General features: G+C 70.6%; 58 protein-coding genes and 4 tRNA genes (2 of these 62 cut by a window edge). 31 read left to right on the top strand and 31 right to left on the bottom strand.

Translation table 11 applies throughout. From position 1 onward, the window contains the following. The 3 genes from mscL to IE180_RS15815 form a co-directional block, all read left to right on the top strand. On the top strand, positions 1 to 238 hold the 3' portion of the coding sequence (gene mscL, locus IE180_RS15825; protein ID WP_190157496.1) for a large conductance mechanosensitive channel protein MscL. It extends 218 nt beyond the left edge of the window; the window shows 238 of its 456 coding nt (coding positions 219-456); its start codon lies off the left edge, out of view; the stop codon is at positions 236 to 238. Between the two features lie 186 nt (positions 239 to 424). Then, complete coding sequence (gene htpX, locus IE180_RS15820; RefSeq protein ID WP_190157495.1) at positions 425 to 1288, top strand: zinc metalloprotease HtpX; 864 nt, start codon at positions 425 to 427, stop codon at positions 1286 to 1288. Next, positions 1285 to 1683 carry a YccF domain-containing protein gene (locus tag IE180_RS15815; protein ID WP_190157494.1) on the top strand — a complete coding sequence of 133 codons (399 nt, stop codon included), beginning with the start codon at positions 1285 to 1287 and terminating at the stop codon, positions 1681 to 1683. Before htpX ends, IE180_RS15815 begins: the two co-directional genes overlap by 4 nt. Positions 1684 to 1732: 49 nt before the next feature. On the opposite strand, the gene IE180_RS15810 is transcribed toward IE180_RS15815, so the two are convergent. From IE180_RS15810 to IE180_RS15795, 4 genes are all read right to left on the bottom strand, one after another. Further along, positions 1733 to 2968 carry an APC family permease gene (locus IE180_RS15810; RefSeq protein ID WP_190157493.1) on the bottom strand — a complete coding sequence of 412 codons (1236 nt, stop codon included), beginning with the start codon at positions 2966 to 2968 and terminating at the stop codon, positions 1733 to 1735. An 18-nt stretch (positions 2969 to 2986) separates the two neighbouring features. After that, the gene (locus IE180_RS15805) at positions 2987 to 3619 is read right to left on the bottom strand and encodes an alpha-ketoglutarate-dependent dioxygenase AlkB family protein (protein WP_190157492.1); all 633 of its coding nucleotides are present in this window, start codon (positions 3617 to 3619) and stop codon (positions 2987 to 2989) included. Beyond that, the gene (locus IE180_RS15800) at positions 3616 to 4125 is read right to left on the bottom strand and encodes a methylated-DNA--[protein]-cysteine S-methyltransferase (protein ID WP_190157491.1); all 510 of its coding nucleotides are present in this window, start codon (positions 4123 to 4125) and stop codon (positions 3616 to 3618) included. Before IE180_RS15800 ends, IE180_RS15805 begins: the two co-directional genes overlap by 4 nt. 117 nt (positions 4126 to 4242) lie before the next feature. Continuing rightward, positions 4243 to 4734: a YajQ family cyclic di-GMP-binding protein gene (locus IE180_RS15795; protein ID WP_190157490.1), complete on the bottom strand. Its 492-nt coding sequence runs from the start codon at positions 4732 to 4734 to the stop codon at positions 4243 to 4245. A gap of 173 nt (positions 4735 to 4907) precedes the next feature. On the opposite strand from IE180_RS15795, the gene IE180_RS15790 reads away from it, so the two are divergent. Then, a tRNA-Tyr gene (locus IE180_RS15790) sits at positions 4908 to 4989 on the top strand. Between the two features lie 53 nt (positions 4990 to 5042). Here the strand turns inward: IE180_RS15790 and IE180_RS15785 are convergent. Next, positions 5043 to 5699, bottom strand: coding sequence for an NAD(P)H-binding protein (locus IE180_RS15785; RefSeq protein WP_190157489.1), 657 nt, complete (start codon positions 5697 to 5699; stop codon positions 5043 to 5045). A 2-nt stretch (positions 5700 to 5701) separates the two neighbouring features. Further along, positions 5702 to 6982 carry an amidohydrolase family protein gene (locus tag IE180_RS15780; RefSeq protein ID WP_190157488.1) on the bottom strand — a complete coding sequence of 427 codons (1281 nt, stop codon included), beginning with the start codon at positions 6980 to 6982 and terminating at the stop codon, positions 5702 to 5704. Positions 6983 to 7188: 206 nt separating this feature from the next. Here IE180_RS15780 and IE180_RS15775 point away from each other — a divergent pair. From IE180_RS15775 to IE180_RS15750, 6 genes are all read left to right on the top strand, one after another. Next, positions 7189 to 7261: transfer RNA gene (locus tag IE180_RS15775), tRNA-Thr, on the top strand. A 44-nt stretch (positions 7262 to 7305) separates the two neighbouring features. Further along, positions 7306 to 7378 (top strand) — tRNA-Met (locus tag IE180_RS15770). A gap of 88 nt (positions 7379 to 7466) precedes the next feature. After that, positions 7467 to 7631 (top strand): 50S ribosomal protein L33, encoded by a 165-nt coding sequence (gene rpmG / locus IE180_RS15765; RefSeq protein ID WP_003956487.1) that lies wholly within the window; start codon positions 7467 to 7469, stop codon positions 7629 to 7631. 100 nt (positions 7632 to 7731) lie between these two features. Further along, positions 7732 to 8184: a MaoC family dehydratase N-terminal domain-containing protein gene (locus IE180_RS15760; RefSeq protein WP_030687915.1), complete on the top strand. Its 453-nt coding sequence runs from the start codon at positions 7732 to 7734 to the stop codon at positions 8182 to 8184. 2 nt (positions 8185 to 8186) lie between these two features. Then, positions 8187 to 8615, top strand: coding sequence for a MaoC family dehydratase (locus IE180_RS15755; protein ID WP_190157487.1), 429 nt, complete (start codon positions 8187 to 8189; stop codon positions 8613 to 8615). A 45-nt stretch (positions 8616 to 8660) separates the two neighbouring features. Further along, positions 8661 to 9716, top strand: coding sequence for a UDP-N-acetylmuramate dehydrogenase (locus tag IE180_RS15750; protein ID WP_190157486.1), 1056 nt, complete (start codon positions 8661 to 8663; stop codon positions 9714 to 9716). A gap of 40 nt (positions 9717 to 9756) precedes the next feature. Here the strand turns inward: IE180_RS15750 and IE180_RS15745 are convergent, their stop codons facing one another. Beyond that, positions 9757 to 10389, bottom strand: a complete 633-nt coding sequence (locus tag IE180_RS15745) for an NAD(P)-dependent oxidoreductase (protein WP_190157485.1) — start codon at positions 10387 to 10389, stop codon at positions 9757 to 9759. A gap of 87 nt (positions 10390 to 10476) precedes the next feature. Between IE180_RS15745 and IE180_RS15740 the strand changes: the two genes are divergently transcribed. Then, positions 10477 to 11073, top strand: coding sequence for a TetR/AcrR family transcriptional regulator (locus tag IE180_RS15740; RefSeq protein WP_190157484.1), 597 nt, complete (start codon positions 10477 to 10479; stop codon positions 11071 to 11073). Here the strand turns inward: IE180_RS15740 and IE180_RS15735 are convergent. Beyond that, positions 11066 to 12085, bottom strand: coding sequence for an adenosine deaminase (locus tag IE180_RS15735; RefSeq protein ID WP_190157483.1), 1020 nt, complete (start codon positions 12083 to 12085; stop codon positions 11066 to 11068). The genes IE180_RS15740 and IE180_RS15735 overlap by 8 nt on opposite strands. A 135-nt stretch (positions 12086 to 12220) precedes the next feature. Beyond that, positions 12221 to 13447 (bottom strand): pyridoxal phosphate-dependent aminotransferase, encoded by a 1227-nt coding sequence (locus IE180_RS15730; protein WP_190157482.1) that lies wholly within the window; start codon positions 13445 to 13447, stop codon positions 12221 to 12223. A gap of 206 nt (positions 13448 to 13653) precedes the next feature. Here IE180_RS15730 and IE180_RS15725 point away from each other — a divergent pair. From IE180_RS15725 to IE180_RS15680, 10 genes are all read left to right on the top strand, one after another. Further along, a tRNA-Trp gene (locus tag IE180_RS15725) sits at positions 13654 to 13726 on the top strand. Positions 13727 to 13829: 103 nt separating this feature from the next. Next, positions 13830 to 14114 carry a preprotein translocase subunit SecE gene (gene secE, locus IE180_RS15720; protein ID WP_030687899.1) on the top strand — a complete coding sequence of 95 codons (285 nt, stop codon included), beginning with the start codon at positions 13830 to 13832 and terminating at the stop codon, positions 14112 to 14114. 43 nt (positions 14115 to 14157) lie between these two features. Beyond that, positions 14158 to 15033: a transcription termination/antitermination protein NusG gene (gene nusG, locus IE180_RS15715; protein ID WP_190157481.1), complete on the top strand. Its 876-nt coding sequence runs from the start codon at positions 14158 to 14160 to the stop codon at positions 15031 to 15033. Positions 15034 to 15191: 158 nt separating this feature from the next. Further along, a complete protein-coding gene (rplK, locus tag IE180_RS15710) occupies positions 15192 to 15626 on the top strand; it encodes a 50S ribosomal protein L11 (protein WP_030687894.1) in 435 nt (144 codons plus the stop codon). A 104-nt stretch (positions 15627 to 15730) separates the two neighbouring features. Beyond that, the gene (gene rplA, locus IE180_RS15705; protein WP_190157480.1) at positions 15731 to 16459 is read left to right on the top strand and encodes a 50S ribosomal protein L1; all 729 of its coding nucleotides are present in this window, start codon (positions 15731 to 15733) and stop codon (positions 16457 to 16459) included. Between the two features lie 115 nt (positions 16460 to 16574). Then, positions 16575 to 17492, top strand: coding sequence for an SCO4651 family lipoprotein (locus tag IE180_RS15700; RefSeq protein WP_190157479.1), 918 nt, complete (start codon positions 16575 to 16577; stop codon positions 17490 to 17492). A gap of 248 nt (positions 17493 to 17740) precedes the next feature. Continuing rightward, on the top strand, positions 17741 to 18271 hold the full coding sequence (gene rplJ / locus IE180_RS15695; protein WP_030757401.1) for a 50S ribosomal protein L10: 531 nt from the start codon (positions 17741 to 17743) through the stop codon (positions 18269 to 18271). A 111-nt stretch (positions 18272 to 18382) separates the two neighbouring features. Continuing rightward, a complete protein-coding gene (gene rplL, locus IE180_RS15690) occupies positions 18383 to 18769 on the top strand; it encodes a 50S ribosomal protein L7/L12 (protein WP_190157478.1) in 387 nt (128 codons plus the stop codon). A gap of 547 nt (positions 18770 to 19316) precedes the next feature. Continuing rightward, positions 19317 to 22799 (top strand): DNA-directed RNA polymerase subunit beta, encoded by a 3483-nt coding sequence (gene rpoB, locus IE180_RS15685; protein ID WP_190157477.1) that lies wholly within the window; start codon positions 19317 to 19319, stop codon positions 22797 to 22799. 109 nt (positions 22800 to 22908) lie between these two features. Beyond that, positions 22909 to 26808 (top strand): DNA-directed RNA polymerase subunit beta', encoded by a 3900-nt coding sequence (locus tag IE180_RS15680; protein ID WP_190157476.1) that lies wholly within the window; start codon positions 22909 to 22911, stop codon positions 26806 to 26808. Positions 26809 to 26875: 67 nt separating this feature from the next. Here IE180_RS15680 and IE180_RS15675 read toward each other — a convergent pair whose 3' ends face one another. The 14 genes from IE180_RS15675 to IE180_RS15610 all read right to left on the bottom strand — a co-directional run bounded on the left by IE180_RS15675 (position 26876) and on the right by IE180_RS15610 (position 38948). Beyond that, complete coding sequence (locus IE180_RS15675) at positions 26876 to 27139, bottom strand: hypothetical protein (protein WP_190157475.1); 264 nt, start codon at positions 27137 to 27139, stop codon at positions 26876 to 26878. Beyond that, positions 27126 to 27359: a hypothetical protein gene (locus IE180_RS15670; RefSeq protein ID WP_190157474.1), complete on the bottom strand. Its 234-nt coding sequence runs from the start codon at positions 27357 to 27359 to the stop codon at positions 27126 to 27128. The genes IE180_RS15675 and IE180_RS15670 overlap by 14 nt, the downstream gene beginning before the upstream one ends. Before the next feature lie 16 nt (positions 27360 to 27375). Continuing rightward, entirely contained in the window at positions 27376 to 28287 is a 912-nt protein-coding gene (locus tag IE180_RS15665) for a peptidoglycan-binding protein (protein WP_190157473.1), read from the bottom strand. Positions 28288 to 28352: 65 nt separating this feature from the next. After that, a complete protein-coding gene (locus tag IE180_RS15660) occupies positions 28353 to 28736 on the bottom strand; it encodes an ATP-binding protein (protein WP_190157472.1) in 384 nt (127 codons plus the stop codon). Between the two features lie 16 nt (positions 28737 to 28752). Further along, positions 28753 to 29322: a hypothetical protein gene (locus tag IE180_RS15655; protein ID WP_190157471.1), complete on the bottom strand. Its 570-nt coding sequence runs from the start codon at positions 29320 to 29322 to the stop codon at positions 28753 to 28755. Then, positions 29322 to 30452, bottom strand: a complete 1131-nt coding sequence (locus tag IE180_RS15650; protein WP_190157470.1) for a hypothetical protein — start codon at positions 30450 to 30452, stop codon at positions 29322 to 29324. Before IE180_RS15650 ends, IE180_RS15655 begins: the two co-directional genes overlap by 1 nt. 12 nt (positions 30453 to 30464) lie before the next feature. Next, complete coding sequence (locus IE180_RS15645; protein ID WP_190157469.1) at positions 30465 to 31607, bottom strand: hypothetical protein; 1143 nt, start codon at positions 31605 to 31607, stop codon at positions 30465 to 30467. A 37-nt stretch (positions 31608 to 31644) separates the two neighbouring features. After that, complete coding sequence (locus tag IE180_RS15640) at positions 31645 to 32862, bottom strand: hypothetical protein (protein WP_190157468.1); 1218 nt, start codon at positions 32860 to 32862, stop codon at positions 31645 to 31647. 31 nt (positions 32863 to 32893) lie between these two features. Next, positions 32894 to 34096, bottom strand: a complete 1203-nt coding sequence (locus tag IE180_RS15635; protein WP_190157467.1) for a hypothetical protein — start codon at positions 34094 to 34096, stop codon at positions 32894 to 32896. A gap of 74 nt (positions 34097 to 34170) precedes the next feature. Continuing rightward, entirely contained in the window at positions 34171 to 35094 is a 924-nt protein-coding gene (locus IE180_RS15630; protein WP_190157466.1) for a phage distal tail protein, read from the bottom strand. A gap of 56 nt (positions 35095 to 35150) precedes the next feature. Continuing rightward, positions 35151 to 36401: a phage tail family protein gene (locus tag IE180_RS15625; protein ID WP_190157465.1), complete on the bottom strand. Its 1251-nt coding sequence runs from the start codon at positions 36399 to 36401 to the stop codon at positions 35151 to 35153. Then, entirely contained in the window at positions 36398 to 37603 is a 1206-nt protein-coding gene (locus tag IE180_RS15620) for a phage tail protein (protein ID WP_190157464.1), read from the bottom strand. The genes IE180_RS15625 and IE180_RS15620 overlap by 4 nt, the downstream gene beginning before the upstream one ends. Positions 37604 to 37631: 28 nt before the next feature. Then, positions 37632 to 38639, bottom strand: a complete 1008-nt coding sequence (locus tag IE180_RS15615; protein ID WP_190157463.1) for a hypothetical protein — start codon at positions 38637 to 38639, stop codon at positions 37632 to 37634. 99 nt (positions 38640 to 38738) lie between these two features. Continuing rightward, complete coding sequence (locus IE180_RS15610; RefSeq protein ID WP_190157462.1) at positions 38739 to 38948, bottom strand: hypothetical protein; 210 nt, start codon at positions 38946 to 38948, stop codon at positions 38739 to 38741. A gap of 303 nt (positions 38949 to 39251) precedes the next feature. On the opposite strand from IE180_RS15610, the gene IE180_RS15605 reads away from it, so the two are divergent. Then, positions 39252 to 40073 carry a hypothetical protein gene (locus IE180_RS15605; RefSeq protein ID WP_190157461.1) on the top strand — a complete coding sequence of 274 codons (822 nt, stop codon included), beginning with the start codon at positions 39252 to 39254 and terminating at the stop codon, positions 40071 to 40073. Positions 40074 to 40099: 26 nt separating this feature from the next. Here the strand turns inward: IE180_RS15605 and IE180_RS15600 are convergent, their stop codons facing one another. The 4 genes from IE180_RS15600 to IE180_RS15585 all read right to left on the bottom strand — a co-directional run bounded on the left by IE180_RS15600 (position 40100) and on the right by IE180_RS15585 (position 42132). Further along, positions 40100 to 40393, bottom strand: a complete 294-nt coding sequence (locus IE180_RS15600) for a hypothetical protein (RefSeq protein WP_190157460.1) — start codon at positions 40391 to 40393, stop codon at positions 40100 to 40102. A 119-nt stretch (positions 40394 to 40512) separates the two neighbouring features. Further along, positions 40513 to 40803, bottom strand: a complete 291-nt coding sequence (locus IE180_RS15595) for a hypothetical protein (RefSeq protein ID WP_030687847.1) — start codon at positions 40801 to 40803, stop codon at positions 40513 to 40515. 155 nt (positions 40804 to 40958) lie between these two features. Beyond that, entirely contained in the window at positions 40959 to 41567 is a 609-nt protein-coding gene (locus tag IE180_RS15590) for a phage tail tube protein (protein WP_190157459.1), read from the bottom strand. A gap of 157 nt (positions 41568 to 41724) precedes the next feature. Next, positions 41725 to 42132, bottom strand: coding sequence for a hypothetical protein (locus IE180_RS15585; RefSeq protein ID WP_123454658.1), 408 nt, complete (start codon positions 42130 to 42132; stop codon positions 41725 to 41727). Positions 42133 to 42795: 663 nt separating this feature from the next. Here IE180_RS15585 and IE180_RS15580 point away from each other — a divergent pair. Next, on the top strand, positions 42796 to 43620 hold the full coding sequence (locus IE180_RS15580; protein ID WP_190157458.1) for an ATP-grasp domain-containing protein: 825 nt from the start codon (positions 42796 to 42798) through the stop codon (positions 43618 to 43620). Between the two features lie 72 nt (positions 43621 to 43692). On the opposite strand, the gene IE180_RS15575 is transcribed toward IE180_RS15580, so the two are convergent. Genes IE180_RS15575 through IE180_RS15565 form a run of 3 tightly spaced genes read right to left on the bottom strand, consistent with a single transcriptional unit; the run spans position 43693 to position 44889 of the window. After that, complete coding sequence (locus IE180_RS15575) at positions 43693 to 43896, bottom strand: MerR family transcriptional regulator (protein WP_030687838.1); 204 nt, start codon at positions 43894 to 43896, stop codon at positions 43693 to 43695. Beyond that, complete coding sequence (locus IE180_RS15570; RefSeq protein ID WP_190157457.1) at positions 43890 to 44621, bottom strand: hypothetical protein; 732 nt, start codon at positions 44619 to 44621, stop codon at positions 43890 to 43892. Before IE180_RS15570 ends, IE180_RS15575 begins: the two co-directional genes overlap by 7 nt. Then, positions 44614 to 44889 (bottom strand): WhiB family transcriptional regulator, encoded by a 276-nt coding sequence (locus IE180_RS15565; RefSeq protein ID WP_190157456.1) that lies wholly within the window; start codon positions 44887 to 44889, stop codon positions 44614 to 44616. The genes IE180_RS15570 and IE180_RS15565 overlap by 8 nt, the downstream gene beginning before the upstream one ends. A gap of 252 nt (positions 44890 to 45141) precedes the next feature. Between IE180_RS15565 and IE180_RS15560 the strand changes: the two genes are divergently transcribed. From IE180_RS15560 to tuf, 5 genes are all read left to right on the top strand, one after another. Then, positions 45142 to 45591 (top strand): helix-turn-helix domain-containing protein, encoded by a 450-nt coding sequence (locus IE180_RS15560; protein WP_190157455.1) that lies wholly within the window; start codon positions 45142 to 45144, stop codon positions 45589 to 45591. Between the two features lie 592 nt (positions 45592 to 46183). Further along, positions 46184 to 46555, top strand: coding sequence for a 30S ribosomal protein S12 (rpsL, locus tag IE180_RS15555; protein WP_003948652.1), 372 nt, complete (start codon positions 46184 to 46186; stop codon positions 46553 to 46555). Between the two features lie 2 nt (positions 46556 to 46557). Next, positions 46558 to 47028 carry a 30S ribosomal protein S7 gene (gene rpsG / locus IE180_RS15550; protein WP_015035567.1) on the top strand — a complete coding sequence of 157 codons (471 nt, stop codon included), beginning with the start codon at positions 46558 to 46560 and terminating at the stop codon, positions 47026 to 47028. Positions 47029 to 47067: 39 nt separating this feature from the next. Further along, positions 47068 to 49194 (top strand): elongation factor G, encoded by a 2127-nt coding sequence (gene fusA / locus IE180_RS15545; RefSeq protein WP_190157454.1) that lies wholly within the window; start codon positions 47068 to 47070, stop codon positions 49192 to 49194. 150 nt (positions 49195 to 49344) lie between these two features. Next, positions 49345 to 50538 carry an elongation factor Tu gene (gene tuf / locus IE180_RS15540; protein ID WP_123454669.1) on the top strand — a complete coding sequence of 398 codons (1194 nt, stop codon included), beginning with the start codon at positions 49345 to 49347 and terminating at the stop codon, positions 50536 to 50538. A gap of 165 nt (positions 50539 to 50703) precedes the next feature. On the opposite strand, the gene IE180_RS15535 is transcribed toward tuf, so the two are convergent. Beyond that, complete coding sequence (locus IE180_RS15535) at positions 50704 to 52677, bottom strand: PIG-L family deacetylase (protein ID WP_190157453.1); 1974 nt, start codon at positions 52675 to 52677, stop codon at positions 50704 to 50706. A 196-nt stretch (positions 52678 to 52873) separates the two neighbouring features. Here IE180_RS15535 and IE180_RS15530 point away from each other — a divergent pair, with 196 nt between their 5' ends. The 3 genes from IE180_RS15530 to rpsJ all read left to right on the top strand — a co-directional run. Continuing rightward, positions 52874 to 53236, top strand: a complete 363-nt coding sequence (locus IE180_RS15530) for a YciI family protein (RefSeq protein WP_030687822.1) — start codon at positions 52874 to 52876, stop codon at positions 53234 to 53236. 32 nt (positions 53237 to 53268) lie between these two features. Then, positions 53269 to 54510 (top strand): RNA polymerase sigma factor, encoded by a 1242-nt coding sequence (locus IE180_RS15525; RefSeq protein ID WP_190157452.1) that lies wholly within the window; start codon positions 53269 to 53271, stop codon positions 54508 to 54510. A gap of 432 nt (positions 54511 to 54942) precedes the next feature. Then, positions 54943 to 55004 carry the beginning of a 30S ribosomal protein S10 gene (gene rpsJ / locus IE180_RS15520; protein WP_003948644.1) on the top strand. The gene runs 247 nt beyond the window's last position, so the window shows 62 of its 309 coding nt (coding positions 1-62); it begins with the start codon at positions 54943 to 54945; its stop codon lies off the right edge, out of view.

Raw genomic sequence — 55004 nt, 5'->3', positions numbered from 1 at the left:
CGTCATCGCCTTCGTCATCACGGCGGCCGTCCTCTACTTCCTGATCGTCGTCCCCATGACGAAGATCCAGGCGAAGTTCGCCAAGGAGGAGGCGAAGGACCCCAAGGCGGAGAAGCGCGACTGCCCCCGCTGCTTCACCGAGATCCCGGCCATCGCCTCCCGCTGCGCCCACTGCACCAGCGAGGTCGAGCCCGTCGCCCTCGGCCTGGAGAAGATCCCGGCGCCCGTCGGCCGCTAGGGGCGCCTTTCACCCGTACGGCCCACACGGCGCCCCGTGCGAGCCGGGGAACCCGAACCTTCCGCCTGGCGTTGACCGGTACGGAAGGGTCCACTGGACATGGGGGTCCCCTCCGGACGAAATCCGGGGGAGGTCACCGCGAGGAAAAAAAAGGGTTCCCCTGCCGCACCACCTGGAGGGCGTACCGTGCACCGCCGGCACAACGGGCTGAGGACCGCCGTCCTCCTCGGAGGGCTCTCGGCCCTCATCATCGTCATCGGCAGCTTCTTCGGGCGTACGGGGCTGATCGTCGCGCTGCTCGTGGCGCTCGGCACCAACGCGTACGCGTACTGGAACAGCGACAAGCTGGCGCTGCGGGCCATGCGCGCCCGCCCGGTGAGCGAGTTCGAGGCGCCTGCCCTGTACAGGACGGTCCGCGAGCTCTCCACCCAGGCCCGCCAGCCCATGCCGCGGCTCTACATCTCACCCACCCAGGCGCCCAACGCCTTCGCGACCGGCCGCAACCCGCGCAACGCCGCCGTCTGCTGCACCGAGGGCATCCTCGCCCTCCTCGACGAACGCGAGCTCCGCGGGGTCATCGGACACGAGCTGAGCCACGTCTACAACCGGGACATCCTCATCTCCTCGGTCGCCGGAGCGCTCGCCTCCGTGATCATGTTCCTGGTCAACTTCGCCTGGCTGATCCCCGTCGGCCGCTCCGACGACGACGAGGGCCCCGGGCTGCTCGGCATGCTGTTGATCATGATCCTCGGCCCGATCGCCGCCTCGGTCATCCAGCTCGCCATCTCCCGTTCCCGCGAGTACGAGGCCGACGCCTCCGGCGCCCAGCTCACCGGAGACCCGCTCGCCCTCGCCGGCGCCCTGCGGAAGCTGGAGGCCGGCACCCGGCAGCTGCCGCTGCCGCCCGAGCCGAAGATCGAGACCGCGAGCCACATGATGATCGCGAACCCCTTCCGGCCCGGGCAGGGCCTCTCCAAGATGTTCTCCACCCATCCGCCGATGGCCGAGCGCATCGCCCGGCTCGAACAGATGGCAGGTCGACGCCCGTGAAGACGCTCCTCAACGTCATATGGCTGGTCCTGTGCGGCTTCTGGATGTTCCTGGGCTACATCGCCGCGGGCGTCCTGCTCTGCATCACGATCATCGGCATCCCCTTCGGGCTCGCCGCGTTCCGCATCGGCCTCTACGCGCTCTGGCCCTTCGGCCACATGGTCGTCGACCGCCGCGACGCGGGCGCGCCGTCCTGCGTCGGCAACGTGCTGTGGCTGGTCCTCGCGGGGTGGTGGCTCGCGCTCGGTCACATCACGACCGGGATCGTGTTGTGCGTCACGATCATCGGCATCCCGCTGGGCGTCGCGAACTTCAAGCTGATCCCGGTGTCGTTGCTGCCGCTCGGCAAGGAGATCGTCCCCACGGACCGGCCGTACCCCTACTCGGGCCGCTGACGCGCCCCCCGCCCGTCGCGGGCGGGGGGACCGGAAGGGCCCCGCGGGCTCACGTGGGGGGTGTCGCCCGGCCCCGGCTGATCGCCCAGGCCACCACCCCCGCCGCCACGACCCCCGAGCCCGCGAGGACGGAACCGAGGGGGAGGGCGAAGGCGAGGGCGGCGCAGCCGGTGAGGCCGAGCGCGGCCAGCCGGCGGGCGCGGCCGCCGAGGGTCCAGGCGGAGGCGTTCGCGATCCCGTAGTAGACGAGGACGCCGAACGACGAGAAGCCGATCGCGCCCCGCACGTCCGCCGTCGCCGCCACCACGGCCACCACCGCGCCCACCGCGAGCTCCGCCCGGTGCGGGACCCGGTGGCGGGGGTGCACGGCCGCGAGGGCCGTCGGCAGGTACGCGTCGCGGGCCATGGCCAGGGTCGTGCGGGACACCCCGAGGATCAGGGAGAGCAGCGAGCCCAGGGCGGCGACCGCCGCGCCGGCCGTGACCAGCGGCACCAGTCGGTGCGCGTCCGCGGCGCGGACCGCGTCGGCGAGCGGCGCGGGGGAGGCGGCGAGGGCGGAGGGGCCGAGGACGGCGAGCACGGCGACGGCGACGAGCGCGTAGACGGCGAGCGCGAGGCCGAGGGCGAGCGGCACCGCCCGGGGGATGGTGCGGGCCGGATCGCGGACCTCCTCGCCGAGCGTGGCGATCCGCGCGTACCCCGCGAACGCGAAGAAGAGCAAACCCGAGGCTTGGAGGACCCCGCCCGTGGTGAAGTCGCCGCCGGGCGCCGCGAGTCCTTCCCCGCCGGCTCCGAGGGAGGCCGTCACCACGCAGGCGAGCACCGCCAGGACGAACGCCACGATCACCCGCGTGAGGAGCGCCGACTTCTGAACTCCCCCGTAGTTGACGGCGGTCAGGGCGACGACGGCGGCGACCGCCACCGCGTGCGCCTGTTCCGGCCACACGTACGCCCCCACCGTGAGCGCCATGGCCGCGCACGAGGCGGTCTTGCCGGCGACGAACGCCCAGCCGGCCAGGTAGCCCCAGAACGAACCGAGGCGTTCGCGACCGTACACATAGGTGCCGCCGGAGGCCGGGTAGAGGGCGGCGAGCCGTGCCGAGGCCATGGCGTTGCAGTACGCGACGGCGGCGGCGGTCCCGAGCGCCCAGAGCAGTCCGGCCCCGGAACCGGCCGCGTCCGCGGCGGGCCCGAGCGCGACGAAGATCCCGGCTCCCACCATCGAGCCGAGGCCGATCACGACCGCGTCGAAGAGGCCGAGGGAGCGGCGCAGTTCCGGTGTCATGCCCCGCACATTAAACGCTCACGGAACGCTGAGGCCGGTCTCCCTGAGCGTGATGTTCAGCCGCCCCACCAGGCCGAGCCCCGGTTCGGCCGTCCCCGGGAACACCTTGGGGACCCCGTGGTGAACCCGGCGCGAAGCCCCGCCGAAGACGAAGAGGTCCCCGGAGCCCAGGTCGACGTCCCGGTACGGCCGGCCGCGGTTCTCCTCGTTCCCGAAGCGGAACACGCACCGGTCCCCGAGGCTCAGCGACACCACCGGCGCGGAGGAGCGCTCCTCCCGGTCCTGGTGCATGCCCATCCGCGCCCCCGGCGCGTAGAAGTTCACGAGCGCGGTGTCGGGGGCGAAGCCGCCGTGCTCGCCGTACGCCTCGACGAGCGCCTCCCGGCCCAGCTCGACCAGCCAGTCCGGCAGTTCGATCCCGACCGCGTCGAGGTAGCGGTACGGCACCCACTGCCGGCCCAGGGCCAGCGAGCGCACCGACATGACGCCGCCGCCGGGCAGCACGGTGTGCCGGTACGGGAAGGGGCCGCGCCCCCACTCCCGGCAGGCGTCCACCAGCTCCCGCCGGCGCGCGAACGGCAGCCACCCGGGCACGTGCACCGCCCCGGGCGCGACCTCGGCCCGCTCGCGGGGGAAGAGGCCCTCGGTCACGCGGGGGAGCCCACGAGGGCCCCCTCCAGGCCCAGGAGCCGCTCTTTGCGCGCGAGGCCCGCGGCGTATCCGCGCAGGCTTCCGTCGGCGCCGATCACCCGGTGGCAGGGCCGCACCACGAGCAGCGGATTGCGGCCGACGGCGGTGCCCACGGCCCGTACCCCGGCGCCGGGCGAACCGACCCGCCGGGCGATCTCCCCGTACGAGACGGTGGTCCCGTACGGGATCTCCTCCAGGGCCCGCCAGACGCGCCGCTGGAACGCGGTCCCGGCGTCGTCGGCGAGCGGCAGGTCGAACCGGTCCCGGCGGCCGGCGAAGTACTCGCCCAGCTGCCCGGCGGCCCCGGCGAACGCCCCGGGCGCGAGCGTCCAGCCGTCCTCGACCACGACGGCGCCCTTCTGCCCCGGCAGGGACAGCGAGCGCAGCACGGCCCGGCCCCCTTCGGCGAGCTGCCCGACGAGGAGCATCTCGCCCAGGGGGCCGTCGACGTACGCGTACACGGTCATGGCTGGTTCCTCTCCCCGCACGGGTCTTTCCGGGACCCAGTGTGCGGGGACCGCCGGGCGTGGGGCTGGCGGTATTCGGACACGGCCCTCGTGGCCCGGCACGGCACCGGCGCGAGGTCAGCGGTAGTTCACGAACTGGATCGCGAAGTCGAAGTCCTTGCCCTTGAGCAGCGCCTGCACGGCCTGCAGGTCGTCCCGGCTCTTCGAGCTGACGCGCAGCTCGTCGCCCTGCACCTGCGCCTTGACGCCCTTGGGGCCCTCGTCGCGGATGGTCTTCGCGACCTTCTTGGCGTTCTCCTGGGAGATGCCCTCCTGCACGGAGGCGAAGAGCTTGTACTCCTTGCCGGACAGCTGCGGCTCGCCCTCGACGTCCAGCGACTTGAGCGAGATCCCGCGCTTGATCAGCTTGGTCTGGAAGATGTCGAGGATCGCCATGACGCGCTCCTCGCCGTTCGCCTGCATCAGGATCTTCTCGCCCGACCAGGAGATCGAGGCGTTGGTTCCCTTGAAGTCGTAACGCTGGGAGATCTCCTTCACGGCCTGGTTGAGGGCGTTGTCGACCTCCTGCCGCTCGACCTTGGAGACGATGTCGAAACTGGAGTCGGCCATGACTCGTGGCTCCTTGCTCGGATGCTGTGGGGTACGCCCCAAAGCCTAGGGGGTGAGCCGCCGGCCGAACCGCTGATCAATCGGGTGGCGAAGCACCCCCGGGGATCAGGTATTGTTTACGTCGTTGCCGGGGAACACCGCAGGAAAGCGGTGAACCGGGGCAGCGAACCCATGGCGATGTGCCCGAGTGGCCAATGGGAGCGGACTGTAAATCCGTCGGCTTAGCCTACCCAGGTTCGAATCCTGGCGTCGCCACACTGAAGAAGGCCCCCGGTGCTTGCACCGGGGGCCTTCTTCGTCGTTCCGCGTCAGTTGCCGGCCACGTCCTTCACCGCGACCGAGACCGGGACCGAACCGGCGACCAGTTCCAGCGTCAGGCCGGCGGTCGCCGGGGTGTCGAGGAGTTCGGCGAGGACCGCGGCCACGTCGTCCCGGGGGACCGGGCCGCGGCCCGTGCGGGCCTCCAGGCGGACCATGCCCGTGCCCGCGTCGTCCGTCAGGGAGCCGGGACGCAGGATCGTCCAGTCCAGGGCCGTGCGGGAACGGATCTCGTCGTCGGCCGCGCCCTTCGCGCGGAGGTAGGCGTCGAAGATCCCGTCGCCCGCGTGGGAGGCGTCCGCGCCCATCGAGGAGACGACGAGGTACCGGCGCACGCCCGCGCGCTCCGCCGCGTCGGCGAAGAGGACGGCCGCCGCCCGGTCCACCGTGTCCTTGCGGTCGGCGCCGCTGCCCGGGCCCGCGCCCGCCGCGAAGACGGCCGCGTCGGCGCCCTGCAGGACCGCGGCCACCATCTCGACCGACGCCGACTCCAGGTCCAGGACGACGGGCTCGGCGCCCGCCTCCCGCAGGTCGGCGCCCTGTCCGGGGCTGCGGATGATCCCCGCGACCTCGTGCCCGGCGTGCGAGAGCAGCCTCTCCAGGCGCAGGGCGATCTGTCCGTGTCCTCCAGCGATGACGATGCGCATACTCACGACCGTACGTCGGGTCCGGCCGGAGGGCCCCCCGGCTCGGGCGGCCGCTCCGGGCGCGCCTGGCGGGGCAGGTCCAGGGCCGCCGCCGAGTCGCAGTACTCCCGCACCGCGCTCGTCCGGGCCACCACCCGCCCCCGGTGCACCACGATCCGGCTGTACGCGAGGGACAGCACGCCCGCCAGCCGCTCGCCGCGCACCGCGAGCAGCTCCGCCGGGAAGCCGGCCTCCACCCGCACCTCCGGCAGGCCCATCGCCGCCCGCGCCCGCGCGCTCACCGTCCCGTACGCCTCCTGGGGCGGCAGTCCGCCGAGCGAGGCCAGCAGGTAGGCCGCCTCCAACGGGTCCCCGCGCCCCACGGGGTTGGCCACGTCCCGCAGCGCGCCGCTGCCCGCCGCGACCCGCACCCCGGCCGTCCGCAGCAGCCGCACCGGCGCCGCCCCGCGCACCTCGGTGCCGCCGCAGCCGCCCTGCGGCAGGCAGACCACCGTCACCCCGGCCTCCGCCAGCCGGTCCGCCGCCCGGCCCGCCGCGTCGGGGGGGAGCCGGGCGAGGCCGGCGCACGGTCCGATCGTGACCCCGGGCCGCAGTCCGCCGGCCATCGCCGCGAGCCGGGCGAGCCGGGCCGGGTCGTCCCCGTCGGTGTGCAGGTCGACCGGGACGCCGTGCTCGGCCGCGACGCCGAGGACGGCCTCCACGTATCCGGCCGGGTCCGGATCGAGGTCCGGGCAGCCGCCGACCACCCCGGCGCCCATCTTCACCGCGTCCCGCAGCATCGCGAGGCCGTCCGCTCCCGCGACGCCCGTGAGCAGCCGGGGCACGGCGACGGCCGTCAGGTCGGCGAGGCCGCGCAGCGAGCGCCGGGCCTGCAGCACCGCCTCGAGCGGGCCGAGTCCGTGGACGTCGCCGATGCGCACGTGCGCGCGGAGCGCCGTCGCGCCGTGGCCGAGCTGGAGGAGCGCGGCCTCGGTGGCCCGCCGCTGCACCTCCTCGGGGGCGTACGAGACGGGCCCCGGGGTGTCGGCGGAGAGCGCGGTGTCGGCGTGGGCGTGGGGCTCGGCGGCGGCGGGCAGCAGGAGGTAGCCGCCGAGGTCGACGCGGGCGCCCACGGTGGTGAGGCTGCCCGCGGTGCCGACGGCCTCGATCCGGCCGCCGGCGAGCCGTACGTCCACGGTCCGTCCGTCGGTGAGCCGCGCGTGGGAGAGCAGGAGCGAGGTCGAGTCGGCGGCGGTGGCGGCCCCGTCCTCGGGCGGCTGGGGCTGCTTGCTGTCGGCTGACATCGGCCTCCTCAAGGCTCCTCAAGATCGAGATCACGCAGCGTGGGGCCGAGCCTAGGGGTGCTCGGAGCGGCCTTCGAGGAGGAGCGCAATAGTCGTACCGATGAGGCCACGAGTGGCGTACGAGACGCCTGGTGGGGGCCGTCGGGAGGCCCCGGGGAAACGGATTTGGGCGATGGGGCGGAGACCGTGTAATGTCTTCCTCGCTCGCCCCAATAGCTCAGTCGGTAGAGCGTCTCCATGGTAAGGAGAAGGTCTACGGTTCGATTCCGTATTGGGGCTCTGGTGAGAGGGGTCCCGCCTTCGGGCGGGGTCCGGATCATCAAAGCGGTGTAGCTCAGTCGGTAGAGCAAGCGGCTCATAATCGCTGTGTCACCGGTTCAAGTCCGGTCACCGCTACAGACAGTAGCCGATTGTGGGGTCGGTCCTGCGATCGGCTACTCTTCTATGCGTTCATCCGTCCATCCGTCCGTCAAGGAGCACTCACGTGGCTGCCACCGACGTCCGCCCGAAGATCACGCTGGCCTGCGTGGAGTGCAAGGAGCGGAACTACATCACCAAGAAGAACCGGCGTAACAACCCGGACCGTCTTGAGATGAAGAAGCACTGCCCCCGCTGCAACTCGCACACGGCGCACCGCGAGACGCGCTAATCAGGCTCGTACACGAGGCCGTCCCCACCAGGGGGCGGCCTCGTGTCGTTTATCGGCACCACCGGCAACATCGGCAACAAATCCAGGAGGTATCGAGTCCATGGCGCTCGACCAGTCCTTCGTGGGCCGGACCTATCCGCCCACCGCGCCCTACGAGGTCGGCCGCGAGAAGATCCGCGAGTTCGCCGAGGCGATCGGTGACGCCAATCCCGCGTACACCGACACCGAGGCGGCCAAGGCGCTCGGGCATTCCGATGTGATCGCCCCGCCCACTTTCGTGTTCGCCATCACGTTCAAGGCGGCCGGTGCCGTCATCGAGGACCCGCAGCTGGGCCTCGACTACAGCCGCGTCGTCCACGGCGACCAGAAGTTCGCCTACACCCGGCCCGTACGCGCCGGGGACCGGCTCTCGGTCACCTCCACCATCGAGGCGATCAAGTCCCTCGCCGGCAACGACATCCTGGACATCCGCGGCGAGGTCCACGACGCCTCCGGCGAGCACGTCGTCACCGCCTGGACCAAGCTCGTCTCCCGCGCACCCGAGGGGGCCTGACCATGACCGCGAAGATCGCCTACGACGAGGTCGAGGTCGGCACCGAGCTGCCCGCGCAGACCTTCCCCGTGACCCGCGCCACGCTCGTGCGGTACGCCGGCGCCTCCGGGGACTTCAACCCGATCCACTGGAACGAGAAGTTCGCGGTCGAGGTCGGCCTCCCGGACGTCATCGCCCACGGCATGTTCACCATGGCCGAGGCGATCCGCGTCGTCACCGACTGGGCCGGCGACCCCGCCGCCGTCGTCGAGTACGGCGTCCGCTTCACCAAGCCGGTCGTCGTCCCCGACGACGGGTCCGGCGCCCTGATCGAGGTCTCCGCCAAGGTCGCCGCCAAGCTGGACGACCAGCGGGTGCGGGTCGACCTCACGGCCACGAGCGCCGGGCAGAAGGTCCTGGGCATGAGCCGGGCCGTCGTACGACTGGCCTGACGGTCCGCGAGGGTGCTTGCCCGCCGGGGTAAGTACCCTTGGCCCGTGCAGCTCCTCAACGACGCCCCCCTCGCGCCCCTGACCACCTTCCGGCTCGGCGGCCCCGCCACCCGGCTCGTCACCGCCACCACCGACGACGAGGTCATCACCGCGATCCGCGAGGCCGAGGCCACCGGGTCCCCGCTGCTGATCATCGGCGGCGGATCCAACCTGGTCATCGGGGACAAGGGCTTCGACGGCACCGCGCTGCGCATCGCCACCACCGGCTTCGCCCTCGACGGGACCCGGCTCGAGGTCGCCGCCGGCGAGGTCTGGACCGACGTCGTCGCCCGGACCGTCGAGGCCGGACTCGCCGGGATCGAGTGCCTGGCCGGCATCCCCGGCTCGGCCGGCGCGACCCCCATCCAGAACGTCGGCGCGTACGGACAGGACGTCTCCGCCACGATCACCGAGGTCGTGGCGTACGACAGGAACGACCACCGGGTCGTCACGCTGACGAACGAGCAGTGCGACTTCTCGTACCGGCACAGCCTCTTCAAGAAGCTGCCGGACGCCTACGTCGTGCTGCGCGTCCGTTTCGAGCTGGAGGACGCCGGCGGCATGTCCGCCCCGATCGCCTACGAGCAGACCGCCCGCGCCCTCGGCGTCGAGATGGGCGACCGGGTGCCGCTCGCCCACGCCCGCGAGACCGTCCTGGGGCTGCGCGCGAGCAAGGGCATGGTCCTGGACCCCGAGGACCACGACACCTGGTCCGCCGGATCCTTCTTCACCAACCCGATCCTCACCCACGAGGAGTTCGACGCCTTCCGGGCCCGCGTGGCCGAGCGCCTCGGCCCCGGGGCCCAGGCGCCGGCCTTCCCCGCGGGCACCTCCTTCACCAAGACCTCGGCGGCCTGGCTGATCGACAAGGCGGGCTTCACCAAGGGGTACGGCTCCGGGCCCGCCCGCATCTCCACCAAGCACACGCTCGCCCTCACCAACCGCGGCGGGGCGACCACCGAGGACCTCCTCGCCCTCGCCCGCGAGGTCGTCGCCGGAGTGCGCGAGGCCTTCGGGATCACCCTCGTCAACGAGCCCGTGACGGTGGGCGTGGAGCTCTAGGGGGCGCCTCGCCGATCAGGCCGGATCGGCGAGGCACCCCCTAGTACGCGACTCCGACGGCCTGCTTGACCGTCGCGGGGTCGTCGATCATCGCCAGCATCGCGTGCGCCACGTCCGCGCGGGCCAGGGATCGGCCCCGGGGCGGGGTGCCGCCGACGACCTTGCGGTACCGGCCGGTGCCCGGCTCGTCCGTCAGTCTGGGCGGCCGTACGGACGTCCAGTCGGCGCTGCTCGCGGCGAGCTCCGACTCCATGACCCGCAGGTCGGCGTAGACGTCCTTCAGGACGTTGTTGACGATCGCCAGCATCGCCTTGTCGACGAGGGCCTGACCGTCCGGGACCGGGCCCAGCGGGGCCGCGCTGACCACCAGGAGCCGGCGCGTCCTCTCGGCCTCCATCGCCGCGAGCACCGAGCGGGTGAGCCGGGCGGTCACGCCCGCGTCCGCCCGCGTGCGGGCCCCGAGGCCCGAGAGCACCGCGTCCCGGCCCGCGACCGCCCCGCGCAGGGCCTCGGGGTCGGACAGGTCGGCCCGCCGGACCGTCAGGCGGGAGCCCGTCGCCGCGAGCCGTGCGGGGTCCCGGACCACCGCCGTCACCTCGTGGCCCGAGGCCAGCGCCTGCCGGACGATCTCCCGGCCGATGCCGCCGGTCGCACCGAAGACTGTGAGCTTCATGTCGCACCCTCCCCGGGTGGGTAAGTATTCACTCACCCCCAGGGTGAGTGGATACTCACTCACACGTCAAGCGTGGCTGGAGGATGCATGGAACAGAGGCCGACCCGGACCCGGATCGTCGACGCCGCACGCGACCTCATGCGGACGGCGGGGCTCGCCCGCACCACCACCAAGGAGATCGCCAAGGAGGCCGGCTGCTCGGAAGCCGCGCTCTACAAGTACTTCAGCAGCAAGGAAGAGATCTTCCTGGCCGTCCTGGACGAACGCCTGCCCCAGCTCGGCGGCCTCCTCGGCACGCTCGTCGCCGACCCCGGCGGCCGCACCGTCGAGGAGAACCTCACCGAGGTCGCCCGACAGGCCGCGCTCTTCTACGAGCAGACCTTCCCGGTCGTCGCCTCCCTCTACGCGGAGCCGCAGCTCAAGCGGCGCCACGAGGAGGCCATGCGCACCTACGGCATGGGCCCCCACAAGCCCATCGAAGGCCTCGCCGCCTATCTCCGCGCCGAGCAGCGGCACGGCCGCGTCCACCCCGACGCCGACCCGGTGGCCGCCGCCTCCCTCCTCCTCGGAGCCTGCGTGCAGCGCTCCTTCGCCTGGGAGATGAGCCCGGACCGCAGGCCGCCGGACTCCCTCGACGACTTCGCGCGCGTGCTCGCCCGCACCCTGCTCCGGGGGATCAGCTAGCGAGCCAGTCGTCGATCCCCGCGAGCAGCTTCGCCCGGACGTCCTCGGGCGCCGCCGAGCCCCGCACCGACTGCCGGGCCAGCTCCGCCAGCTCCGCGTCCGTGAACCCGTGGTGCCGGCGGGCGATCTCGTACTGCGCCGCGAGCCGCGAACCGAAGAGCAGCGGGTCGTCCGCGCCGAGCGCCATCGGCACCCCGGCCTCGAAGAGGGTCCGCAGCGGCACGTCCTCGGGCTTCTCGTACACCCCGAGCGCGACGTTCGACGCCGGGCAGACCTCGCAGGTCACGCCCTTCTCCGCGAGCCGCCGCAGCAGCCTCGGGTCCTCCGCCGCCCGCACCCCGTGGCCGACCCGCGCCGCCCGCAGGTCGTCCAGGCAGTCCCGTACGGACGAGGGGCCCGTCAGCTCGCCGCCGTGCGGGGCCGCGAGGAGGCCGCCCTCCCGCGCGATCGCGAAGGCCCGGTCGAAGTCCCGGGCCATGCCCCGCCGCTCGTCGTTGGAGAGCCCGAAACCGACCACCCCCCGGTCCGCGAACCGCACCGCGAGCCGGGCCAGGGTCCGCGCCTCCAGGGGGTGCTTCATCCGGTTCGCCGCGACGAGCACCCGCATCCCGAGCCCGGTCTCCCGGGAGGCCCCGTCCACCGCGTCCAGGATGATCTCCAGGGCCGGGATCAGACCGCCCAGGTGCGGGGCGTACGAGGTGGGGTCGACCTGGATCTCCAGCCACCCGGCGCCGTCCCGCACGTCCTCCTGCGCCGCCTCGCGCACCAGCCGCCGGATGTCCTCCGGCTCGCGCAGGCAGGAGCGGGCGATGTCGTAGAGCCGCTGGAAGCGGAACCAGCCGCGCTCGTCGGTCGCCCGCAGCCTGGGAGGCGTACCGCTGCTCAGCGCCTCCGGGAGGTGCACGCCGTACTTGTCGGCCAGCTCGATGAGCGTCGTGGGCCGCATCGAACCGGTGAAGTGCAGGTGCAGATGGGCCTTGGGCAACAGGGTGAGATCGCGTACATGCTCCATCGGCCGATACTGCCGCACCCGAATGGACGAATACAGCCCGTTTCCCCGATCGGGACCTTGCTAGAACGCGAGAACGGGCCCCTGCTTCCGGAGAAGCAGGGGCCCGTTCCCGCGCGGACGTCCGGGCGTGCGTGTTCAGTCGCGCGCCTCGGCCAGGAGCTTCTGCATCCGGGACACGCCCTCCACCAGGTCCTCGTCGCCCAGCGCGTACGACAGGCGCAGGTAGCCCGGGGTGCCGAAGGCCTCGCCCGGGACGACCGCGACCTCGGCCTCGTCCAGGATCAGGGCGGCCAGCTCGACCGAGGTCTGCGGGCGCTTGCCGCGGATCTCCTTGCCGAGCAGCCCCTTCACCGACGGGTACACGTAGAACGCGCCCTCCGGGGTCGGGCACAGCACGCCGTCGATCTCGTTCAGCATCCGCACGATCGTCTGGCGGCGGCGGTCGAAGGCCTTGCCCATCTCCGCGACCGCGTCCAGGTCGCCCGAGACGGCGGCCAGCGCGGCGACCTGCGCCACGTTGGAGACGTTGGAGGTGGCGTGCGACTGCAGGTTGGTCGCGGCCTTCACGACGTCCTTCGGGCCGATGATCCAGCCCACGCGCCAGCCCGTCATCGCGTACGTCTTGGCGACGCCGTTGACCACGATGCACTTGTCGCGCAGCTCCGGCAGGACGGCCGGCAGGGAGGCCGCGGAGGCGCCGCCGTACACCAGGTGCTCGTAGATCTCGTCCGTCAGCACCCACAGGCCGTGCTCGACGGCCCAGCGGCCGATCGCCTCGGTCTCGGCCTCGCTGTAGACCGCGCCGGTCGGGTTCGAGGGGGAGACGAAGAGGACGACCTTGGTCTTCTCCGTGCGCGCCGCCTCCAGCTGCTCCACCGAGACCCGGTAGCCCGTGGTCTCGTCGGCCACGACCTCCACCGGGACACCGCCCGCGAGGCGGATCGACTCGGGGTACGTCGTCCAGTACGGCGCCGGGACGATGACCTCGTCGCCCGGGTCGAGGATCGCCGCGAAGGCCTCGTAGATCGCCTGCTTGCCGCCGTTGGTCACCAGGACCTGGGAGGGGTCGACCTCGTAACCGGAGTCGCGCAGCGTCTTGGCGGCGATCGCGGCCTTCAGCTCGGGCAGACCGCCGGCCGGCGTGTAGCGGTGGTACTTGGGGTCCTTGCAGGCCTCGACGGCCGCCTCGACGATGTAGTCCGGCGTCGGGAAGTCGGGCTCACCCGCGCCGAAACCGATCACCGGGCGCCCGGCGGCCTTGAGGGCCTTGGCCTTGGCGTCGACGGCGAGGGTGGCGGACTCGGAGATCGCACCGATCCGGGCGGAGACCCGACGCTCGGTGGGAGGGGTAGCAGCGCTCATGCGGCCCATCGTCCCAGACCGCGTCGAGGCCCGGCACACAGGTTTCACGGACCGGACAGGAACGGTCATTCCCGGTCGTACGCGCGTCCGGCGGCAGGTCGGCGCGCTTTCTGTTCGACGTAGGGGCCCATGACCACGTATGCTCACTGCTCGTTGGCCCGCAACAAACGCGTCTCACGATGCGGTAGGTTGGGGGACACCGACAAAGGGTCGTAGCTCAATTGGTAGAGCACCGGTCTCCAAAACCGGCGGTTGGGGGTTCAAGTCCCTCCGGCCCTGCTACACACACCGCCAGGTGTTGTGCGCATGTACGTACTTCATTGCACCGCCGTGCGGCTCCACCCGGGCGCGGCACGGCCGACCCGGAATCAGGTGAGAGATCGTGACGGACGCCGTAGGCTCCATCGACATGCCTGATGCCGACGAGTCCGCAGAGTCGAAGAAGAAGTCCCGCAAGGGCGGCAAGCGCGGAAAGAAGGGCCCTCTGGGCCGCCTCGCGCTCTTCTACCGCCAGATCATCGCCGAGCTCCGCAAGGTCGTCTGGCCCACGCGCAGCCAGCTGTCGACGTACACCACCGTGGTGATTGTCTTCGTCGTCATCATGATCGGCCTCGTCACCGTGATTGACTATGGCTTCCAGGAAGCAGTCAAGTACGTCTTCGGCTGACTTTTTGTTCCACCCATCTGTATCGCAGGAAGAAGCAGCCACCGTGTCTGACGCGAACCTGAACGACGCCTTCGAGTCCGAGTCCGTCGAGGACGAGCTGGACATCGTCGAGGCCGCCGACGAGGACGTCGAGGTCGACGCTGCTGAGGACGCTGCGGACGAGGACGTCGAGGTCGACGAGAGCGACGAGGACGACGCCGTCGAGGCCGAGTCCGACGAGGCTGACGAGGACGACGCCGTCGAGGCCGAGGTCGAGGACGCCGGGGAAGAGACCGAGGAGGAGGCCGAGCCGGCCGCCCCGGTGGACCCGGTCGCCGCGCTCCGCGAGGAGCTCCGCACCCTCCCCGGCGAGTGGTACGTCATCCACACCTACGCGGGCTACGAGAAGCGCGTGAAGGCCAACCTCGAGCAGCGTGCCGTCTCGCTCAACGTCGAGGACTTCATCTACCAGGCCGAGGTCCCCGAGGAAGAGATCGTCCAGATCAAGGGCGGCGAGCGGAAGAACGTCAAGCAGAACAAGCTTCCCGGCTACGTCCTCGTCCGCATGGACCTGACGAACGAGTCCTGGGGCGTCGTCCGCAACACCCCCGGCGTCACCGGCTTCGTGGGCAACGCCTACGACCCGTACCCGCTGACCCTGGACGAGATCGTCAAGATGCTCGCCCCGGAGGCCGAGGAGAAGGCCGCCCGCGAGGCCGCCGAGGCCGAGGGCAAGCCGGCTCCGGCCCGCAAGCTGGAGGTCCAGGTCCTGGACTTCGAGGTCGGCGACTCGGTCACCGTCACCGACGGCCCGTTCGCGACCCTCCAGGCCACGATCAACGAGATCAACCCGGACTCGAAGAAGGTCAAGGGCCTCGTCGAGATCTTCGGTCGCGAGACCCCGGTCGAGCTCAGCTTCGACCAGATCCAGAAGAACTGATCTCACCGTCTTCCGACCAGGTCAGAGTGGCTCTCGCAGCCGCTCTGACCTGCTCGGTTTTTGGCCGCGCGACTCTACCCGTTATCGTTGTGCGGTATGCCTCCATCCGGATGACCGGATGGCGGGCTGAACACTCTCACTAGGACCCGGAGAGAGCAATGCCTCCCAAGAAGAAGAAGGTCACGGGGCTTATCAAGCTCCAGATCAACGCCGGTGCGGCCAACCCGGCCCCGCCGGTCGGCCCCGCGCTGGGTCAGCACGGCGTCAACATCATGGAGTTCTGCAAGGCCTACAACGCCGCGACCGAGTCGCAGCGTGGCATGGTCGTGCCGGTGGAGATCACGGTCTACGAGGACCGCACCTTCACCTTCATCACCAAGACTCCGCCGGCCGCCAAGCTGATCCTCAAGGCCGCGGGTGTGGAGAAGGGCTCCGGCGAGCCGCACAAGACCAAGGTCGCCAAGCTCACGGCCGCCCAGGTCCGCGAGATCGCCACGGTCAAGCTCCCCGACCTCAACGCCAATGACCTGGACGCCGCGTCCAAGATCATCGCCGGCACCGCCCGTTCCATGGGCATCACGGTCGAGGGCTGATCACCCCCCTCGTGACCTAGTGGTAGGGCCAGCGCCGGCCCGCACCACGACTCCATACCTGCCACGCGGCGACAGCCGCATGGTGTAACTGCACAGGAGAAGCAGTGAAGCGCAGCAAGGCTCTCCGCTCCGCGGACGCCAAGGTCGACCGCGAGCGGAACTACGCGCCCCTCGAGGCCGTCCGTCTCGCCAAGGAGACCGCCACCACGAAGTTCGACGGCACCGTCGAGGTCGCCTTCCGCCTGGGTGTCGACCCGCGCAAGGCCGACCAGATGGTCCGTGGCACCGTGAACCTCCCGCACGGCACCGGTAAGACCGCCCGGGTCCTGGTCTTCGCGACCGGTGAGCGTGCCGAGGCCGCGATCGCCGCGGGCGCCGACATCGTCGGCTCCGACGAGCTCATCGACGAGATCTCCAAGGGCAACCGCCTGAACGAGTTCGACGCCGTGGTGGCCACCCCGGACCTCATGGGCAAGGTCGGCCGCCTCGGCCGCGTCCTCGGCCCGCGTGGTCTCATGCCGAACCCCAAGGTCGGCACCGTCACCCCCGATGTCGCGAAGGCCGTCAACGACATCAAGGGCGGCAAGATCGAGTTCCGCGTCGACAAGCACTCGAACCTGCACTTCATCATCGGCAAGGTCTCCTTCGACGAGACGAAGCTGGTCGAGAACTACGCCGCGGCCCTGGAGGAGATCCTCCGTCTGAAGCCGTCCGCCGCGAAGGGTCGCTACATCAAGAAGGCGACCGTCACCACGACGATGGGCCCCGGCATCCCGCTGGACGCCAACCGCACCCGCAACCTCCTCGTCGAGGAGGACCCGGCCGCGGTCTGAACCCCACCGGTTCACTGAGTGGTCAAGCCGGCCCCGCACCTCTCCGGAGGTGCGGGGCCGGCTTCTTGCTACGGTTCGAAGGACCGCGAAGTCATGGATCAAGGGGTGGGGACTCATGAGCACGTCCACATGGAGGCGCGCGGGCGTCGCGCTGACGGCCGCGGCCGTCGTCACGGGGGTCGCGGGCTGTCAGGACGGCGACGCGAAGGCCGGGGGCGCCGCACCGGGGGCACGGAGCCACGACGACGTCACGAAGGTCATCCGGGCCGCGTACGAGAAGACGTCCGCCGCCAAGGCCGCCAAGGTCAAGATGACCATGAGCATCGAAGGCGCCGGCGCGGGGTCGGGCACCATCCGGATGACGGGGATCCAGGGCTGGTCCCCGGCGGTGATGGACATCACCATGGACGGCTCCATGCTCGGCGCCGGCGGCCCGGACGCCCCGCAGCAGATGCACATGATCATGCTCGACCAGGTCATGTACATGGACATGGGTGCCAAGCAGGCCGCCGAGGTGGACGGCAAGCGCTGGATGAAGCTGGACATGAAGGCCGCGGCGGACGCCTCCGGCGACAAGGCGCTGCAGAAGCAGTTGACCGGCGGCCTGGACAACATGAACCAGGACCCGGCCCAGCAGCTCGCCCTGCTCCTGGACTCCCCGGACCTGAAGCACCTCGGTGCCGAGAAGGTCAACGGCATGGAGACCCAGCACTACAAGGGCGCGCTCACCCTCGAGCAGATGCTCAAGGCGAACGAGTCGTCCGAGCTCCTCTCCGAGAAGGACCACGACGAGCTCGTCGCCAACGCGAAGAAGGTCGGCCTCAAGGGCTACGACACCGAGTTCTGGGTCACCGGGGACGGCTACCCGGCGCGCATGGACATCGGCATGACCATGGCGCAGGGCACGATGAGGGTGCGGGCCGACTACAGCGACTACGGCACCCGCGCGGCCGTCCAGGCCCCGCCGGCCGAGGACACCGTGGACCTCTTCGAGATGATGAAGGACTTCGGGAAGGAGCCCGGTCAGGGCTGATTTGCTCCTGGCCCGGACCATCACGTACTCTTCCACAGAAGCCAAAGACCGCTGGTCGTTGCTGTGCCCCTACCGGGTGCGGTGGCCGAAGGATCCGCTGACAACGGACGACCCGCGCAGGTGACTGTGGAAAGTTCCCGGACGTTCTCGTCCGGTCGAGCTCAGCCCCGTGCGCCTGCGCCGGGGCGTTTTGTTTGTCCAGCCTCCTTCTGAGCGGTCCTCATCACCCGGAAGGAGGCTGACGCACTATGCCGACGCCCAACAAGGCTGCATCGGTGGCCGAGCTCAAGGACGCGTTCCAGAGCTCCAACGCCGCCGTGCTGACCGAGTACCGGGGTCTCACCGTCGCGCAGCTCAAGACGCTGCGTCGCTCTCTCGGTGAGAACGCCCAGTACGCCGTGGTGAAGAACACGCTGACCAAGATTGCGGCCAACGAGGCCGGGATCACCGCACTGGACGAGCACTTCGCTGGTCCGACCGCGGTCGCCTTCGTCACCGGTGACCCGGTGGAGTCGGCGAAGGCCCTGCGTGACTTCGCCAAGGAGAACCCGAACCTCATCATCAAGGCCGGTGTCCTTGACGGTAAGGCTCTCTCCGCCGACGACATCAAGAAGCTTGCGGACCTCGAGTCCCGCGAGGTTCTGCTCAGCAAGCTGGCCGGTGCCTTCAAGGGCAAGCAGTCTCAGGCTGCTCAGCTCTTCCAGGCGCTGCCGTCGAAGCTCGTCCGCACCGTGGACGCGCTGCGCGCCAAGCAGGCCGAGCAGGGCGGTGCCGAGTAATTCGGCTCGCGCATTGATCCGCGCCGCCTAGTGCGCGGGTCGTAGCGGGCCGTTACGCCCGCCTCTATAGACACATCGGCACCTGCCGAATTAGTGGAAGGATCGCCCATCATGGCGAAGCTCTCTCAGGACGACCTCCTCGCCCAGTTCGAGGAGATGACCCTCATCGAGCTCTCCGAGTTCGTGAAGGCCTTCGAGGAGAAGTTCGACGTCACCGCCGCCGCGGCCGTCGCCGTTGCCGCCCCGGCCGGTGTTTCCGGTGACGGTGCCGCCGCCGCCGAGGAGCAGGACGAGTTCGACGTCATCCTCGAGGGTGCCGGCGACAAGAAGATCCAGGTCATCAAGGTCGTGCGCGAGCTCACCTCCCTGGGCCTCAAGGAGGCCAAGGACCTCGTCGACGGCACCCCGAAGCCGGTCCTCGAGAAGGTCGCGAAGGAGGCCGCCGAGAAGGCTGCCGAGTCCCTCAAGGCCGCCGGCGCCTCCGTCACGGTCAAGTAAGACCGTTTCGGCTCGCTGAGCTGACTCCTGCCCCCGTGTAACGCGGAGGCACCGAGAGGCGATCATCCATCTGGGTGGTCGCCTCTCGGCGTTCCCGGAACGGGCGTGGCGGGGGTCCCGGGGGTCGCCGGAAGCGGAGTATGGTGATCTTCGCCGTGCGCCCCGGGGACCAACAGGTCTTGACGAACCGCACGCAGCGCGCAATTCTCAGGACGCGTCGTCACAACGATCCGTTTCCGAGGCATGGATCGACGACTGAACGGGCAGTATCGAGGTGCGCCGCACGGCGCGAGGTACCGCGGAGTTGAGAGCAACGAGGGTCGCGAATTACTCGCCCTGGACATCAGTGGGCCAAGTGGCTACACTGACCCTTTGCGCTGCCTGTTAGCTGCCCCCTGCCCGTCACCAGGGGCATACCTTCGCATCAACTTCGTGGACCGACCCCGTCTGACCTGGCCTTTCGGTCATCTCAGGAAAAGTCTGCCGTGAAGTGCTGCAGGGGACCGGTACGCGCGTAGTGAGTCCGAGCCCTCGGAAGGACCCCCTCTTGGCCGCCTCGCGCAACGCCTCGACCAATACGAACAACGGCGCAAGCACCGCCCCGCTGCGCATCTCCTTTGCAAAGATCAAGGAGCCCCTCGAGGTTCCGAACCTCCTCGCGCTGCAGACCGAGAGCTTTGACTGGCTGCTCGGCAACGCCGCCTGGAAGGCTCGCGTCGAGGCTGCCCTTGAGTCGGGACAGGACGTCCCCACGAAGTCCGGCCTGGAGGAGATCTTCGAGGAGATCTCCCCGATCGAGGACTTCTCCGGGTCGATGTCGCTGACCTTCCGCGACCACCGCTTCGAGCCGCCGAAGAACTCGATCGACGAGTGCAAGGACCGTGACTTCACGTACGGCGCCCCGCTCTTCGTCACCGCCGAGTTCACCAACAACGAGACCGGCGAGATCAAGTCCCAGACGGTCTTCATGGGCGACTTCCCGCTCATGACCAACAAGGGCACCTTCGTCATCAACGGCACCGAGCGCGTCGTGGTGTCGCAGCTGGTCCGTTCGCCGGGTGTCTACTTCGACTCGTCGATCGACAAGACGTCCGACAAGGACATCTTCTCCGCCAAGATCATCCCCTCCCGGGGTGCCTGGCTGGAGATGGAGATCGACAAGCGCGACCTCGTCGGTGTCCGCATCGACCGCAAGCGCAAGCAGTCCGTCACCGTCCTCCTGAAGGCCCTCGGCTGGACCACCGAGCAGATCCTGCAGGAGTTCGGCGAGTACGAGTCCATGCGCGCCACCCTGGAGAAGGACCACACCCAGGGCCAGGACGACGCGCTGCTCGACATCTACCGCAAGCTCCGTCCGGGCGAGCCGCCGACCCGCGAGGCCGCTCAGACGCTGCTCGAGAACCTCTACTTCAACCCGAAGCGCTACGACCTCGCGAAGGTCGGCCGCTACAAGGTGAACAAGAAGCTCGGCGCCGACGAGCCGCTGGACGCCGGTGTCCTCACCACCGACGACATCATCGCCACGATCAAGTACCTGGTGAAGCTCCACGCGGGCGAGACCGAGACGATCGGCGAGAACGGCAACGAGATCGTCGTCGAGACCGACGACATCGACCACTTCGGCAACCGTCGTCTGCGCAACGTCGGCGAGCTCATCCAGAACCAGGTCCGCACGGGTCTGGCCCGCATGGAGCGCGTCGTCCGCGAGCGGATGACCACCCAGGACGTCGAGGCGATCACGCCGCAGACCCTGATCAACATCCGGCCGGTCGTCGCCTCCATCAAGGAGTTCTTCGGCACCAGCCAGCTGTCGCAGTTCATGGACCAGAACAACCCGCTGTCCGGGCTGACGCACAAGCGTCGTCTGTCCGCGCTCGGCCCGGGTGGTCTGTCCCGTGAGCGGGCCGGCTTCGAGGTCCGAGACGTGCACCCGTCCCACTACGGACGCATGTGCCCGATCGAGACCCCCGAAGGCCCGAACATCGGTCTGATCGGTTCGCTCGCCTCGTACGGCCGCGTCAACGCGTTCGGCTTCATCGAGACGCCGTACCGCAAGGTCGTCGACGGCCAGGTCACCGACGAGGTCGACTACGTCACCGCCGACGAGGAGGACCGCTTCGTCATCGCGCAGGCCAACGCCGCGCTCGACGAGAACCTCCGGTTCACCGAGAACCGCGTCCTGGTCCGCAAGCGTGGTGGCGAGGTCGACTACGTCGAGCCGTCGGACGTGGACTACATGGACGTCTCGCCGCGCCAGATGGTGTCGGTCGCGACCGCCATGATCCCGTTCCTCGAGCACGACGACGCCAACCGCGCCCTCATGGGCGCGAACATGATGCGTCAGGCCGTCCCGCTGATTAAGTCGGAGGCCCCGCTCGTCGGCACCGGCATGGAGTACCGCTGCGCCACCGACGCCGGCGACGTGCTCAAGGCCGAGAAGGACGGTGTCGTCCAGGAGCTGTCGGCCGACTACATCACGGTCGCCAACGACGACGGCACGTACATCACGTACCGCCTGCACAAGTTCTCCCGCTCCAACCAGGGCACCTCTGTGAACCAGAAGGTCGTCGTGGACGAGGGCGACCGCGTCATCGAGGGCCAGGTCCTCGCCGACGGTCCCGCCACCGAAGACGGCGAGATGGCGCTCGGCAAGAACCTGCTCGTGGCGTTCATGCCGTGGGAGGGCCACAACTACGAGGACGCGATCATCCTGTCGCAGCGCCTCGTGCAGGACGACGTCCTCTCCTCGATCCACATCGAGGAGCACGAGGTCGACGCCCGTGACACCAAGCTCGGCCCCGAGGAGATCACCCGGGACATCCCGAACGTCTCCGAGGAGGTCCTCGCGGACCTCGACGAGCGCGGCATCATCCGCATCGGTGCCGAGGTCGTCGCCGGCGACATCCTGGTCGGCAAGGTCACGCCGAAGGGCGAGACCGAGCTGACCCCGGAGGAGCGCCTGCTCCGCGCGATCTTCGGCGAGAAGGCCCGTGAGGTCCGTGACACCTCGCTGAAGGTGCCGCACGGCGAGATCGGCAAGATCATCGGCGTCCGCGTCTTCGACCGCGAGGAGGGCGACGAGCTTCCCCCGGGCGTGAACCAGCTGGTCCGCGTCTACGTCGCCCAGAAGCGCAAGATCACCGACGGTGACAAGCTCGCCGGCCGTCACGGCAACAAGGGCGTCATCTCCAAGATCCTCCCGATCGAGGACATGCCGTTCCTCGAGGACGGCACCCCGGTCGACATCATCCTCAACCCGCTGGGCGTCCCGTCCCGAATGAACCCGGGACAGGTCCTGGAGATCCACCTCGGCTGGCTCGCCAGCCGCGGCTGGGACGTCTCCGGTCTCGCGGACGAGTGGGCGCAGCGCCTCCAGGCGATCGGCGCCGACCAGGTCGCCCCCGGCACCAACGTCGCCACCCCGGTCTTCGACGGTGCGCGTGAGGACGAGCTCGCGGGTCTGCTCCAGCACACCATCCCGAACCGCGACGGCGAGCGCATGGTGCTCCCGACCGGTAAGGCGAGGCTGTTCGACGGCCGCTCCGGCGAGCCGTTCCCGGACCCGATCTCCGTCGGGTACATGTACATCCTCAAGCTCCACCACCTGGTCGACGACAAGCTGCACGCGCGTTCGACCGGCCCGTACTCGATGATCACCCAGCAGCCGCTGGGTGGTAAGGCCCAGTTCGGTGGCCAGCGCTTCGGTGAGATGGAGGTGTGGGCGCTGGAGGCTTACGGCGCCGCGTACGCCCTCCAGGAGCTGCTGACGATCAAGTCCGACGACGTGACCGGCCGCGTGAAGGTCTACGAGGCCATCGTCAAGGGCGAGAACATCCCTGAGCCCGGCATCCCCGAGTCCTTCAAGGTCCTCATCAAGGAGATGCAGTCCCTGTGCCTCAACGTGGAGGTGCTGTCCTCGGACGGCATGTCCATCGAGATGCGCGACACCGACGAGGACGTCTTCCGCGCAGCGGAGGAGCTCGGCATCGACCTGTCCCGGCGCGAGCCGAGCAGCGTCGAAGAGGTCTGACGGGAGTCCGGCGCGGGGACTCGGTGAAACACCGCCGAGTCCCCCCGCCGGCCCCAGGACCCCCGTATCAGACCCACAGCCTTACAACCCTGAGAGGGATTGACGCATAGTGCTCGACGTCAACTTCTTCGACGAGCTCCGGATCGGTCTGGCCACCGCTGACGACATCCGTCAGTGGAGCCACGGCGAGGTCAAGAAGCCGGAGACCATCAACTACCGCACGCTCAAGCCCGAGAAGGACGGACTCTTCTGCGAGAAGATCTTCGGTCCGACCCGGGACTGGGAGTGCTACTGCGGCAAGTACAAGCGCGTCCGCTTCAAGGGCATCATCTGTGAGCGGTGTGGCGTCGAGGTCACCCGCGCCAAGGTGCGCCGTGAGCGGATGGGCCACATCGAGCTCGCCGCGCCCGTGACCCACATCTGGTACTTCAAGGGCGTTCCGTCGCGCCTCGGCTACCTGCTCGACCTCGCCCCGAAGGACCTGGAGAAGGTCATCTACTTCGCGGCGTACATGATCACGTACGTCGACGACGAGCGTCGTACGCGTGACCTGCCCTCGCTGGAGGCGCACGTCTCCGTCGAGCGCCAGCAGATCGAGAACCGTCGCGACTCCGACCTGGAGGCCCGCGCCAAGAAGCTCGAGAACGACCTCGCCGAGCTGGAGGCCGAGGGCGCCAAGGCCGACGTGCGCCGCAAGGTGCGCGAGGGCGCCGAGCGCGAGATGAAGCAGCTGCGCGACCGCGCGCAGCGCGAGATCGACCGTCTGGACGAGGTCTGGTCCCGCTTCAAGAACCTCAAGGTCCAGGACCTGGAGGGCGACGAGCTCCTCTACCGCGAGCTGCGTGACCGCTTCGGCACGTACTTCGACGGTTCGATGGGTGCCGCGGCGCTGCAGAAGCGCCTGGAGTCCTTCGACCTGGAGGAGGAGGCCGAGCGCCTCCGCGAGATCATCCGTACCGGCAAGGGCCAGAAGAAGACCCGTGCGCTCAAGCGCCTCAAGGTCGTCTCCGCCTTCCTGCAGACGGCGAACAGCCCCAAGGGCATGGTCCTCGACTGCGTCCCGGTCATCCCGCCGGACCTGCGTCCGATGGTGCAGCTGGACGGTGGCCGCTTCGCGACCTCCGACCTGAACGACCTGTACCGCCGCGTGATCAACCGCAACAACCGCCTGAAGCGCCTGCTCGACCTCGGTGCCCCCGAGATCATCGTGAACAACGAGAAGCGGATGCTCCAGGAGGCGGTCGACGCCCTCTTCGACAACGGCCGTCGCGGTCGCCCGGTCACGGGCCCCGGCAACCGTCCGCTGAAGTCCCTCAGCGACATGCTGAAGGGCAAGCAGGGTCGTTTCCGTCAGAACCTGCTCGGCAAGCGCGTCGACTACTCGGCGCGTTCCGTCATCGTCGTCGGTCCGCAGCTGAAGCTGCACCAGTGCGGTCTGCCCAAGGCCATGGCCCTGGAGCTCTTCAAGCCGTTCGTGATGAAGCGCCTGGTCGACCTGAACCACGCGCAGAACATCAAGTCGGCCAAGCGGATGGTCGAGCGCGGCCGCACGGTCGTGTACGACGTCCTCGAAGAGGTCATCGCCGAGCACCCGGTCCTGCTGAACCGTGCGCCCACGCTGCACCGTCTCGGCATCCAGGCCTTCGAGCCGCAGCTGGTCGAGGGCAAGGCCATCCAGATCCACCCGCTCGTCTGCACCGCGTTCAACGCGGACTTCGACGGTGACCAGATGGCCGTCCACCTGCCGCTCTCCGCGGAGGCGCAGGCCGAGGCCCGCATCCTGATGCTGTCCTCGAACAACATCCTCAAGCCCGCCGACGGCCGTCCGGTGACGATGCCGACCCAGGACATGGTCCTCGGTCTGTTCTTCCTCACCACCGACGGCGAGCTCCGTGACACCAAGGGCGAGGGCCGCGCGTTCGGCTCCACGGCCGAGGCGATCATGGCGTTCGACGCCGGCGAGCTCGCGCTGCAGTCGCAGATCGAGATCCGCTTCCCGGTCGGCACCGTCGCTCCCCGTGGCTGGGTCCCCCCGGTCGCCGAGGAGGGCGAGCCGGAGTGGCAGCAGGGTGACTCGTTCCGTCTGAAGACCTCGCTGGGCCGCGCGCTCTTCAACGAGCTGCTGCCCGAGGACTACCCGTTCGTCGACTACTCCGTCGGCAAGAAGCAGCTCTCCGAGATCGTCAACGACCTCGCCGAGCGCTACCCCAAGGTCATCGTGGCGGCGACGCTCGACAACCTGAAGGCGGCGGGCTTCTACTGGGCGACCCGCTCCGGCGTCACCGTGGCCATCTCCGACGTCGTCGTTCCCGAGGCGAAGAAGGAGATCGTCAAGGGCTACGAGGCGCAGGACGAGAAGGTCCAGAAGCAGTACGAGCGCGGTCTGATCACCAAGGAAGAGCGCACGCAGGAGCTCATCGCGATCTGGACCAAGGCGACCAACGAGGTCGCCGAGGCGATGAACGCGAACTTCCCCAAGACGAACCCCATCTTCATGATGGTTGACTCGGGTGCCCGAGGAAACATGATGCAGATGCGGCAGATCGCCGGTATGCGTGGTCTGGTGTCGAACGCGAAGAACGAGACCATCCCGCGTCCCATCAAGGCGTCCTTCCGCGAGGGCCTCTCCGTCCTCGAGTACTTCATCTCGACGCACGGTGCCCGTAAGGGTCTCGCCGACACCGCCCTGCGCACCGCCGACTCGGGTTACCTGACCCGTCGTCTGGTGGACGTCTCGCAGGACGTCATCATCCGCGAGGAGGACTGTGGCACCGAGCGCGGTCTGAAGCTGCGGATCGCGGCCAAGGACGAGGCCGGTGTCCTGCGGAAGACGGACGACGTCGAGACCTCCGTGTACGCGCGGATGCTCGCCGAGGACGTCGTCGTCGACGGCAAGGTCATCGCGCCGGCCAACGTCGACCTGGGTGACGTGCTCATCGACGCCCTGGTCAACGCGGGCGTCGAGGAGGTCAAGACCCGTTCGGTCCTGACCTGTGAGTCCGCCGTCGGCACCTGTGCGTTCTGCTACGGCCGTTCGCTCGCCACCGGCAAGCTGGTCGACATCGGTGAGGCGGTCGGCATCATCGCCGCCCAGTCCATCGGTGAGCCCGGTACCCAGCTGACGATGCGTACCTTCCACACCGGTGGTGTGGCCGGTGACGACATCACCCAGGGTCTGCCCCGTGTCGTCGAGCTCTTCGAGGCGCGGCAGCCGAAGGGTGTCGCCCCGATCTCCGAGGCGGCCGGTCGCGTCCGCATCGAGGAGACCGAGAAGACCAAGAAGATCGTCGTCACCCCGGACGACGGCACCGACGAGACGGCCTACCCGATCTCGAAGCGTGCCCGTCTGCTCGTGGGCGAGGGCGACCACGTCGAGGTCGGCCAGAAGCTCACCGTGGGTGCCACCAACCCGCACGACGTGCTCCGGATCCTCGGTCAGCGCGCGGTCCAGGTCCACCTGGTCGGCGAAGTCCAGAAGGTCTACAACTCGCAGGGCGTGTCGATCCACGACAAGCACATCGAGATCATCATCCGGCAGATGCTGCGCCGCGTGACGATCATCGAGTCCGGCGACGCGGAGCTCCTCCCGGGCGAGCTGGTCGAGCGCTCGAAGTTCGAGCAGGAGAACCGTCGTGTGGTCACCGAGGGCGGTCACCCCGCCTCCGGCCGTCCGCAGCTGATGGGTATCACCAAGGCCTCGCTGGCGACGGAGTCCTGGCTGTCGGCCGCCTCCTTCCAGGAGACGACCCGAGTCCTGACGGATGCGGCGATCAACGCCAAGTCCGACAGCCTCATCGGCCTCAAGGAGAACGTCATCATCGGTAAGCTCATCCCGGCCGGTACGGGCCTGTCCCGCTACCGCAACATCCGGGTCGAGCCGACCGAGGAGGCCAAGGCCGCGATGTACTCGGCCGTCGGCTACGACGACATCGACTACTCGCCGTTCGGCTCGGGCTCCGGCCAGGCCGTTCCGCTGGAGGACTACGACTACGGTCCGTACAACCAGTAAGCAGCGCGAACCGAAGGGCGGTCACCCCGATCACGGGGTGGCCGCCCTTCGGCGTTTCACGGAGGGGTCACCTGACGGCCAGCTCCCAGAGCGCCACGAGCACGCCGGCGCTCGCGGTCAGCGCCGCGATGCTGGCCACCGGCCAGCGGGCCCGTTCCAGCTCGTCGAGGCGGGCCTCGTGGTCGGCGAGCTGCTTGTCGGTCTGGTCGCTGCGCTGCACGAGCAGCGCGAGCGAGCCGTCGACGCGGGCGAAACCGGCCTCCAGGGTGCCGCGGAGCCGCTCCAGTTCGAGGGCGACGGCGACGGGATCGTTCGGATCAGGCTCGGTCATCGGCACCGCCCGGGGTGCTGCGCAGCCAGGACGGCAGCAGTTTCTGCACCGGGTCGAGGGCCATCACCCGGGCCAGTCCGCCGGCGACGGCCAGCGCCCCGGCGACCCAGGGGAGGGTCGCGGGGATGCCGGAGGCGTCGACGAGGGCGGGGAGCACGACGGCGATGCCGACGGCGGACTGGAGGACGGTACGGGCCGTGCGCTTGGCGGCATCGGACATCACAGCGCTCCTTGCGTTACTTCGTGTACGGGACCTTCAGCGCGTTCCAGGACGCGGCGCCCGGGATGCCGTCGGCGTCGGAGCCGCGGAAGCCGAGCTTGTGCTGCCACTTCGCGTAGCTGAGCCGGTCGGCCTCGCCCCAGCGGGGGCCCGGGCCGACGGTGTACGCGGAGCAGCCCTCGGCGACGAGACGGCGGCCCATGGCGGTGATGACCGGGGAGCTCGTCTCCCTGCGGAAGAACGAGGTGCCCGGGAAGGGCTGGAGGCGGGGGACGGCCGGCTTGCCGGCGTCGGGGGCGGGCTTGGCGGGGGCCTTGTTCAGCCGGGCCTGGACCCGGTCGCGCATCGTCGGCATGGCGAAGCCGCGGGGGTCGTCCTTCCAGTCCGACCACTCCTTGTGGCCGATGACGGAGCGGGCGCCCCAGCCGTGGGCCCGGCACAGGGCGGCGGAGACCCGTTCGATCGCGTCGAGCTGGGCGGGCGGCCAGGGGTCGGTGCCGTTGCCGAGGTTGACGCACTCGAAGCCGTAGAAGCGGGAGTTGCCGTCGACGGCGCCGGAGCTGCCCTGGTGCTCGCGGGGGGCGGGCGGCCGGTCCCCGTACGTCTCGGAGACGACGGCCCTGAGGACGGCCGGGTCTCCGCCGCCGGCGTGGTTGGCGCGCCCGTTGCCGACCAGGTGGACGGTGCCGTCCTTGGCGATGACGCCGTGGCAGAGCGGGCCCGGCAGCCCTTCGTATCCGTCGAAGCACATCTCCACGGTGTTGGCGGTGCCGGCGGAGACGGTGTGGTGGATGATCACGCCGGTTACGGGGCCCCAGGCGCCGTGACCATTGCGGTTGTGGGTGCGCCAGCCGGGGTGCTCGACGACGGTGACGCCTTCGGCGCGGAGCGCGGCGACGAACCGGTCCGCGGTGAGGGGGGTGGCCATCTGGTGTCCTCCGGACATGAGAAAGGCCCGCGTCCGGCGGGCCTGCGGTTTTTCGTACGGGGGTTTTACGGGACGGGTTCCGGGGCCGGCGGGACCGCCCAGGCGGCGCACAGCGCGGCATACGCGGAGCGGCGGTTCTCGAAGTCGGCGAGCGCGGCCGTCACCGCGCGCTGGACGGCGGTCTGGTCGGGGACGGCCGGGACGCCGTCCCGGGCGTCCACGACGATCAGGCCGGAACCGCGCAGGGAGGTGTCGCCGGTGCCCTTCTCGGTGACCTCGGCCGTCACGTACACCGGCGGGTACTGCCCGGTCACCGGGTCGCGCTGCAGGATGTAGCCCATGGTGTTGTCGTACACGCGAATGGTGAGGGTGTGGCCGTTCTCGGTGACGGTGGCGCGGCCCGCGTAGTCGATGGCCACGCCCCACGGCTGGGTGGGGTCGATGTTCATGGGTGCTCCTCGTGGGTCAGGTCTGGGCGCCGTGGATGAGGGAGGGCTGGGCGTAGACCGTGCCGGCGCTGGCCAGGGCCTGGATCTCGACGACCATCGTCTGGCCGAACCGGGACTTCATGTCGCCGGGCAGCAGGCCGAGGTAGTCGTAGGTGATGCCCGCGGTGACCGTGGGTCCGAACGGGACGCCGTCGACGAGGACCCGCACCTGGCCGGTGCCGCCGCTCGACGCCGCGGTGTTGACGGCGAGCCGCATCTTCGGCTGCCAGATGGGGTTCATGCAGCGGGCGATGGTCGTGAAGGCGGGGGCGGTGGTGGAGGGCCACTTGGCCGGGTCGGTCGCCAGGGGCGGCATCAGCTGCAGCCAGGGCCGGGCGAGACCGCCGGTCATGATGTCGTCCGCGAAGATCTCGTGGTTGTAGCCGTCGAAGATCCGGAACAGCGGCCGGGTGATGGTGACGCTCCCGGACGGCGCCGGCCGGAACTCGTTGACGGCGGGCCGGGTGTTCACGGCCGTGGACAGGGCCTTGATCCGGCGTTCCATCTGGTTGAGCCGGTCGATGATGTCCTCGGGCAGCTGGGGCATCAGGCCTCCTCGAGGTAGAGCTCGGCGGTGTCGGGGCGGCCGCGCTCCGGCGGGGTGATCTTGGCTCCGATGATGCGGTAGCGGGCGTCGAGGCCCTGGGAGTACCACTCGTCGGTGATCCGGATGCGGGCGACGCGGCCGAGGAGCTGCGGCGGGACGATCCCGCCGAGGTGGATGGAGACCGAGGGGATCACCACGGCGCCGCGGGCCTGCTTGAGCTCCGTGGCGGCCACCGAGTCGAGCGCGAGCTGGTCGGTGATCTCGTTGTGGTCCGAGGACAGGTCGATCAGCGGCCAGCCGTCCACGAGCAGGTCGCTGGCGTACTGCTGGGTGGAGTAGATCGGCCGGGACTCGGCGGCGGCGTTGGCGTTGACGGAGGCGCCGCGGGCCAGGGCGGTGGTGCCGCCGCGGGTGGCGTCGTACGGGAAGGAGTACGACAGGATGACGCCGGGCCGGTCGAAGACCAGGTCGGTCGCGCCCGTGACGATCCTGGGCTCGCCGAGGCGGAGCTGCCGGATCCGCTGCCCGGTGACCGGGTCGCGGTAGACCAGGATGTGGTACTCGAAGCCGTTCTCGGTGGCGGCGAGCTGGTCGAGCGCCTCCAGGTAGACGGTCTCGTCGCCCTTGCGCCACGAGGCCGTCTTCTGGAACTTGGGGGCCTCGTCGCCGAACGTGATCCCGAGGCGGCGGGGCTCCTCGCCCTTGGGGGCGTCGGGATAGGTCTGGAGGTCGAGCTCGCGCCAGAGCCGGCGGGCGATCTCCACCTGGTCGGTGGGGGTGTCGTACGTGATGTCCGTGCGGATGCGGCGGCGCCCGGCGTACGAGTCGAAGGTCGCGGCCTGGATGCCGAGGGTCAGCACCCCGCGGCCGCTGGACTGCAGGGTGCTGGTCCAGACGATGCCGCCCCACCACAGGTCGCCGCCGCGCTCCAGGTAGATCGCGGTGCGGCCCTCCCGGACCTTCTTGACGCGGTCGGCGATGGCCTTGTCGGGGATGGGGATCGTGCCGGAGAGCGAGCCCGCCTTGCCGATGTAGTCGTCGAACGAGACGTCCCGCAGGGGGAGGATGTCGAGCGTCTGGTCGGTGAGCAGGTCGCAGAAGATCGCCCGGTAGGGCGTGTCGATTGCCATCGGTGGGCCCCCTTACAGGACGTAGGTGGCGGAGATGCGGATGTTCCGCCCGGCGGCCAGGGTGCCGTTGTAGGACCAGGTCCGCAGGTCGACGCGTCCGTCGGCGCGGATGTTGGCGGCGCCGTCGCCGTACCCGTCGCTGGCCGTGGCCTCGAAGTCCGTGGCCGGACGCCAGCCGGCCGGGATGGTGCACAGCTGCTCGTCGGTGATGTTGCCGGAGCTGTCGACGTTGACCTGGGCGCCGGTGCGGGTGACGGTGGCGGTGATGGTGCACAGGCCGCTCTTGGTCCTGCGGCCGGAGAACGCCACCATCGACCAGTTGGTGAGGGCGACGGCACCGGTGTTGGTGGTCTCGATCTCGACGGGCGGCTGGTAGGCCGCCCAGGCGCTGCCGTTCCAGCGCTGGAGCTGGCCGTTGTAGTCGCGGTACTGGCCGCTGTAGCTGCCGGTGGTGACCGTGCCGCTGGGCGCGATGCCGCCGATCTCCTTGGGGTAGGCGACCCAGGCGGTGCCGTCCCAGCGCTGGAGGAAGTGGGCGTTGTCGTTGTCCTGGTACTGGCCCGGGTAGGCGCCGGGCACGCCGGCGTTGTTGTAGACGGGCAGGATGCCGCCGGAGGAGACGGTCGTGGTGCGCAGGTCGGTGGAGGCGCCGCCCGCCCAGTCGATGCCGCCGGTGCCGGCGGAGGCGCCCTTCTTCACCTTCACCGTGAACAGGGCGAGGGAGCGGGCGGGGGCGGCCGGGGCGACCGGCGCGGCCGCCGGGGTGCCCTTGACGATCTCGATGCCGGCCTCGTACTTGCCGAGGGCGTCCACGTCGTTGTCGTAGACGCGGACCACGACGAGGTCGATGCGGTCGTTGAGCGGGTCGCCGTCGGCGAAGGTGATGGTGATGTCCTGGTCGAGGGCGACCGGGTAGGCGCCGTCGGTGACGGCGGCACCCTGGACGACGGCCTTGCCCTGGTAGACGGTGGCCGTCATCGGGCCGGTGGAGCTCATCCACAGACCGCCGACCCGGTACTTGCCGTCGTACGTGCCGGGCAGGACGCCGGACCGGACGCCGAGCGGGTTGACGGGGGTGGTGGCGCCGATGTTGGTGATGCGGGTGTTCTGGCGGGTCTGACCGGTGGGCATCAGCCATCCGGAGCGTACGGGCATGGGGATCTCCTGGGGTAGGGGCGGCGGCCCGGTGGACTCAGTACTGCGGGGTGACCTGGATGAAGGTGTTGTCGAACCAGGCACGCACGTTGGTGTTGGTCGTCCGGTAGTACGCGGTGATCGCGTAGGTCGCCCCCGGCGTCAGGTTGTAGAGGCGCTGGGTGGTCGAGACGGAGACGGCGTCCGTGGGGTCGGCCGACTTGGAGCCGACGACGGCGAATTCGTCGTCCACCTCGCGGATGACGGTGGTGCCCTGCGTGATGCGCACGCACATCCAGGCCGAGCTGGCGACGCCCGTGGTGCCGGAGTTCAGGTCCAGCTCCACGCGCGAACCGAAGCTGAGGATGGCCTGCCGGGTCTCCGGGGCGACGAAGGTCACCGTCAGCGGGTTCGTCGCCCGGTCGACCAGCGTGTCCACGTAGGTCGTCGAGAGCGTGTAGCCCGCGTCCAGCGAGTCGATGAAGTACGGGCCCGGGTACGCCGGCACCCACGCCGTGCCGTTCCAGCGCTGGAGCGGACCGGCCGCGGTGCCCCGGTACTGGCCGGTGTAGCTGCCCGGGAGGGAGGCGGCGGAGCTCGGGACGATGCCGCCGATCGCCTCCGGGTAGGCGACCCACTTGCCGCCGTCCCAGCGCTGCAGCTGGTTGTTGGGGGTGTCCTGGTACTGGCCCGGGTGGGCGCCCGGGAGGACCGGGCCCTCGACCGGGAGGATGCCGCCGACGGCGACGACCGGGGTGCGCAGGTCCTTCAGGGAGGTGTTCCACGGGATGCCGCCGTTGCCCGCGCTGGCGCCGGCCGGCACCGTCACCTCGTACAGCGGGAGGCTGCGCGGCGGGGCCACCGGGGCCTTGGGGGAGGCGTCCGGCACGCCCTGGATGACCTCGATCACACCCTCGTTGCGGGTGCCGCCGTCGTAGAGCTTGTCGTAGATCCGCAGAACCACCAGGTCGATGCGGCCGTACGTCGCGGAGCCGGCGGCGAAGGTGACCTGCTCGGCGGCCGGGAGGGTCACCGGGTAGACGCCCTGGGAGATGTCGCCCTGGATGACGGCCCGGCCCTCGGAGACGGTCGCCGTCATGGCGGAGACCTTGTCCATCCAGAAGCCGGACAGCCGGAACTGACCGCTGTAGGAGCCCGGCAGGATGCCGGAGCGGACCTGGACGGGGTTGACCATGGTGGTCGCGCCGACCTGGTTGAGTCGGGTGTCCTCGCGGGTCTGGCCGGTCTCGGCGACCCAGCTGCTGCGCAGGTTCATGTGAGTTCTCCGATCGGTGGAGGGAGGGCGTTCAGGCCTTGAGCCATTCGGCGGTCAGGGTGCAGGCGTAGCCGGAGCCGCCGAGCGTCTTGATCGCCGCGGTGTGGTTGTGGAAGCCGGCGAGCTGGACCGGGGTGCCGGCGGTGAGCTTGATCAGGCCCTGGCCGCCGACGGAGATGGCGCCGTTGCCGGCGGGGGTGAGCCAGGTCATCCGGGACTGCCCGACGCCGCCGGCCATGACGCGAGCGCCCCGCATGCCGGTCTGGGCGTCGTTCGCCCAGGTGATCTGTGCGGAGATCCGCCACCAGCCGGTGCGCGGGACGACGTAGGTGTCGGTGCCGTTCCAGCCGCCGGCGTCGTCGCCCTCGACCTTCGGCATGGTGATCACGGTCCACGCGTTGGAGGGGATGCTCTGCGCCTGGTCGGCCGTCCACTGGGTGACGGCGAGGAGGATCTTCGCCGTGCCCTCGGCGTACTGCCAGGCCGAACCGTCCCAGCGCTGCAGGACGCCGGCGTTGTCGCGGTACTGGCCGGTGTAGGCGCCGGTCGTCATCGTGCCGTGCGGGGCGATGCCGCCGATCGGCTTCGCGTACGAGACCCAGGTCGTGCCGTCCCAGCGCTGGAGCAGACCCGAGACGTCGCGGTACTGGCCGACGTAGGCGCCCTTGAAGCCGCTGGTCGGGATGATGCCGCCGAGGGCGGTCATCGGGTAGTGCAGGGTGGTGACGACGCCCGGGGAGGTCCACTGGACGCCGCCGGTGCCGGCCGAGGTGCCGGCCGGCACCGAGACGGTGTAGAGCGGGAAGGCGCTGCCGGGGCCCGAGGGGGGTGCGACCGGGGCGGCCGCCGGGGTGCCCTTGACCAGCCGGATGACGGCCCCGGTGGAGCCGCTGCGGTCGTAGGCGTCGTCGAGCACGGCCAGTTCGATCAGGTCGATCCGGCCGTACTGCGGGTCGCCGTCCGGGACGGTCAGCGTCTCGGGAGCGGTCACCGCGAGCATGTACGGCCCCTGGGCGGTGTCGACGCCCTGGATCACGGCCCGGCCGGTGCCGATCGAGCACTGCATCGCGGACGTGCCGGTCAGCACCAGGCCGCCGGGCACGATGCCGGGCCGCGAGCGCAGCGGGGTCTCCGCCGCGCTCTGCCCGTTGGGCGTGAGGAGCGCGGCCAGGGCGAGCCGGGTGTCCTCGCGGGTCTGGCCGGTGGATTGGAGCCAGGCGGCCCGTACGGTCATGGGTTCACCTCTTCTGTGCGGGATGGGAAGGGGTTCGGCGCTCAGGGGGCGTGGGAACGCCCCCTAGGCGGCGGTCACCATTCGGCGCTGCGCCAGCGGACCGTCATCAGGGCCTCGGGGGTGGCCGAGTCGGGCCGGAACGACAGCTCCGTGCGGCCCGGTTCGAGGAGGAACAGCTCCTCCGGGCTGGAGTCGGCCATCGCCGTGTGACGGCGGGAGGCGGTGTTGTTGAGCATCACCGTGCCGTTGGCGGTGTCGACGACGAGCTCGTCGCCGGCGGCCAGGTCGATCGCGTACCGCAACCGGCGCTTGGAGGTCCGTTCGGTCACGGTCGGCATGGAGCAGGGGCCCCGGAAGACGATCACCGGATGGGTGGCGGCGGAGCCGGTGTTCTCGGCGACGGCGTCGCCGGTGGACTTGGCCTGGCCCCAGTTGAGCGGCCAGGTCAGCGGCCAGGTCAGGCCCGTCTCCGGCTGCGGCGGCGTGGTGGAGGCGCTCTGTTCGTTGACGCTGTAGCGGCGCGGGTCGTAGGCGAGCCACTGGATCGACATCTTCGAGCTGCCCTGGGTGGCGAAGCCCTGGTCGGCGGGGACCACCCGCTGGGCGATCCGGGCACGCACGGCGAGGAGTTCGCCGTGCAGCCGGACGGTGAGCCAGCGCTCCTCGTCGAGCAGGGCGAGCGACTGGCGCAGGGCGCGGATGACCTCCGTGGCGCCGTCGTACTCCGGCGTCAGCACGACCGTGCCGCTGATCTTGCGCGGCTTGGCGTACCGGGAGCCGGGCCAGGCGCCGTGCGAGGTGGGCCGGTCGGCGTCGGAGGAGTCGTACTCCGGCAGGTCCTCCCAGCCCTGGAGACCGGACCGGTCGACGTTGAACGGCGTGCCGGGGCCGATGAGGAGCCCGGCCCACTGGATCTGCCCGTCCTGGGTGATCAGCGAGCCGGGCGCGAGGTCGGCGGTGAGGTCGTTTCCGGCGTATGTGGTTGTGGTCTCGGCCATGGGGCCGTCACCTCACTTCTGAGGGGCTGTCGGGCTTCTGGGGTCGGGTGAGGGCTTCAGCCGTGGGCGGCGACGAGGAAGAGCAGGTCCTCGGCGGTCGACCGCGGGCCGGCGCCCGGCTCCTCGTGGAACTCCGCGATGCGGTGGGGCCGGCGGGGGGCCTCGGTGAGGGCCGGGACGCGCCGTTGCTCCAGGACGGTGAGCGGGTCGATGCGCGGCGCGCTGTCGGCGCCGGGGAAGACGACACCGCCCTCGGCGAGCATCGGGATCTTGTCGATGTCGACGCCGAACTTCTTGCCGAGGAGGCTGAAGCTCAGCTTGTTGAGCCCGTCGATGATCCAGTTGGCGAAGGCGATCAGTCCGTTGATCGGTCCCTTGACGACCCCGAGCACGGCGCTGAGGGCTCCCTTGACCAGCTCGCCCATGCCGCGCAGGGCCTGGGAGACGGCGTCCTTCGCGTGCCGGAAGAAGCCGGGGATCTTGTCGGTGATGAAGGACAGGACCGGCTTGACGGCACTCCTGACGCCGTCGAACGCGCGCGAGGCGATGCCGCGCAGGGCCTGGGAGGCGGAGGTGACGGTGGTGCGGACCCTGGAGACGCCGCTGATGCCGGAGCCGATGAGCTTCAGCGCGGTCGTGAACAGGGCGAGGTAGGCCTTGAAGTAGGTTCCGACGGCCTGGCCGATGAGCTTCATCACCGGCTGGAGGAACTTCCAGACGGACTGGAAGCCCTTCAGGGCCTGCTGCATGACCTGCTTGATGATCCTCTGACCGGTCTCGCTGTTCACCGCGTACTCGATGAGCCAGGAGATGACCGGCATGAGGATGCCGAGGACGAAGCCGAGCGGGTTGCCGCGCATGGCGAGGTTGACGCCGGTCATGGCGACGGAGGCGATCTCCATCACCGTGCCGTAGGTGTCCATCAGTCGGGTGAGGGTGTCGACGAAGGGCAGCAGGGGGAGGAGCATCTCCAGGAGCATGCCGACGGCGGGGCCGGCGAACAGCCCGGCCACGGTCCCCGCCGTGCCCGCCGCGACGCCGATGCGCCGGAAGCCGTTCGCCGCCTTGGACCGCTGGACGCGGCGGACGGAGCCGACGGCGCCGGACGCGTTCCTGCCGAGGGCGCGTACGGAGGTGCCTGCCGTACGGAACCCGGTGGCGAACCTGTCCAGCCCACCGGACGCCCGCTGCGCGTCCTGCCGGAGCCGTTTCAGTCCGTCGCTCGCCTGGCCGATCCCCCGCTTGAGGGAGTTCATCACCGGCGGGCCGCCGGCGAACGGGTTCCGGAAGGCCGCGACGGCACTCATCCGCGCGCCTTCGCCAGGTACATCAGCGCGTCCGCCGTGGACTGCGGGTCGCTGTTGCGGGCCGCGTGGTAGTGCTCGATGTGCAGTCCGGCGCCGCCGCCGCCCCGCCCCGACTGCAGCTGCGCCGTCATGCGGGCGCGCCGGGCGGTGAGGGCGAGCAGCCGGTCCAGCTTGGACAGCGGCAGGACGGCCTCGGCCTCGCCGGCCTCGGCGAGGATCGCCGGGACACCGCCGTTGCGGGGCATGACGACACCGCCGGTGGCGAGCATGGGGATGGTGGGGATGTTGACGCCGAAGGTCTTGCCACCGACGAGCGGCACCCAGCCGGGGACGCTGACCTTGACGCCGTTGACGGCCCTGATCATCCGGTTGATCAGGCCGATGACGGCGTTGATCGGGCCGGACACACCGCTCTTGATGCCCTCGAACGCCCGGGACGCGATGCCCTTCAGGCCGTTCCAGATGGAGGACATCTTGTCCTTGACGGCGGTGAAGGCGTTCGGGATCGCGGACTTGATCCAGTTCACCACCGGGGTGATGACGGCCTTGATGCCGTTCCAGACGGCGCCGACGACCGACTTGATCGCCTTCATCACCGTGGTGATGACCGTCTTCCAGATGGTGACGTAGGTCTTGATGACGGTGGCGACGGCCTTGACGACGGTGGAGACGGCCTTCTTGATGCCGTTCCAGACCGTCTTGATCAGGTCGCCGGCCTTCTTCATGATCGGGCCGACGGCCTTCATGACCGCGCTGATCACGGTCTTGATGCCGTCGAAGGCCTTCTTCAGGACCTTCTGCATCGTCTTCGACTGCATCGCCATCTCGACGATCTTCTCGATGAGAGGCATGAAGAGTTCGATCAGGCGGGCGAGGAAGTTGCCCTTCATGGACTTGTTGAGCTTGTCCTGGCCCTTGGACGCCTTGCCCGCGCCGGACTCGTACTTGCCGAGCTTCGTCCCGGCGGTCTCGCCGGTCTTGCCGGCCTTCGCCATGGCCTTCTCGGCGTTGTCCGAGGCGGTCTTGAGGTTCTTGAGCTGCGAGCCGGCGCCGTCGGCGCCCGACTTGAGGTTCTTCAGCTGACCGGACGCGCCGTTGCCGGCGTCCCCGACCTTCTTGATGTCGCCGGCGGCGCCGGAGGCCTGCGTCTTGAGGGTGCGCAGGGTGTCGGCGGCCTTCTTCGAGGCGCTGAAGAGAGACATGGGTTACCTCCTTCCGGGGGTGAGGGGATCAGTTGGAGGGGGCGATCTCATCGGCGGCGCGGTGGGCGGCCGACTTGAGGTCGTTGAACGCCCGGGCCACCTCCCTGCCGGCGTCGGCGAGCTGCGAGGCGGCCCGGGCGGACGACGAGAGGGTGGCGGCGTCGGGAAGGTTCCGTGGCTGGAAGTGCCGCTGGGCACCGGAGAGCTTGCCGACGGCCTTCGCGAGCGCCGTCATCTTGGTGGGGTTGGACTTGCCGACGGTTTTGTTGATCTTGTCGAGTTCGCGGTGGTCGGGCGTCTTCGCGGGGTCGAACTTCTCCAGCGCGTCGGCGAGCTGGCCCATCTTGGTGGGGTTGGACGCCGTGACGGCCGCGCTGATCTTCTCGACGGCGCCCGCGGTCTTGGTGATGGCGCGGGCGCTCGGCAGCCTGTGGAGGTGGGAGAGGAAGTCGGGGGCGTGCTGGTTGAAGGTCTCCAGGTGCGGATTCAGCAGCTGGAGCTGGTAGCGCAGAGGCGCGAAGTTCGCATTCCTCGGGATCGCGGCCAGGTTGCCGCCGGCGGCGTCCTCCCGGTTCTCGACATCGGTCCGGTTCTGGAGGCGGATGCCGCGGCCGCTGTCGGAGGTGGCCAGCACCCGGCCGTCGGCGTTGCCCATCAGGCGGGCCGGCAACTGCTGGATGTCCCGTTGGAGCTTGACCACCCAGGCCGTCAGGATGACGCCCATCGCGGGAATCATGAGACCCACGATGGCCGACCCGAGGTACCAGCCCCACTTGGTGTCGGCCCCGCTCCTGCTCTCGTAGTACTTCTCGAGCGCGGCACCGAAGCCGTCGAGGCCCATGGTCTCCAGGAACTCGGACTTCTTCGCCTTGGTGAGCTCGTCGTACATCGACTGGAAGCGCTCGGTCCACTTCTCCGGCAGCTGCTTCTGGAAGAAGTGCTCGGTGACCAGCGGGGAGTCGTCCGACTTCTTGAGGTAGGTCTTCAGGTCCTGGATCTTGTTGGAGATCTCTGTGGGTGTGGGTTCGTCTGCCATGGTTGCTCCGCTTCCGGCCGGTGACGGCCAAGCGCCGAAAAGCCCCTGCCGGCATGGAACTTCGGCAGGGGCTCGTGCGTGGGCGGGCGGTTCGGGCGGCTAGGCGTCGTCCCGGCGGGCGCCGTGGCGCACCGTCGCGAGGGCGTCGTTCCAGCCCGCCGCGTACGCGAGGGTCTCGTAACGGCTGACCTCGGCGTACAGCGTGCCGAGCAACGCTCTCTTGTCGAGGGCGACGGGTCCGTCGAGGAGCTGGCGGAGGCGGTCCTGGAGCGGGATGTGCGGTCGGGATGCCTCGCCCTGCTGAGTCATGGACGCCTGCCTTCCGGTTACTTGCCCGTGCGTGCGTGGCGGCGCCGCGGAGTGAGGCGGGGGCACCACGTTATCGAACTACTGTGCGAACAGAGTCTGGAGCACCTGTTCGGGATTTGTCGAGCGGGAAACGTCTGACGGCGTGTCTTCTTGCCAGTTCCCCGTGGCTGTTGGTCCTCGAACAGAGCTTCTGTTCGACCGGGGTACTCTGGAAGGCGCGTTCCCCGGACCTGACTCATTCGGGGAGCCGGGGGCGCGAGGGGCGCGTGGGGACCCCAGGGGGTCGGAAGGCAGTGCTGACGCATGGACACGGAGCCGGGGAGTAACCGGCGCGAGCAGGTCACCGACTGGCTCGAATCCCACCCTGATCTGCCCCACCTCTTCGCGCGGCTCGCCGAGCTCGTCCACGTCGCCGGATACGCGCCGGAGGACCTCGTCGTGCTGCCCCGCGCCGAGGTGGACCGCCGCGAGACCACCGCGTTCACCGCCGGCTGGGCCGAGGCCGTCTCCGACGAACTCCCCCGCATCCGCAGGGAGTACGAGCGGCGCGTGGCCGACGCCTACGCACAGGGCCAGGGTGACGCGCGCGGCATACGGCGCCCGCAGCGGCGCACGGACGCCGCTCCCCCGGACGGGGCGCGGGTCATCCCGCTGCCCTTCGCCCGGCTGATGGAACCCCCGGCCGCGGTGGTCGAGGCCGAGGAACGCGTCCGCCGGGAGCGCGAGCTGTTCGAACAGCGCCCCGGGCCGGAGCCCGCGCCGCCGCCCGCACCCGTCCTCGGGTACGAGCCCGTGCCCCTGCCCGGGTACGGACCCGAGCCGGAGCACGCGTCCGACCGCGAACCGGACCCCGGACACGGATCCGCGTCCGACCCGGAGCCCGAGTCCGGCGCGGACGCGCGGGTGGGCGCCCAGGAGAGCCGCCCCCGCAGGAACGCCCAGCCGGTGCGGAAGGTCGTCCGGGGCAAGGGCGGCCGCCCGATCGTGCCGCCCATCGGCGGCGTGCCCGGCCAGGCCGGGGGAAGCCCCGAGCGGCGCGGCCGCCGGCTCTCCGAGCGGGCCAGGACCCTGGAGGAGGAGCTGGCCGAGCGAGCACAGGAAACGCCCCCGGATCCCGCCTCCTGACGGCGGGATCCGGGGGCGAAGGGGCGTCAGCCGAAGAAGCGGGCGAGGGACGAGGGGGAGACCGCCCCGGCGGCGTTCTCCGGAGCGGACTCCCCGTCCTGCTCCTCCCCGTCCTCGTCCGTGACGCCGGGCCGGGGGACGGGCTTCGGCGGATCCGGGGTCTCGTCGTCCTCGCCGGTGTTGACGCACTGGAACATCCAGTTGGCGGCGGCCAGGTGGTCCACCGCGGCGGCGAGGAGATGGTCGGTGAGCGACCACTCCGCCGCCTCCCCGTGCATCTCGCGCTGCACCGCGCTGTCCGCCGGCAGGTGCCTGATCATCACCGTCAGCCGCCGGCTGGAGAGGTCGCCCCGGTGCCAGTCGAGGAGATCGGTGGCGTAGTAGCGGAGCAGGTCCGCCTCAAGGGCCTCGGCGTGTTCGTCGACGAACTCGACGAGGCTCAGTCTTCCCCCAGGCCGAGCCCGGTCTCCTTGCCGTAGGCCTCCAGGATGGCGGCGATGTCCTGCATCGTGAGGTCGTGCTCCTCGAAGCGGACGTACTGCTCCTCACCCATCAGGAGTTCGAGCAGACCGTCCACGTCGTTGTCGTCGAGCTTCCGCAGCGCCTTCGCGGTCTTGCGGGAGAGCTCGGTGGGAAGCGTGTAGGACTCGCCGTCCAGCTCGAAGGACCAGGTGCGGCCGTGGGCCTCCAGGCGCTGGGCGCGGGCGGCGTTGACGTCGAAACGGGCCATGGTGTGCGTACTCCTTGTTCGCGTGGTGCGCGTGGGTGAAGAGGAGAGGGGGTGGGGCGGGACGGCGGTGCGCCGTCCCGCCCCGGGCGGACCCCCCGCAGAGGACGGACCCCTGCCGGGGACAGACCTCTGTCGGGGAGCCCTGTGGGGATGGATCAGACGGACGCGCTGTACTGGGTGTCCTTCATGAGGAAGGTCGCCAGCGGCTTGCCGTCGCCGTTCGACATCGCGCTGAAGGTGATGCCGAGGGAGGCGGCACCCTTGCGGTTCAGCTTGATGTCGTCGGTGGCGGTCACCTGGCCGCGCGGGATGATGAAGCGGTAGGTGACGGCGGTGGTGCCACCGGCCTTGACGTCGGTGAACTCGAGGCCGAGGGCGCGGGCGTCCGCGTACGGACGCTCGGCGATGTCGTACGTGTAGACGTCGGTCGCCGGGGCCGGGGCGGCCTTGACGCTGCCACCGCCCATGAAGAACGGCAGCGTGTCCTCGTTGAACTGGAGCATCGAGAACTTCAGGGACAGGTCACGGGCCGAGTAGACGTAGTGGATCGGGGAGACCGACTGCCACGAGTCGATGGCCTCCAGCTTGTCCTTCTTCGAGAACGTGACACCGTCACCGGTGGTGTAGCCGAGGTTCGTCCAGGTCGTGGACGCCCAGTCGGTCGCCGGGTCCGCGCCGAAGGCCGGGGCGGTGGCACCGGCGTTGGCGACGAAGAGCTTGCCGACGCCGGCGACGCGGATCTCGGCGGAGTTGTTTCCTGCCATGGTGGGGTTTCTCCTTGGTGAGGGGGTGGGGGCGCCGCCCCGGCCGGAGGGCTTCCGGGTCCGGGTACGGCAAAGGCCCCGCCGGATGGGCCGGCGAGGCCTGGTCTGTGGGGAGCGGTCGCGGGGGCGACGCGCTCGGGGTGGGGCGCGCGGAGGTCTAGAAGACGTCCAGCGCGAGCTGGATGACGCAGAGGTAGCGGTTGGCGCCGCGGTAGAGGTAGTCGGGCATCCAGCGCGGCCCGTCCTGCTCCTCGACGTCGCTCACGAAGACGGAGCCGAGCTGCTTGCCCATCGTGGCGAGCAGCGCCTTGCGGGCCGCGTTCGCGGTGACGTGGGCCGCGGGCTTGGTCGGCCCGTACACCTCGAACTCGATCAGCGGCTTGTCGACGTGCAGGTCGCCGATCCAGGCGCCGCCGCGGCGGTTCACCAGGACGGCGTTCTGCGTGCCGTCGAAACCGGCCGGGGCCTGGGCCGCGATCGTGACGCCGGCCAGCGCCGGGTCGGCCTTGAGGACGTCGACGACCAGCTTCTCGACGTCCGGGAACGCACTCGGGGGAGTGGTCATGACGGTTCTCCTCGTGAGGAAGGGGAGGGGCGGGACGGGTGGTGCGGGGCCCGCGCGGTGCGCCGCCGGGGCGCGGTGCGCGGGTGGTGCGGGGTGCCGCCCGGGGCGCTCGACGCGGGGAAGGGGGGGAGCCGCGGAGCGCTCCCGGACGGCGGACGGCGGAGTCTGCGGCCCGTCTCGCGGGCACAGCTCCGCCGCTGCACCAACTGTGACAGAGAGCGTGCGCGCACGCAACTAGTTGCGGGATCGGGCCGGAAAGCGGCGCGGCGGCACACCGGCACGGGGCTCCGCCCCGGGTCCGCCCCCGGTCCGGCCTGCGGCTCCCGCCGGACCGGCGCGGGGCGCCCGCCGGACCGGGGGCGGGTCCGGCCCTGGCCGGCACCGGGCCGGGTGACCCTCCGGGCCGGGCGACCTTCCGGGCCGGGCGACCTTCCGGGCCGGGCGACCTTCCGGGCCGGGCGACCTTCCGGGCCGGGCGACCTTCCGGGCCGGGCGACCTTCCGGGCCGGGCGACCCTCCGGGCCGGGCGACCCTCCGGGCCGGGCGACCTTCCGGGCCCGGTGACCCTCCGGGCCGGGCGACCCTCCGGGCCCGGTGACCCTCCGGGCCGTCCGCCGGAAGGGCCGGTTACCTTGGGCGCCCCGAACCACCAGGAGCCGCCCCGTGTCCCTCCGCCCCCGCCTGCTCTACGTGACCGACCTCGCCTACCCCGCCCGCGGCCGTCGGTACGGCGACGAGGACGTCCGGCTCACCGCCCGGCTGCGCGAGGACTTCGACCTGGCGCTCTGTCACCCGCTCGACGCCGCCGCCCTCATGGACGGCTTCGACGCCCTCGTCGTGCGCAACAGCGGGCCGGTCATCGGGTACCGGGAGGAGTACGAGGCCTTCCGCGAGCGGGCCCGCGCCCTCGGCGCCCGGGTCTACAACCCCCTCCACGGCCGCGGCGACATGGCCGGCAAGCAGTACCTCCTCGACCTCACCGCCGCCGGGCACCCCGTCATCCCCACCGTCGACCGGGCCGAGGACCTCCACCTCCTGCCGGAGGCCGCCGCGTACGCGGTCAAGCCGAAGGCCGGCGCCGACTCCATAGGGCTGCGCTTCCTCCCGTACGAGGAGCTCGCCGGGCTCGCGTACGGCGAGCTCCTCGTCCAGCCGCGCGTCGACTTCCGGTACGAGGTCTCCTTCTACTTCGTCGACGACCTCTTCCAGTACGCCCTGTACGCCCCCGACCCCGAGCGCCGCTGGGTCCTGGAGCCGTACGAACCCACCGCCGACGACCTCGCCTTCGCGCGCCGCTTCGTCGACTGGAACACCCTCGACCACGGCATCCAGCGCGTCGACGCCTGCCGCGCTCCCGGCGGCGAGCTGCTCCTCGTCGAGCTGGAGGACCTCAACCCGTACCTCTCCCTCGACCGCGTCCCCGAGGAGACCCGCGACCGCTTCGCCGCCGCCTTCACCCACTCCCTCCACCGCTTCCTGGAGGCGTGACGCGGCGGCACGACGAAGCGCCCCGCGTCCGGAAGGGACGCGGGGCGCTTCTCGTACGAGTCGTACGCGGGATCAGGCGGTGCGGGGCCGGCGGCGGGCCAGGCGCTCCGCCGCGAAGACGTCCTCCAGGCGGAAGAGCTGCGCCCGGCCGGCCCGGCCCGCGGCCCGCAGGTGCCCGAGCTGGACCCACTTGCGGATCGTCGCGGGTGCCACCCCCGCCTCCTCGGCGGCCAGCGGGCCGGGGACCAGCGTGGGCAGGGCGGGCGAGCTCAGCATGAGGTCTCCTTCGTGTCGTCCATCGCGGTCTCGATCTCCTCGGTACGGGTCCCCGAGGCCTCCGACAGCTCCTGCCACCGGTCCTCGGCCCAGAGGTGCCGGTAGGCGGGGTCGTCCTGACAGCCGCACACCTCGTCGGCGCAGACGCAGGCCGGGTTCACGCACAGCACCGCGCGCCGGTCCGGGAACGCCCGCAGCGACACCGAGTCGCACCAGGGGCAGCGGCCCGAGACCCGCACGATCGTCTCCGCGTCACCGAGCGTCCGGGCGCAGCGGCGGGCCATCCGGCGGATCTCGTCCCGCACGTGCCGGGCCAGGTCCGGGTGGGCCGCGATCCGGTCGAGCAGCGCCACGAGGCGCCGGAGGCGGTCGACCACCCCGGCCCGGGGCGGGCGGGGCAGGGCGAGCCGGGCGCAGACCGCCTCCTCCAGTTCCACCACCCCGTCGGTGATGTCGCGGATGGCGTCGGAGACGTGCAGCCGGATCGGGGCGGCCCCGTGACCGGGGACGACGAGGCCGTGCCGCTGTTCGAGCAGCAGGGCCTCCCGGCGCTCCTCGCGGATCAGTTCGTCGCGGCCGGCGGGGGAGGGCCCGGTGGGGGAGGGGGCGGGTCCGCGCCGTCCGGGCGCGAGCTCCTCGGCGAGCTCGGGGAACTGCCGCACCAGGGAGGCGGTCCAGAGCGTGACGTCCCGCAGCACGGACTCGGTGTCGGTGCGGTCAGCCACGGCGGACGCCACCCTTCGCGGCGAGCGCCTTCGCCACGCGGTGGGTGTCCGCCGGGCGTCCGTTGCGCCAGAGGCGGCCCGCGCAGACGCCGTCGAAGTAGCTCTCGGCCGGGGCCACCGTGGTCTCGCACTCGCTCCGCACGGGGCAGGAGGCGCAGGCCCGCAGGGCGGGGGCGGCCTCCTTGGCGCGGCGGGCGAAGACGACGGACGGGGAGAGGCCGGCGCACGCGGCGGAGGCCTGCCAGGGGGACGGGTCGGGATGGAACAAGGGGTTCTCCACGGGCCGGGGCCCGCCCGGGCCGTCCATGGGGCCGGTGGGGCGCCTGGGGCTCAGGGGGCCGACGAGTGCGGCGGCGAGCCAGACTTGCACGTTGCGTGCGAGCGCGCAACAAAAATCGGGAGGGTCCCGGCACACCCTTCACCGATTCGACACGATTGCGTGCCCGAAAGCACGTAATTCCGTGCGCGCAAGCACGCTAAGGTATGGGATCCGGAGGGTGGGGAGCGAGGAGCGGTACACATGAGCACTCAAGGGCTCGACGAGTTCGCAGGCTGGGTGGAAGGCCTGATGAGACAGCGCGGTTACGACATCGACAGCCCGCGCGGCGGCGGCAAGTCCCGGATCGCGGACGAGGCCGGCGTCCACCGCGCCGCCGTCACGCGCCTGCTGCAGCGGCAGAGCATGCCCGACCTGGAGACCATGCGCCGGATCGCCCCGCTGCTCGGCGTCTCCGTCCGCGACATGCTCATCCGGTCCGGCCGCGTGACGCCCGAGGAACTTCCGATGGCGGCGGACCTGCTGCCGCCGAGCGACTGGCAGCCGTCGTTGGAGGACTTCGCCCGCTGGCTCGGGGTCCCCGACGAGCGCATGGGCGTCTTCGTCAAGGTCGTCAACCAGTTCCTGGAGCCCGACGCCGACACGGCGGACGCCGGCGAGACCGCCGAACCCCGCCGCACCGCGCGGGACTGACCGGGGCCGACCGGAGCCGGGTCGCTTCCGCGGGCCGCTCCGGCGCGAGCTCCGGCCGCGGGGCGCGACGCCCCGGGCCGGAGCCGGGACGTGGCGTCCCGGCCCCGGTCCGGACTCCTGCGCCGGAGCGGTCCGGACTCCTGCGCCGGAGCGGTCCGGACTCCTGCGCCGGAGCGGCCCGGACTCCTGTGCCGGAGCGGTCCGGGCCCCTGCGCCGGGGTGTCCCGGACCTCGTCCGGGCCCGTGCCCCGGAGCGGCCGGGCCCCCTCCGGGCCCGCGGGCCGGGGCCTCCCGGGGCCGGTCCGGGGTGCCGTGCGGGAGCGATCCGGGCCCGCCCCCGGCCGGAGCCCCGTGCGCGTGGGCATTTGTTTTGACCGGAGTCCGTGCGATAGGTACGCTCAAGCCTTGTGCCTGGGGTGTGCCTGGGCTCCCGTGCGTGTCCTCAACCGCACGGCGAGTCAGATACCGGCCGCCGCGATCCGCGCTTTTTCCGCCTCGTGCGGAGGTCCGCGAGATTCGACACACCCGACCGCGTGGGTCGGTGAATGTTCCAGGTTAGTTTTACCGACGGCACACAGAAACCGGAGAAGTAGTGCCTACGATCCAGCAGCTGGTCCGTAAGGGCCGGCAGGACAAGGTCGAGAAGAACAAGACGCCCGCACTCGAGGGTTCCCCTCAGCGCCGCGGCGTCTGCACGCGTGTGTTCACGACCACCCCGAAGAAGCCGAACTCGGCCCTCCGTAAGGTCGCGCGTGTGCGTCTGACCTCCGGCATCGAGGTCACGGCCTACATCCCGGGTGAGGGTCACAACCTGCAGGAGCACTCCATCGTGCTCGTGCGCGGTGGCCGTGTGAAGGACCTGCCGGGTGTTCGTTACAAGATCATCCGCGGTTCCCTCGACACGCAGGGCGTCAAGAACCGTAAGCAGGCTCGCAGCCGCTACGGCGCCAAGAAGGAGAAGTAAGAATGCCTCGTAAGGGCCCCGCCCCGAAGCGCCCGGTCATCATCGACCCGGTCTACAGCTCTCCTCTTGTCACCTCGCTGATCAACAAGATCCTGCTGGACGGCAAGCGTTCCACCGCCGAGCGCATCGTGTACGGCGCCATGGAGGGTCTTCGCGAGAAGACCGGCCAGGACCCGGTCATCACGCTGAAGCGCGCTCTCGAGAACGTCAAGCCGGCCCTCGAGGTCAAGTCCCGCCGTGTCGGTGGCGCCACCTACCAGGTGCCGATCGAGGTCAAGCCGGGCCGCGCGTCCACGCTGGCCCTCCGCTGGCTCGTCGGTTACTCCCGCGCCCGTCGCGAGAAGACCATGACCGAGCGCCTCATGAACGAACTCCTCGACGCCTCGAACGGCCTCGGTGCGGCCGTCAAGAAGCGTGAGGACACGCACAAGATGGCCGAGTCCAACAAGGCCTTCGCGCACTACCGCTGGTAGTCGCAACCCACATCGAGACCGAGAGAAGACTGAAGCCTTATGGCTACCACTTCGCTTGACCTGGCCAAGGTGCGCAACATCGGCATCATGGCCCACATCGACGCGGGCAAGACGACCACCACCGAGCGGATCCTGTTCTACACCGGCGTTTCGTACAAGATCGGTGAAGTCCACGACGGCGCTGCCACGATGGACTGGATGGAGCAGGAGCAGGAGCGCGGCATCACCATCACGTCCGCCGCGACGACCTGCCACTGGCCGCTCGAGAATGTCGATCACACGATCAACATCATCGACACGCCGGGTCACGTCGACTTCACCGTCGAGGTGGAGCGTTCGCTGCGCGTGCTCGACGGTGCTGTCACCGTGTTCGACGGTGTGGCCGGCGTCGAGCCCCAGTCCGAGACCGTCTGGCGTCAGGCGGACCGCTACGGCGTTCCGCGCATCTGCTTCGTCAACAAGCTCGACCGGACCGGTGCCGACTTCCTCCGCTGCGTCGACATGATCGTGGACCGCCTCGGCGCGACCCCGATCGTCATGCAGCTCCCGATCGGTGCCGAGGCCGACTTCCAGGGCGTCATCGACCTGGTCCGCATGAAGGCTCTTGTCTGGTCCGCCGAGGCCACCAAGGGCGAGATGTACGACGTCGTCGACATCCCGGCGGACAAGGCCGAGCTGGCCGAGGAGTACCGCGCCAAGCTCGTCGAGGCCGTCGCCGAGAACGACGAGGAGCTCATGGAGCTCTTCCTCGAGGGCACCGAGCCCACCGAGGAGCAGCTCTACGCGGCGATCCGTCGCATCACCATCGCCTCCGGCAAGGGCGGCGAGACCACGGTCACCCCCGTGTTCTGTGGCACCGCGTTCAAGAACAAGGGCGTTCAGCCCCTGCTCGACGCCGTCGTCCGCTACCTGCCGTCCCCCCTGGACGTCGAGGCCATCGAGGGCCACGACGTCAAGGACGCCGAGGTCGTCGTCAAGCGCAAGCCGTCCGACGACGAGCCGCTGGCCGCCCTCGCGTTCAAGATCGCGAGCGACCCGCACCTCGGCAAGCTCACCTTCGTCCGGATCTACTCCGGTCGCCTGGAGGCCGGCACCGCGGTGCTGAACTCCGTCAAGGGCAAGAAGGAGCGCATCGGCAAGATCTACCGCATGCACGCGAACAAGCGTGAGGAGATCGACTCGGTGGGCGCCGGCGACATCGTCGCCGTCATGGGCCTCAAGCAGACCACCACCGGTGAGACGCTGTGCGACGAGAAGAACCCGGTCATCCTGGAGTCCATGGACTTCCCGGCGCCGGTCATCCAGGTCGCCATCGAGCCCAAGTCCAAGGGTGACCAGGAGAAGCTGGGTGTCGCCATCCAGCGTCTCGCGGAGGAGGACCCCTCCTTCCAGGTCCACTCGGACGAGGAGACCGGCCAGACCATCATCGGTGGCATGGGCGAGCTTCACCTCGACATCCTCGTCGACCGCATGCGTCGCGAGTTCAAGGTCGAGGCGAACGTCGGCAAGCCGCAGGTCGCGTACCGCGAGACGATCCGCAAGGCCGTCGAGCGCGTGGACTTCACCCACAAGAAGCAGACCGGTGGTACCGGTCAGTTCGCCAAGGTGCAGATCGCGATCGAGCCCATCGAGGGTGGCGACGCCTCCTACGAGTTCGTGAACAAGGTCACCGGTGGCCGCATCCCGAAGGAGTACATCCCTTCGGTCGACGCGGGTGCGCAGGAGGCCATGCAGTTCGGCATCCTGGCCGGCTACGAGATGACGGGCGTCCGCGTCATTCTTCTCGACGGTGCCTACCACGAGGTCGACTCCTCCGAGCTCGCGTTCAAGATCGCCGGTTCGCAGGCCTTCAAGGAGGCCGCGCGCAAGGCTTCTCCCGTCATCCTCGAACCGATGATGGCCGTCGAGGTCGTCACGCCCGAGGACTACATGGGTGAGGTCATCGGCGACATCAACTCCCGCCGTGGCCAGATCCAGGCCATGGAGGAGCGCAGCGGCGCTCGCGTCGTCAAGGGCCTCGTGCCTCTCTCGGAGATGTTCGGCTACGTCGGCGACCTCCGCAGCAAGACCTCGGGTCGCGCAAGCTACTCGATGCAGTTCGACTCCTACGCCGAGGTTCCGCGGAACGTCGCCGAGGAGATCATCGCGAAGGCCAAGGGCGAGTAACTCTCCCGAGTTCACGCTTTAGGCTTGACACCAGTCACCGGGGCTCGACCCCCGAAACCCGAGGAATCGGGCCCCGGTTACTGGCATCCCAGCAAAGATCACCTGGCGCCGATGAAGCAAGGCGTTCAGAACCACTCCAGGAGGACCCCCGTGGCGAAGGCGAAGTTCGAGCGGACTAAGCCGCACGTCAACATCGGCACCATCGGTCACATCGACCACGGTAAGACGACCCTCACGGCCGCCATTACCAAGGTGCTGCACGACGCGTACCCGGACCTGAACGAGGCCTCGGCCTTCGACCAGATCGACAAGGCTCCCGAGGAGCGCCAGCGCGGTATCACCATCTCGATCGCGCACGTCGAGTACCAGACGGAGTCGCGTCACTACGCGCACGTCGACTGCCCCGGTCACGCCGACTACATCAAGAACATGATCACGGGTGCGGCGCAGATGGACGGCGCCATCCTCGTGGTCGCCGCCACCGACGGCCCGATGCCGCAGACCAAGGAGCACGTCCTCCTTGCTCGCCAGGTCGGCGTTCCGTACATCGTCGTCGCCCTGAACAAGGCCGACATGGTGGACGACGAGGAGATCCTGGAGCTCGTCGAGCTCGAGGTCCGTGAGCTCCTCTCCGAGTACGAGTTCCCGGGCGACGACCTGCCGGTCGTCCGCGTCTCCGCGCTCAAGGCCCTCGAGGGCGACAAGGAGTGGGCGGACAAGCTCCTCGGTCTGATGAAGGCCGTCGACGAGTCCATCCCGCAGCCCGAGCGTGACGTCGACAAGCCGTTCCTGATGCCGATCGAGGACGTCTTCACGATCACCGGTCGTGGCACCGTCGTCACCGGTCGTATCGAGCGTGGTGTCCTCAAGGTCAACGAGACCGTCGACATCATCGGCATCAAGACCGAGAAGACCACCACCACGGTCACCGGCATCGAGATGTTCCGCAAGCTGCTCGACGAGGGCCAGGCCGGTGAGAACGTCGGTCTGCTCCTCCGTGGCATCAAGCGCGAGGACGTCGAGCGCGGCCAGGTCATCATCAAGCCGGGCTCGGTCACGCCGCACACCAAGTTCGAGGCCCAGGCCTACATCCTGTCGAAGGACGAGGGTGGCCGTCACACCCCGTTCTTCAACAACTACCGCCCGCAGTTCTACTTCCGTACCACGGACGTGACCGGCGTCGTGACCCTCCCCGAGGGCACCGAGATGGTCATGCCGGGCGACAACACCTCCATGTCCGTCGAGCTGATCCAGCCCGTCGCCATGGAGGAGGGCCTCAAGTTCGCCATCCGTGAGGGTGGCCGGACCGTCGGCGCCGGCCAGGTCACCTCGATCACCGCCTGATCGTGATCTGACCTGGTAGCTCGTACGAGCTGCTGAGCAGTGAGGGAAGGCCCCGCACCGAAAGGTGCGGGGCCTTCTCGCGCGTCCGGAGCCGTGGGGCCGCCCGGTGCGACCGCCCGGAGCCCGTACGCCGCCCGATGCGACGCCGGAACCACCGGAGAGGCCCTACGGCCGCCAGGACCACGGGCGGGCGTCCGCGCCCAGGCCCACCACGGTCGCCCCGCGGGGGCCCAGGTGGAGCGAGGCCGCCACGGCCGCCCCCTTCCGCGTGCGGAGCCGGCCGCCGCTCCTGAGCACCGGCCGCCCCTTCCCGTCCGTGCCGAGCAGCACGGTCCCGAGCGCCGCCGAACGCGCGGCGACCACGTCCCCGTACCCGTCGAGGCCGGCGTCGCCGCCCGGGCCGACGAGCCGCGCGGACGCCGGCGCCCGGTGGTACAGCGCGCCGTCCGCGCTCGCCACCGTGGACCCGGAGAGCGGCAGCGCGGCCTCCTGGAGGACGCCGTCCACCCAGTACCGCACGGCGTCCCGGCCCGCCGCGTACACGTGCACCCGGCCGGCCGCGTCCGCCGACACGGCCAGACCGTCCTGGACCTCCGCGTCGCCGGGGAGCGGCCGCCACGGGGACCAGGAGCCGTCCGCCGCCCGGACCCGCTTCGAGACGCCCTTGTCGGCGTTCCGCACGAAGAGGTGGACCCGGCCGTCGGGAGCCGCGAGGGCCACCGGGGCGCCGATCCTGCGGCCCCGGTCGTCCGAGCGCTCCGGGTTCCCCAGGCCCCGCCAGGCCAGGAAGGCGCCGCCGGGGGAGCGCTGCTCCAGGAGCACCACCTCGCGCCGGTTGGCCCCGCCGTGCCCGTCGAGCGCGGCGAACCGCACCCCGAGGAGCAGCACCCGGCCGTCGCCGAGCACCGCCGAGCCGAGCGCGGGCGCGAGCGGGCCGCCGCCCAGGTCCACCGGCTCGCCCCAGACGCCGGGCGCGGACTCCCGCCAGCGGACCGCGCGCAGCCCCAGCACCCCGTACGCCGCGAGCCGGCCGTCCGCCTCCTCGGCGAGGGCCGGGCCCGCGCCCGGCCAGCGGTGGTGCGTGGAGCGCACCCAGCCCTTGCGGTTGGTCAGCGGCCGGTCGCCGCCGACTCCGTAGTCGCCGCAGCCGGAGGGGTTCCCGCACCGCCAGGACGGGTCGCCGCCGTACGGGACGAGCCGGGCGGCCTTCTCCGCCAGGACCGCGGGCGGGAGGTTCTTGGGCCAGTGGCGGTTGTAGTAGCCGCGGAAGGCGGTGGTGGTGAAGGCCGGGACCGGTTCGCCGTCCCGGACCGCGTCCGTGACCCAGCGGCACAGCGCGGCCCAGGTGAAGGAGGCGACCGCCGTGTGGTCCCCGTGGTCGGCGTACCCCGGCTGCTCGGAGTCCCGCTGCCGGGTCGCCTCGTCGCTGTGCTGGACGTCGGGGTCCGGGTCCAGGGTGTGCACGACCGTGGGCCGGTGGCGGCGGAGCAGGCCGACGAGGACGTCGACCAGCTGGTCGTAGTCGTAGGTGTCGGCGCGGGTGACGGGGGAGCCGGCCGACAGGTGGGTGCGCAGCTCCAGGGCCCGGTCCTGCCAGAGCGCGGGCACCGCCATGTAGCGGCGGTGGGTGTGCATCGGCAGGTTGAGGAAGACCAGTTCGACCCTGCGGGAGCCGTGCACGAGGGTGTCGGCCTCCGCCCGCCGGCCGCCGGGGAGGGCCAGCACCTCGCGGCGCCACGGCGCGAACGCGGGGAGGCCGAGCGCCACCGCGTACGACTGGCGCAGGCCCTGGTGGCGGGCGGAGGAGTAGGCCGCCCGGTCCGGGGGGGTCTCCGGCATCCCCGCGACCCGGTTCCGGCCGGTGTGCTCGCCGGCCGTCACGTACACGGAGACGAGCGGGACGCCCGCGTCGATCAGCCGCTGGGTGTCCGGGTTCATGAAGTACAGGTCGTCGTCCGGGTGCGCGGAGAACTGCATGAGCAGCGCCCGCCGGGCCCGCGCCGAGGCGATCGGCCTGCCCGGCGCCGGATCGGCCGTCGGCGCGGTCCGGCGCGGCTCCGGCACGGAACACCCGGCGGCGGCCGCGGTGACCGCGAGGGCGGCGGCGAGAACCGTCCTCCGGCGGGGTGGAGTGTGCAAGGCGTGGCCCCTTCGCTCATCAGTCCACGGGAAGACGGATGTGCGAGCGGCGGGGTTGTGTCCCGGCTGCCCCTCGGAGGGATATCCGAAGAAGATCTCGAAGATGATGCGGCCGGATGTCGAGAGCGAGATCCTGGCAACGACCGGAGGGTGACAGCGCGCCACCGGGGCGGGCGGGACGGGGAGGACACCCGAGATGAAGTACGTCGCGATGATCTACGGCAACCAGGCCAAGTGGGACTCCTTCCCGGCCGAGGCCTGGCCCGAGGCGATCGCCCGGCAGGAGGCCTTCAACCGCAGGTACCGGGAGAGCGGGGAGCTGATCGGCGCGTACGGCCTCGCCGACGCGGCCGCCGCCCAGCTCGTCCGGCGCGAGGGCGGCGCCCCCGCCGTCACCGACGGCCCGTACCTGGAGACCAAGGAGTACCTCGCCAGCTTCTACCTGCTCGACTGCGACAGCCTGGAGCGGGCCCAGGAGATCGCCGCCGACATGCCCTTCGCGGACGTCGACCCCGTCGAGCTGTGGCCGGTCCTGCACGAGTCCGCGGCGGACGTGTGACCGGCGCGCACGAGACCGGGGACCGACCCGTTGTGACCGGCGCGCACGAGATCGAGGACCTGCTGCGCACCCACGCGCCGCAGGTCCTCGGCGCGCTCGTCCGGCGCCACGGCGCCTTCGACCTCTGCGAGGACGCCGTCCAGGAGGCCCTGATCGCGGCCGCGCGGCAGTGGCCCGAGGAGGGGGTGCCCGAGCACCCGCGCGGCTGGCTGCTGACCGTCGCCGGCCGCAGGTTCGTCGACCTGGTGCGCGCCGAGGCCGCCCGGCGCCGCCGGGAGGACGCCGTCGCGCTCGCCACCCCGGACGCCGAACTCCTCGCCCGCGCCGCCGACGACGCCCCGGACACCGACCGGGACGACTCCCTGTCCCTGCTCTTCCTCTGCTGCCACCCGGACCTGTCGCCGCCCAGCCGGATCGCGCTCACCCTGCGGGCCGTCGGCGGCCTCACCACCGCGCAGATCGCCGCCGCCTTCCTCGTGCCCGAGTCGACCATGGCGCAGCGGATCAGCCGGGCCAAGCAGACGATCAGGGCCGGCGGCTGGACGCTCGCGCTGCCCGAGGGCGAGGACCGCACCGCCCGGCTCGCCGAGGTGCGGCACGTGCTCTACCTCGTCTTCAACGAGGGCTACACGGCCAGCGGCGGCGAGGCGCTCACCGCGCCCGAGCTGTCCACGGAGGCGATCCGGCTGGCCCGGATGCTGCACCGGCTGGTCCCCGACGACACCGAGACGGCGGGCCTGCTCGCGCTGATGCTGCTCACCGACGCCCGCCGCCCGGCCCGCACGGGCCCGCACGGGGAACTCGTACCGCTCGCGGAGCAGGACCGGGGGAGCTGGGACGGCGGGCTGATCGCCGAGGGCGTGGAGCTGCTCGGCCGGACCCTGCCGCGGGGCCGGGTCGGCCCGTACCAGCTGCAGGCGGCGATCGCGGCCGTGCACGACGAGGCCCCGTCCGCCGAGGCCACGGACTGGCCGCAGATCCTCGCCCTGTACGAGCTCCTGGAGCGCACCGGGCCGAATCCGATGGTCACCCTCAACCGCGCGGTCGCCGTCGCCATGGTCCACGGCCCGCGGGCCGGGCTGGACCTCCTCGACGGCCTCGCGACGGACCGGCTGCTCGCCCGGAACCACCGCCTCCTCGCGACCCGGGCGCACCTCCTCGAACTCCTCGGCGAGAAGGGGGAGGCGGCCGACGCCTACCGCGAGGCGGCCCGGCACGCCACGAGCGCGCCCGAACGACGGCATCTGACGGAGCGGGCCCGGCGTTCGGGATGACGGCGAGGCGGGGGCGCGCGGGTCAGGAGTACGCGCCCCGGCGCATGGTCATACGTGACGTGGGGTACAGTCTTCGATTCCCGATTGGCGGCCGGATGGCCCCGTATGGCAGACTGTCGGGGTTGCTCGGTTGAGTGCCGATGCTGCGCGCCTCCCGTCGGGAGGACCGGAAGCGAGTCCCACAGTACTCGTCGCTCCTTCTCAGGGGCGGACGTACGGGAATCTTCTGGGAAGCGTCAGCGGGGTGCCGACCAGGCACCCGGTGGGTGATTGCCCCCGAACTGCGGTCATGGCGACCGCGCCCCCTTGGTTGGGAAGTCCTCAGGGACTTCTGCGTAGAGGGAGCGCGACACGCCCGACCGCGTGGGTCGGAGGAAACCGCGAACGCACCGGGTTCCAGAGCGTTAACGAGACAAAGGACTACTAGTAGCCATGGCGGGACAGAAGATCCGCATCCGGCTCAAGGCCTACGACCACGAGGTCATCGACTCCTC

This window comes from Streptomyces litmocidini, from assembly GCF_014649755.1.
Classification (GTDB): domain Bacteria; phylum Actinomycetota; class Actinomycetes; order Streptomycetales; family Streptomycetaceae; genus Streptomyces; species Streptomyces litmocidini.
The sequence above is the reverse complement of the archived record's forward strand: the minus strand, read 5'-3'. Positions and strand labels throughout refer to the sequence as shown.

What these genes read in the sequence shown, in the direction of transcription:
- IE180_RS15810 (WP_190157493.1), bottom strand. Translation starts at nt 2,968, where the DNA reads ATGACACCGGAACTGCGCCGCTCCCTCGGCCTCTTCGACGCGGTCGTG.
- IE180_RS15800 (WP_190157491.1), bottom strand. Translation starts at nt 4,125, where the DNA reads ATGACCGTGTACGCGTACGTCGACGGCCCCCTGGGCGAGATGCTCCTC.
- IE180_RS15795 (WP_190157490.1), bottom strand. Translation starts at nt 4,734, where the DNA reads ATGGCCGACTCCAGTTTCGACATCGTCTCCAAGGTCGAGCGGCAGGAG.
- IE180_RS15785 (WP_190157489.1), bottom strand. Translation starts at nt 5,699, where the DNA reads ATGCGCATCGTCATCGCTGGAGGACACGGACAGATCGCCCTGCGCCTG.
- IE180_RS15780 (WP_190157488.1), bottom strand. Translation starts at nt 6,982, where the DNA reads ATGTCAGCCGACAGCAAGCAGCCCCAGCCGCCCGAGGACGGGGCCGCC.
- IE180_RS15760 (WP_030687915.1), top strand. Translation starts at nt 7,732, where the DNA reads ATGGCGCTCGACCAGTCCTTCGTGGGCCGGACCTATCCGCCCACCGCG.
- IE180_RS15755 (WP_190157487.1), top strand. Translation starts at nt 8,187, where the DNA reads ATGACCGCGAAGATCGCCTACGACGAGGTCGAGGTCGGCACCGAGCTG.
- IE180_RS15745 (WP_190157485.1), bottom strand. Translation starts at nt 10,389, where the DNA reads ATGAAGCTCACAGTCTTCGGTGCGACCGGCGGCATCGGCCGGGAGATC.
- IE180_RS15740 (WP_190157484.1), top strand. Translation starts at nt 10,477, where the DNA reads ATGGAACAGAGGCCGACCCGGACCCGGATCGTCGACGCCGCACGCGAC.
- IE180_RS15735 (WP_190157483.1), bottom strand. Translation starts at nt 12,085, where the DNA reads ATGGAGCATGTACGCGATCTCACCCTGTTGCCCAAGGCCCATCTGCAC.
- IE180_RS15730 (WP_190157482.1), bottom strand. Translation starts at nt 13,447, where the DNA reads ATGAGCGCTGCTACCCCTCCCACCGAGCGTCGGGTCTCCGCCCGGATC.
- rplK (WP_030687894.1), top strand. Translation starts at nt 15,192, where the DNA reads ATGCCTCCCAAGAAGAAGAAGGTCACGGGGCTTATCAAGCTCCAGATC.
- IE180_RS15700 (WP_190157479.1), top strand. Translation starts at nt 16,575, where the DNA reads ATGAGCACGTCCACATGGAGGCGCGCGGGCGTCGCGCTGACGGCCGCG.
- rplJ (WP_030757401.1), top strand. Translation starts at nt 17,741, where the DNA reads ATGCCGACGCCCAACAAGGCTGCATCGGTGGCCGAGCTCAAGGACGCG.
- rplL (WP_190157478.1), top strand. Translation starts at nt 18,383, where the DNA reads ATGGCGAAGCTCTCTCAGGACGACCTCCTCGCCCAGTTCGAGGAGATG.
- IE180_RS15675 (WP_190157475.1), bottom strand. Translation starts at nt 27,139, where the DNA reads ATGACCGAGCCTGATCCGAACGATCCCGTCGCCGTCGCCCTCGAACTG.
- IE180_RS15670 (WP_190157474.1), bottom strand. Translation starts at nt 27,359, where the DNA reads ATGTCCGATGCCGCCAAGCGCACGGCCCGTACCGTCCTCCAGTCCGCC.
- IE180_RS15665 (WP_190157473.1), bottom strand. Translation starts at nt 28,287, where the DNA reads ATGGCCACCCCCCTCACCGCGGACCGGTTCGTCGCCGCGCTCCGCGCC.
- IE180_RS15660 (WP_190157472.1), bottom strand. Translation starts at nt 28,736, where the DNA reads ATGAACATCGACCCCACCCAGCCGTGGGGCGTGGCCATCGACTACGCG.
- IE180_RS15655 (WP_190157471.1), bottom strand. Translation starts at nt 29,322, where the DNA reads ATGCCCCAGCTGCCCGAGGACATCATCGACCGGCTCAACCAGATGGAA.
- IE180_RS15650 (WP_190157470.1), bottom strand. Translation starts at nt 30,452, where the DNA reads ATGGCAATCGACACGCCCTACCGGGCGATCTTCTGCGACCTGCTCACC.
- IE180_RS15645 (WP_190157469.1), bottom strand. Translation starts at nt 31,607, where the DNA reads ATGCCCGTACGCTCCGGATGGCTGATGCCCACCGGTCAGACCCGCCAG.
- IE180_RS15640 (WP_190157468.1), bottom strand. Translation starts at nt 32,862, where the DNA reads ATGAACCTGCGCAGCAGCTGGGTCGCCGAGACCGGCCAGACCCGCGAG.
- IE180_RS15635 (WP_190157467.1), bottom strand. Translation starts at nt 34,096, where the DNA reads ATGACCGTACGGGCCGCCTGGCTCCAATCCACCGGCCAGACCCGCGAG.
- IE180_RS15630 (WP_190157466.1), bottom strand. Translation starts at nt 35,094, where the DNA reads ATGGCCGAGACCACAACCACATACGCCGGAAACGACCTCACCGCCGAC.
- IE180_RS15625 (WP_190157465.1), bottom strand. Translation starts at nt 36,401, where the DNA reads ATGAGTGCCGTCGCGGCCTTCCGGAACCCGTTCGCCGGCGGCCCGCCG.
- IE180_RS15620 (WP_190157464.1), bottom strand. Translation starts at nt 37,603, where the DNA reads ATGTCTCTCTTCAGCGCCTCGAAGAAGGCCGCCGACACCCTGCGCACC.
- IE180_RS15615 (WP_190157463.1), bottom strand. Translation starts at nt 38,639, where the DNA reads ATGGCAGACGAACCCACACCCACAGAGATCTCCAACAAGATCCAGGAC.
- IE180_RS15610 (WP_190157462.1), bottom strand. Translation starts at nt 38,948, where the DNA reads ATGACTCAGCAGGGCGAGGCATCCCGACCGCACATCCCGCTCCAGGAC.
- IE180_RS15605 (WP_190157461.1), top strand. Translation starts at nt 39,252, where the DNA reads ATGGACACGGAGCCGGGGAGTAACCGGCGCGAGCAGGTCACCGACTGG.
- IE180_RS15600 (WP_190157460.1), bottom strand. Translation starts at nt 40,393, where the DNA reads ATGATCAGGCACCTGCCGGCGGACAGCGCGGTGCAGCGCGAGATGCAC.
- IE180_RS15595 (WP_030687847.1), bottom strand. Translation starts at nt 40,803, where the DNA reads ATGGCCCGTTTCGACGTCAACGCCGCCCGCGCCCAGCGCCTGGAGGCC.
- IE180_RS15590 (WP_190157459.1), bottom strand. Translation starts at nt 41,567, where the DNA reads ATGGCAGGAAACAACTCCGCCGAGATCCGCGTCGCCGGCGTCGGCAAG.
- IE180_RS15585 (WP_123454658.1), bottom strand. Translation starts at nt 42,132, where the DNA reads ATGACCACTCCCCCGAGTGCGTTCCCGGACGTCGAGAAGCTGGTCGTC.
- IE180_RS15575 (WP_030687838.1), bottom strand. Translation starts at nt 43,896, where the DNA reads ATGCTGAGCTCGCCCGCCCTGCCCACGCTGGTCCCCGGCCCGCTGGCC.
- IE180_RS15560 (WP_190157455.1), top strand. Translation starts at nt 45,142, where the DNA reads ATGAGCACTCAAGGGCTCGACGAGTTCGCAGGCTGGGTGGAAGGCCTG.
- rpsG (WP_015035567.1), top strand. Translation starts at nt 46,558, where the DNA reads ATGCCTCGTAAGGGCCCCGCCCCGAAGCGCCCGGTCATCATCGACCCG.
- fusA (WP_190157454.1), top strand. Translation starts at nt 47,068, where the DNA reads ATGGCTACCACTTCGCTTGACCTGGCCAAGGTGCGCAACATCGGCATC.
- IE180_RS15530 (WP_030687822.1), top strand. Translation starts at nt 52,874, where the DNA reads ATGAAGTACGTCGCGATGATCTACGGCAACCAGGCCAAGTGGGACTCC.